Here is a 57315-nt window from a genome sequence, read left to right as displayed (position 1 = left end):
CGTGTCAGTCTTGGTGATCTGGAAGGCCAGATTGAAGAGATTGGTACGGTCAAAACGTTGTTACTGACCGACGATGGAGAGCTGGCTTCGGTCGCCAATAAAGTTCTCCTAGAGCAGCGAGTGGGCAGCCGGTAGCCATGTGATTCTGGTAAAGTACGTCGCCTTTTTTCCGGTTTCCATGTATGGCGGCCGTGACTTTGACTGCCGGCTCGAAGCGTCTTGACTAAAACCCCATCGTCCATATCGCGCTACGACCCTCGCCAGCTCACCGACGAAGAGCTGGTGCAGCACGCGCATGTCGAGCTGTTTCATATAACGCGCGCTTATGAAGAGCTGATGCGTCGTTATCAGCGCACTTTGTTTAATGTGTGCGCGCGTTATTTGGGAAACGAGCGGGACGCCGACGATGTTTGTCAGGAGGTGATGCTCAAGGTTCTTTATGGCTTGAAAAACTTTGAAGGCAAGTCGAAGTTTAAAACATGGCTATACAGCATCACTTATAACGAATGTATTACTCAATATCGCAAGGAGCGTCGAAAGAGACGTCTGCTTGATGCGCTTAGTCTGGATCCGCTTGAAGAGGCTTCAGATGAAAAAGCCCCGAAAATCGAAGAAAAGACCGGGCTTGACCGTTGGCTGATACATGTGAATCCGATTGATCGGGAAATATTGGTGTTGCGTTTTGTTGCTGAGCTCGAGTTTCAGGAAATAGCCGATATCATGCACATGGGTCTAAGCGCAACGAAGATGCGCTACAAGCGTGCGCTCGATAAGCTTCGCGAAAAATTTTCCGATACAGCTGAAACTTAATTCCGGAAACTTGTCTTATACCTTGCGAACAGCTTGGGCATACAGACAGCCGGTTTCCTTAGATTGTTCTGATTCTAACCACCAGATGGGGATTTACGGATGAAACTTAAAAACACCTTAGGCGTCGTTATCGGTTCGATGGTTGCCGCCACTTCTCTCAGCGCGCTGGCCCAAGGACAGGGTGCCGTAGAGGTGGAAGCGTTCGGTAAGCACTACTTCACCGATAGCTCGCGTGACGTTCAGCGTGACGGCGAGCTCTACGGCGCTGGCGTGAGCTACTTCCTGACCGACGATGTTTCGCTGGGTCTTTCCTATGGCGAATACCACGACCTGACCTCCAAGGATCCGGTCGGCGTTGATGGCGGCCACAAGAACATCAAGGGCAGTCTGACCTCCCTCGATGCCGCTTACCATTTCGGCGCGCCAGGTGTTGGCCTGCGTCCTTACGTCTCCGCTGGCGTTGCACACCAGAGCATCGGTCAGGCTGACCGTGGTGGTCGCGATCGCAGCACCTTCGCTAACGTTGGTACCGGCCTGAAGTACTACTTCACCGAGAACTTCTTCGCCAAGGCGAGCGTCGACGGCATGTACAACATCGATGCGGATGAAGCCGAGTGGATGGCTGGCGTTGGTGTCGGCCTGAACTTTGGTGGCGGCGCGCGTCAGGTGGCAGCGGTTGAGCCGACTCCAGAGCCGGCACCGGCTCCGATCGTCGACACTGAGCCAGAGCCGGCTCCGGAACTGGTACGTGTTGAACTGGACGTCAAGTTCGACTTCGACAAGTCGCGCGTTCGTGAAGAAAGCTACAGCGATATCAAAAACCTCGCTGACTTCATGCAGCAGTACCCGCAGACCAGCACTACCGTTGAAGGTCACACCGACTCGGTTGGTACCGATCAGTACAACCAGCGTCTGTCCGAGCGTCGCGCCGAAGCCGTGCGTAACGTTCTGGTCAATGAGTACGGCGTTGAGGGTGGCCGCGTGAACTCCGTAGGTTACGGTGAGTCCCGTCCAGTTGCTGACAACTCTACCGAGGAAGGTCGTCAGATCAACCGTCGCGTTGAGGCTGAAGTAGAAGCTCAGGTTCAGTAATCCGAGTCAGCTACTCCTGGAAGAGCCCGGCTAGTCCGGGCTTTTCTTTGTCCGGAGAAAAGCGGTTCCCTTGCTGAGCGTAATGTTCTTGCGGGGTTCGGGTTGAAGGTGTTGCAGTAAACGACCGAATGCTTCGCTGACGAATGTGTCGGCCGGCATGCTGTTGATCACATGGGCAGCTCTGGCTTGTTTGGTGATCTGGCGTAGTCAGGCATAAGCGAAAAGCATGCATAAAAAACCCCGCCGAAGCGGGGTTTTTTCATTGCTTTAACGCGTCATCAGACTTCGACGACCTTGATCTTGGCCTTCTCCGCGGCGTCACGGAATTCGGCGATCTGGTCGAAGGACAGGTAGCGATAGATATCGGCAGCCATGCTGTCGATGTTCTTCGCGTATTCCATGTACTCCGCGACGGTCGGCAGCTTGCCAATGATCGAGGCAACTGCAGCCAGCTCAGCCGATGCCAGGTAGACGTTGGTGGCGTCCCCGAGGCGGTTCGGGAAGTTACGGGTCGAGGTGGAAACCACGGTAGAACCGGTCTGAACGCGAGCCTGGTTACCCATGCACAGCGAGCAGCCTGGCATTTCCATGCGTGCACCGGCCTTGCCGTAGATGCCGTAGTAGCCTTCCTCGGTCAGCTGGTGAGCGTCCATCTTGGTCGGCGGGGCCAGCCACAGACGGGTCGGGATGCCGCCCTTGACCTTGTCCAGCAGCTTGCCGGCAGCACGGAAGTGACCGATGTTGGTCATGCAGGAACCGATGAAGACTTCGTCGATCTTCTCGCCAGCAACGGTGGACAGCAGGCGGGCATCGTCCGGGTCGTTCGGTGCGCAGAGCACGGGCTCTTTCACTTCGGCCAGGTCGATTTCGATTACTGCAGCGTATTCGGCGTCCTTGTCTGCTTCCAGCAGCTTCGGATCGGCCAGCCAGGCTTCCATCGCCTGAGCGCGGCGCTCCAGGGTGCGGGCATCGCCATAACCTTCGCTGATCATCCAGCGCAGCATGGTGATGTTCGACTTCAGGTACTCGGCGATCGAATCTTCCGGCAGCTTGATGGTGCAGCCAGCAGCCGAACGCTCGGCGGACGCATCGGACAGCTCGAAAGCCTGCTCGACGGTCAGCTGATTCAGGCCTTCGATCTCGAGAATGCGACCAGAGAAGATGTTCTTCTTGCCTTTCTTCTCGACGGTCAGCAGGCCCTGCTGAATGGCGTAGTAGGGGATGGCGTGAACCAGGTCACGCAGGGTGATGCCAGGTTGCATCTGACCCTTGAAGCGCACCAGTACGGATTCCGGCATGTCCAGCGGCATGACGCCAGTGGCGGCAGCGAAGGCGACCAGGCCGGAACCAGCCGGGAAGGAGATGCCGATCGGGAAGCGGGTGTGCGAGTCACCACCGGTACCAACGGTATCCGGCAGCAGCATGCGGTTCAGCCAGCTGTGGATGATGCCGTCGCCGGGACGCAGGGACACGCCGCTGCGGTTCATGATGAAGTCCGGCAGGGTGTGGTGGGTGTTGACGTCGATCGGCTTCGGATAGGCAGCGGTGTGGCAGAACGACTGCATGACCAGGTCGGCGGAGAAGCCCAGGCAAGCCAGGTCCTTCAGCTCGTCGCGGGTCATCGGGCCAGTGGTGTCCTGGGAGCCCACGGTGGTCATCTTCGGCTCGCAATAGGTGCCCGGACGGACGCCTTTGCCTTCCGGCAGACCGCAGGCGCGACCGACCATCTTCTGTGCGAGGGTGAAACCCTTGCCGCTGTCTGCCGGCGCTTCCGGCTTCTTGAACAGAGTGGACGGAGCCAGACCCATCTCGGCGCGAGCCTTTTCGGTCAGGCCGCGGCCAATGATCAGCGGGATACGACCGCCTGCACGGACTTCGTCCAGCAGTACGTCGGTTTTCAGTTCGAAGGTGGTGATGACTTCATCGGTGCCGTGCTTGCAAACCTTGCCAGCGTAGGGATAAACGTCGATCACGTCGCCCATGGCCAGGTTGCTGCAATCAAATTCGATCGGCAGGGCGCCGGCGTCTTCCATGGTGTTGTAGAAGATCGGAGCGATCTTGGTTCCGAAGCAGAAGCCACCGGCGCGCTTGTTCGGGACGTTCGGGATGTCGTCACCGAAGAACCACAGTACGGAGTTGGTGGCCGACTTGCGCGAGGAACCGGTGCCGACCACGTCGCCGACGTAAGCAACCGGGAAGCCCTTGGCTTTCAGTTCTTCCATCTGCTTGATCGGGCCGACGGAGCCGGGTACGTCCGGGTTGATGCCGTCGCGAGCCATTTTCAGCATGGCCAGGGCGTGCAGCGGAATGTCAGGGCGCGACCAGGCATCCGGCGCAGGCGACAGGTCGTCGGTGTTGGTTTCGCCAGTGACCTTGAATACCGACAGGGAAACTTTTTCGGCAACAGCTGGACGATTGGTGAACCACTCACCCTCGGCCCAGGACTGCATTACGGCCTTGGCGTGCTCGTTGCCAGCTTTTGCTTTCTCGGCTACGTCGTGGAAGGCATCGAACATCAGCAGGGTGTGCTTCAGCTGCTCGGCGGCAACTGCGCCCAGCTCGGCGCTGTCCAGCAGTTCGACCAGGGTGGAAATGTTGTAGCCGCCCTGCATGGTGCCCAGCAGCTCGACGGCGCGCTGCTTGCTCAGCAGCGGCGAGGAGGTTTCACCTTTGGCCAGGGCGGACAGGAAACCGGCCTTGACGTAGGCGGCTTCGTCGACGCCAGCAGGGACGCGGTTGGTGATCAGATCAACGAGGAATTCTTCTTCGCCGGCCGGTGGGTTCTTCAGCAGCTCGACCAGACCTGCGGTTTGCTCGGCGTTCAGCGGCTGGGGCACGACGCCCTGGGCGGCACGCTCTTCTACGTGTTTGCGATAGGCTTCAAGCACAGTTTTTACCCTCATCATTGGTCCCTTGGGTGTTTCGGGACGCGCATCCGGAAGCTGTTTTCAAAGTTTTACGCCGGGCGGGCGAGGCCGGATGGGCAGGGGGAAAGGCAAATCTGCGCATCCGGCACGCAGCCGGTTCAACTGTGCTCGTGACGCTTTGAAAACAGCTTCGTATGGAATGTGGCGCCAAAAACGGCGGGCCGATACTACTGGAAACAGGCCAAAAAGTTAAGTCGCCTGCCGGTCGCGCCGCTCGGGCGGGGAGTGACGGGATCGCCTATGCGTAAGGCTGCAGCCCCGTCCGACGCGGGCTCGAGGTGATGTGAAGACGTTCTGATCATTTACATGGATGACCGTGCTAGGACAAAAGTCTAAGATGCTCGGCCCGCCACGACCTGTTTCGCTTATGTCCACACAGCGCATCAAAACTCCCTGCATCGGTCTGTGCTCAACGGTTTACGGCGATATCGTCTGCCGCGGGTGCAAGCGCTTTCATCACGAGGTCGTGAACTGGAATGCGTATGACGAGGAGGAAAAGCGCGCGGTCTGGCGGCGGCTGGAAATCCTGCTGGCGCAGGTCATGGCTGCCAAACTCGAGGTCTTCGATGCCTCGCTGTTGCGCCAGCAACTTGAGAGCAGGCGGGTTCGCTTCGTCGCGGAGCAGTCGCCGTATTGTTGGGCCTACCAGCTGATCGCTCGCGGTGCCCGCGTCATTCAGCAACTCGAGGCATATGGCGTTGCGCTATTGCCGGAGTTCCGTGACTGGCCGCTTCCGGAGTTGCGAGACGCCATCGATCAGGAGTTCTTTTTGCTCTCCGAGGCCCATTACGAGCGGTACATCGCGCCACGCTTTCTTCTGGAAGGCATGGATCTCAGGGTTTGAAGCGAGGCCCCGTCAGGGGCTTCGCTCGTGGGCTCAGTGGCGGACCAGATCTTCGAGATGGTCGATGATGTCGTCGGGCTTCAGCACCAGCACGTCGCTTTCCAGCGTATCGAGCACCACTTCGGCAGTATTGCCCATCAGGGCGCCCGAGAAACCGGTGCGGGCGACAGTGCCTATGACCGTGACGACTGCCTTGAGCTGGTGGCAGACGCGGGGAATCAGCGCATCTGCCGGGCCTTCCTCGATATGTAGCTGAGCGTCCGGAATATCGAACTCTTCCTGGAATTGCTTGCAGGCCTCACGGTACCGCGCTTCGATGGTTTCCTTTAGCTGGAACGCTGGGTCGGCAGCCGAGAGCATCGCCGAGGGATGAGCGCTGATTACGTGCAGCTTGCCATCAGCGAGGCTGGCGATTTCGAAGCCATGATTGACGATCGTCGCATGCAGGGTGCGGTGTTCCAGATCGGAATTGCCGACGTCTACCGCGGCGAGGATGCTACCCCCGGTCCACGGATTCGCGGTTTTAACCATGAGCACCGGGCAGGGGCAGTAGCGCAGCAGCTTCCAGTCTTCCGGAGTGAGCAGAGCCCGCTTGAGCGGGTTGTCCGGCACGTGCTGCTTGACGACCAATCCACAGCCTTCAGCCTGCTGCACGGTGATGATCGTTTGGTGAATGCTGTCGTGCCACGCTTGTTGTGTACTGACTTGGTGTCCGTCGCTCTCGAGCTGTTCGCGCAGTGCGGCCAGATGAGCGCTGTGATCATGCTTTGCATCGCATGTCAGCAGATGCAGGCGGGACTGACTGACGCTCGAGATCAAGCGGGCGCGTTTCAGTGCCAGCTCTTGTGGCTGGTTCGGGTCAATTACCACGAGGATGCAGCGAATGGCTTGCATGATCGGCTCCATTTCCAGATGCGGGTTGGTCAACTATAGACAAGCCTGGGATGTCAGCCGTGATGTACGTCAAGCAAGGCTGGATGCTCCGCGCGGCATTCGTATAATGCCCGCCCGACGCGGAGCGGTGCCATGCGCCTGCCCGCTTATTTTGTTCCTGAATATGCAGGGTTCGACATGCTTCCTGATCTGAATGATTTTCTCGGTTGCGCTACACCCGCGGCATGGGTGGGCGCGGCGTTGCGGAATCAGGATGTAATGCTGATCGACCATGGCAACTGCGAAAAGAAGGCTGCGGGGGCAGCGTTCCAGTTGATGTTCCGCTACGTAGACAAGCCCGACCTGCAGAACAAGATGTCGCGCCTGGCACGGGAGGAGCTGCGTCATTTCGAGCAGGTGCTGGCAATCGTTCGTCGACGCGAAATCCCGCTGCGCAATGTGGGCTCGTCTCGCTATGCGGCTGGCCTGCGCGAGCTGGTGCGCAACCACGAGCCGTATCGGTTGACCGATACTCTGGTGATTGGCGCTTTCATAGAGGCGCGTTCCTGCGAGCGTTTCGCCATGTTGGTTCCGCATCTTGACGAGGAGCTAGGCAAGTTCTATCACGGCCTGCTCAAATCGGAGGCGCGCCATTTCCAGGATTACTTGAAGTTGGCCTACCAGTACGGTGAACCAGCGGATGTGGACGCCACGATCATCCGGGTGCGTGAGCGTGAGCGCGAGCTCATCGAAAGCCCGGATGATGAGTTCCGTTTTCACAGCGGCGTGCCGCTGAGCGCTTAGCTCAGCTCGAACGGCGCCTGATGGAAGCCGCTTTCGTCCACCTGGAGCGCCCATCCCTGTCGGTCCCAGTCGCCTAACACGATACGTTGGGCGGTCTGGCCGTTTACTACCAGGTCATGCGTCGCCGGACGATGGGTGTGACCATGGATCAATATTCGCACGCGATATTCTGCCAGCACACGCGGGATCAGCTCCGGGGTGACATCGATGATGTCGCTGGCCTTCATGCGGGTCTGGGTGCGGCTTTCATTGCGCAGCTTGCGCGCCAGTTTTCGGCGTGTGGACAGCGGTAGATTGCGCAGAACGAACAAACTGAACGGGTTGCGCAGCAAGCGCCGCAGGCGCATGTAACCCTCGTCGCGGCTGCACAGGCTGTCGCCGTGCATCAGCAGGACGCGCTCACCGTTAAGCTCGACCACGCTCGGGTCGGCCAGCAGCGTGCAGCCCGCTGCGCGGCAGAAGCTCTTGCCCAGCATGAAGTCTCGATTGCCGTGCATCAGATAGATGCGCGTGCCGCCCCCGCTCAAGCTACGCATGGCCTGCGCGATTGAGCGCTGAAAGGGTGTCATTGCATCGTCGCCGATCCAGACCTCGAAAAAGTCGCCGAGGATGTACAGCGCTTCGGCCTGGCAGGCGCGTGTTTCGAGAAAATGCAGAAACGCCCGGGAAATATCCGGGCGTTCCTCTTCCAGATGCAGATCCGAAATCAGCAGGATCACTCGCTGTTACTCGACGATTTCGGCTTTCTCGATTACCACATCTTCCACTGGAACGTCCTGATGGCCGGACTTCATGGTGGTCGCCACGGCCTTGATCTTCTCGACCACGTCCATGCCTTCGGTCACTTCACCGAACACCGCATAACCCCAGCCTTGAACGGTCGGCGCGCTATGGTCGAGGAAGTCGTTGTCCTTCACGTTGATGAAGAACTGTGCGGAAGCGGAGTGCGGCTCCATGGTGCGAGCCATGGCCAGGGTGCCGGTCTTGTTCGACAGGCCGTTGTTGGCCTCGTTCTTGATTGGCGCGCGAGTGGTTTTTTGTTTCATGCCAGGCTCGAAGCCGCCACCCTGGATCATGAAGTTGCTGATCACGCGGTGGAAAATGGTGCCGTCGTAGTGGCCGCTCTTCACGTATTCCTTGAAGTTGGCGGTGGTTTCCGGAGCTTTGTCTTCGAACAGGTTGACGGTGATGACGCCGTAGTTGGTGTGCAGTTTGATCATCGGGGAGAGGTTCCGTTTTCGTTGGGCTGGCCAAGTGCAGGGCAGGCCGCTGCAAGGGGTCGTCGATACCGAGTGCCGCCAATGGCTGATGGCAGTGCCGCCTGGGCGCATTGCTCTGTCAGGGGGTTGACGGGTCCGCTATGATAAGCGCTTTGATTTGGTCGGCCTACCCTGAGCCGCACTCGCTGATCGTTAAGGACATCATGAGCAAGCCCGAGACTCCCGCCGCTAGCAACTTTCTCCGCCCGATCGTCCAGTCCGACCTGGACTCCGGCAAGCACGCCAAGATCGTCACTCGTTTCCCGCCAGAGCCCAACGGCTACCTGCATATTGGCCATGCGAAGTCGATCTGCCTGAACTTCGGCCTGGCGAAAGAGTTCGGCGGCGAGTGCAATCTGCGCTTCGATGACACCAATCCGGCCAAGGAAGATCAGGAATACATCGACGCGATCAAGAGTGACGTCGAGTGGCTGGGGTTCCAGTGGGCTGGCGAGGAGCGCTATGCCTCCAATTATTTCGATCAGCTGCACGAGTGGGCAATCCACCTGATCAAGGCTGGCAAGGCTTACGTTTGCGATCTGACCCCCGAGCAGGCGCGCGAGTACCGCGGCAGCCTGACCGAGCCAGGTAGGAACAGCCCGTTCCGCGAGCGCTCCGTCGAAGAAAACCTCGATTTGTTTGCGCGCATGAAGGCGGGCGAATTTCCGGACGGCGCGCGCGCGCTGCGGGCGAAGATCGACATGGCTTCACCGAACATGAACCTGCGTGATCCGATCCTTTATCGCATCCGTCATGCGCACCACCACCAGACCGGCGACAAGTGGTGCATCTATCCCAGCTACGATTTCACCCATGGTCAGTCGGATGCCATCGAAGGCATTACGCATTCAATCTGCACGCTGGAATTCGAGGATCATCGCCCGCTGTACGAATGGTTCCTGGCCAACCTGCCGGTGCCAGCGCAGCCGCGTCAGTACGAATTCGCTCGCCTCAATCTGAATTACACCATCACCAGCAAGCGCAAGCTCAAGCAGCTGGTCGATGAGAAGCATGTGAGTGGTTGGGACGATCCGCGGATGTCGACGCTCTCCGGCTTCCGGCGCCGCGGCTACACCCCGGCGTCGATCCGTAACTTCTGCGACATGATCGGCGTTAACCGTGCTGGTGGTGTGGTCGACATCGGTATGCTGGAGTTCGCGATTCGTGAGGACCTGGACGCCAACGCAGCGCGTGCGATGTGCGTGCTCAAGCCGCTCAAGGTGGTGATCACCAACTACCCGGAAGGTCAGGTCGAGAACCTCGAGCTGCCGCGTCATCCGAAGCAGGACATGGGCGTGCGGGTGCTGCCGTTCAGTCGCGAGATCTATATTGACGCAAGTGACTTCGAAGAAGTCCCACCGGCCGGATTCAAGCGCCTCATCCCGGGCGGTGAAGTCCGCCTGCGCGGCAGTTACGTAATCCGCGCCGACGAGGCCGTGAAAGACGAGGCGGGCAATATCGTCGAGCTGCGCTGCTCGTATGACGACAACACCCTGGGTAAGAACCCCGAGGGCCGCAAGGTCAAAGGCGTGATCCACTGGGTACCGGCTGCCGAGAGCGTGGAGTGCGAGGTGCGCCTGTACGACCGCCTGTTCCGCTCGGCTAATCCGGAGAAGGACGAGGAGGGCGGTAGCTTCCTCGACAATATCAACCCCGAGTCGCTGGTAGTGCTCAAGGGTTGCCGTGCCGAGCCTTCACTTGCTAACGCCGAACCGGAAGAGCGCTTCCAGTTCGAGCGTGAAGGCTATTTCTGTGCCGACCTGAAGGACAGCAAGCCGGGCGCACCAGTGTTCAACCGCACCGTCACGCTGCGTGACTCCTGGGGTCAATGATGGCGCTGTCGATCTACAATACCCTGACCAAGACCAAGGAAGCCTTCCGCCCATTGGAAGGCAACAAGGTGCGCATGTATGTCTGCGGCATGACGGTCTATGACTTCTGCCATATCGGGCATGCGCGGGTGATGGTCGCGTTCGATGTAGTGACTCGCTGGTTGCGCCACCGAGGTTATGACGTGACCTACGTGCGCAATATCACCGACATCGACGACAAGATCATTCGCCGTGCCGGCGAGAACGGCGAGCCGTTCCAGGCCCTGGTCGAGCGCATGATCGCCGCCATGCACGAGGACGAGACGCGCCTCAACGTGTTGCGTCCTGATATCGAGCCGCGCGCTACTGATCACATCGCTGGCATGCACCAGATGATCCAGACACTGATCGACAAGGGCTTCGCCTACGCGCCGGGCAACGGCGATGTCTATTACCGTGTCGGCAAGTTCGTCGGTTACGGCAAGCTGTCGCGGCGCAAGATCGAGGACCTGAAAATCGGCGCGCGCATCGAGATCGATGAGGCCAAGCAAGATCCGCTGGATTTCGTGCTGTGGAAGGGCGCCAAACCGGGCGAGCCGAGCTGGAGTTCGCCGTGGGGTGCCGGGCGCCCGGGCTGGCATATCGAGTGCTCGGTGATGTCGACCTGCTGCCTGGGTGAGACGTTCGACATTCATGGTGGCGGTCCGGATCTGGTGTTCCCGCACCACGAAAATGAGATCGCGCAGAGCGAAGCGGCCACCGGCAAGCAGTACGCCAACGCTTGGATGCACGCCGGCGCGGTGCGTGTCGATGGCGAGAAGATGTCCAAGAGCCTGGGCAACTTCTTCACCATCCGCGAGGTGCTGGAAAAATATCACCCGGAGGTGGTGCGCTATCTGCTGGTGTCCAGTCACTACCGCAGTCCGATCAACTACTCGGAAGACAGTCTGCGCGAAGCGAAGAGCGCGCTGGAACGCTTCTACAACGGCCTCAAGGGTCTGCCGAATGTAGCGCCTGCAGGTGGTGACGAGTTCGTCGCTCGCTTCGCTACGGCGATGGATGATGACTTCAACTCGCCTGAAGCCTGCGCAGTGCTGTTCGATATGATCCGTGAGGTCAATCGCCTGCGTGAGTCTGATCCGACCGCGGCTGCGCAGCTGGCCGCGCGCCTCAAGGAATTGGCTAGCGTATTGGGCGTGTTGCAGCTCGAGCCTGAAGCCTTCCTGCAAGCTGGCGCGGCGGGAAAGGTCGATGCAGCTGAAGTCGAGGCACTGATCGCTGCGCGCCTCACAGCTCGAGCTGAAAAGAACTGGGCCGAATCCGATCGCATCCGCGACCAGCTCACCGCGATGGGTGTGGTGCTGGAGGATGGAAAAGGCGGTACGACCTGGCGTCTGGCTGAATAAGGAACGACGTAATCAAAAACGGCACCGAAAGGCGCCGTTCTTGCTTCAGCTCTGGGTATCAGCCGTGCAGGTGTTCGGCTGCATGCAACGTATTTTCGAGTAGGCAGGCGCGGGTCATCGGGCCGACGCCACCCGGGACAGGGGTGATCCAGGCAGCGCGTTCGCTGGCTGGCCCGAACTCCACATCACCCAGCAGGCGCCCGTCGGCCTGGCGGTTGATGCCCACATCGATGACGATCGCGCCGGGCTTGATCCATTCGCCCTTGACCAGCCCGGTGATGCCGGTGGCGACCACGACCAGGTCGGCACGCTGGACATGCTCGGCCAGGTTATGGGTAAAGCGATGAGTCACGGTGGTGGTGCAACCGGCTAGCAGGAGCTCCAGCGCCATCGGTCGGCCGACGATGTTGGAGGCGCCCACGACTACTGCGTCCAGGCCGTGCAGGTCGACCCCCGTGCTTTCCAGCAGCGTCATGATCCCCTTCGGGGTGCAAGGACGCAGCAGCGGCATGCGTTGGGCCAGGCGGCCGACGTTGTAGGGGTGGAATCCATCCACGTCCTTGTCGGGGCGGATCCGCTCGAGCAACTGAGACGCGTCGAGGTGCTTGGGCAGCGGTAGCTGCACAAGAATGCCATCGATGGAGGCATCGCCATTGAGCTGATCGATCAGGGCGAGCAGGTCCTCTTGGCGAGTATCGCTCGGCAGGTCATGGGCAACCGAGTTGAAACCCACCTCCTCGCAATCCTTGCGCTTGTGTGCCACGTAGACCTGGGAGGCGGGGTCGCTGCCTACCAGGATCACGGCGAGGCCAGGTGCGCGGAGCCCTTGGGCGCGGCGTTCGGCAACACGACCGGAGATCTGTTGGCGAATGTTGGCAGCAATCGTTTTACCGTCGATCAGTTTTGCGGTCATGACGCTTGGTTAACCATAGGAGAGGACTTGGAAAGGGCGCGTATTCTCGCATGTCGCGGCGATGTGGCAAAGGCGAAGCAGCTACCAGCACCTGTAACTCCTTTATCTAACTGAAATTTTTTTAAATTTGCTGTTGACGACTGTTTTGAGCCTCTATAACATTCGCCCCGCTTGTCGAGCACAGCCTGCTGCTGGGTAAGATGGCTTTCGAAGAGGGTAACTTCTTCAATGGCCGGAGCTTCAAGTCTGCGCTCCGAACAGAATGCAGATAAAGCGCCCGTAGCTCAGCTGGATAGAGCATCCGCCTTCTAAGCGGATGGTCGCAGGTTCGAGTCCTGCCGGGTGCGCCATTACGGGCTCTGGCACAAGCAAATGCAATATGGTGGGCGTAGCTCAGTTGGTAGAGCACAGGATTGTGGCTCCTGGTGTCGAGGGTTCGATCCCCTTCGTCCACCCCATATTCCCGAAAACGCCAGGCACTGCCTGGCGTTTTCGTTTAAGCCTGCTTGGCGGACGTGGTGAAATTGGTAGACACACCAGATTTAGGTTCTGGCGCCGTAAGGTGTGAGAGTTCGAGTCTCTCCGTCCGCACCATCACATGATTTCGAGACTCTGTAAGAAGAATCGAAAATCGCTGAAAGCCCCGTGATAGGGGCTTTTTTGTGTCTGCTGTTTTGATGCGTGAGACTACCTATCCCGCCGTCGTCTGCGTGCTCAATGGCAGAGTCAGTAGGGCGGCATGGGTTCACCCTCGTCGCCATAGGCGGCTCAGTCGATACCATGCGGAGCGTTGCAGCTCTGGTGGTTCAGGCCAGTGGGCCTTCTTGCTTTCGCATTGCACAATGCCGTTGGTGCCAAGCCTCAGGCGCCAGCGCTGGGCTGCTGGGAAGTGCTCGCCAGGATTGGTGTGCAGCAGCAGCAGGTTGTAGTCGTGTTGCTTCTCGATGGGGTGGGCCTGGACTAAACCTTTGCTGTCGTCACCAGCGGAATCATCGCCTTCGGCCTGGACAAACAGCTTGTTGTGGCTCGCCTGGATCATCGCGCAAAGCTGTTCGCAATCCAGCGTGAGTCGCTCTCGAATCTGGTCGTGCTCCAGTGCTGCCTTGTCCAGAGTCAGCAGCACGCGATAGCAGATGATCTGCCGTTCCTCGTTGGTGGCCCACTTGCCTGAGTGTTCCCGAACCAACGGCGGCAGATCGGGCAGCTTGCGGTAGTCGAGCCAGACCCGTTGCAGCGCAAGCAACTTACCGGTGTAGGGCATCAACAGACGAACCTTCCAGCGCGGCTTGCCTTTGCGCAGCCTGCGGGTGATGGCGGTGATCATGTCGTCGCGCAGCAGATCACGGACGGCATAGACCAGCGCGATTACCAGCAGAAGAGTGAGCGAGAGTTTCTCGCTGGCGTCGCGCGCATTGAACAGGAAGTAGGTGAAAATCGACATGATCAGCATCGTCGACATCGCCTTGACCAGCTTGTGTGTGCCGGCCCCCAGCTCCGTGATCTTTGCGCGCAACATTACCGGATACTCCAGCAGCCGGTGGTACAGCGCCATGCGATTCCATATGCGTGTCGGGGTTCCGTGGAAGTCGCTCAGGTACTCACGCTCCTTGCGATATCTGCGTTCCTGGCGCAGGAACTCCGCCACCGATTGCTTGAGCTCTTCGTCGAGGGTCGCGTAGCTCTCGAGGCTCATGCTTTCCAAGAGGAATTGCTCGGCATGCCACGAGAAATAGATGTCCATCTGACGGAAGTAGCGCTGCTGATTGCTCTGCTTCGGGCTGGATTTGCGCAGGCGTTGCGCAAAGTTCTGGCTGAGTCGCAGGGCACGCGCTACGGGCTCTGCCACAGCCCCGGACGTGAGCATCTGCTGGCGCAGCCGCTCCATCGAGGCCTGGTACTGGAAGAACCAGGAGCCATACATGATTTCGTAGTGCGGTGAGAGCAGCACGAAGGATTGGTCAGCCTTGCTGATGCGGTCCTTCGACGGCATGCCAAGCAGCCCGAAACTGTGCGTCAGGGTGGTAAAGAAAAACTGTTCTTCCGACAGGGTCCAGGCCGACAGGTTGCTCTCGTGCGGGGTGAACAGATACAGCTCAATCTTGTGCCGTCCAGGCTGCTTCAGCGTACGGGTCAGCTGCAGGCGGAAATCACCTTTGCGCTTGAGAGAGAACACGGAACCCCCAATGAGAGTAGAACGCGGCCAGCTTACCAAGCTTCGCTAGCAGGTACGCTTAGCTGACGGGCTTCTGGGCTGATGGCTTTGTCGAGGAAGGCTTTTAGCACGAGCTACCTCGCGGCGATCTACATGCAGAGGTTGAAGCAATTGCTCGCCGCATTCGTGAATGGTTGTCAGGCCGCCGCCAGCTGGCGGCGGCCATTGCACCTCCGATAAGCGCGCGGTTGTCCTGCGGTTCACCGCAGCCATTGATTTACGTACTGCTAATAGCGAAAGGCCCGGTTTGAGCGTCGAGTTGTATAACGTATTAAATTCATCCTATGATTGAAACATGGGATGAATTTGAGGGATTAACAATAATGTCGCTGCAGTACACCTCGCGCTCTTCGCTTGTTGAGCAGGTAATCGAGCAAATGCGATCGCAGATCAATGCCGGCGAATGGTTGCCGGGTATGCGAATTCCTACCGAAAGCCAGCTCAGCGACTCCTTAGGCGTTGGCAGAAACACCGTCAGAGAGGCGGTGCGGGCGCTGGTCCATACCGGGGTGCTGGAAGTCCGCCAGGGTGCGGGGACGTTCGTGCTCTCCAGTCGAGACCCGTCTGGGTTGCTCCAGAGCCTTGATCACGCCGCGCTGCATGACCAGCTCGAAGTTCGACGTGCGCTGGAGGTCGAAGCCGCGCGCCTGGCAGCATCGCGACGCACGGATGAGGACCTGCGAGCGATACATGATGCTCTCGGGGCGCGGGGGACTTGGAGCGATGAGGCCTCACTCGAGGCGTTCGTAGAAAGAGATGCCGATTTTCATCTGAGCATCGTTCGCGCCAGCCATAACGCCACGCTGCTTGAGATGTATCAGTTCTTCTGGGCGGGCCTGCAGAACACCATCGCCAAGACGGAGGGTGAACAACAGCTCCCGGAACCTACCTATGCAGCACACGCGGCCGTCTATGACGCCATAGCCCGCGGTTACCCGGAGCAGGCGGCCATCGCGGCCAGCGAGCTATTGAGCCCGGCGCTTGAGGCGCTAGCCAGCACTCTGGCAATTGATTCTCGTAACCCGGACGCAACGGAGTAGCACTTTCATGGATCATTCGATCACGACGTGGGCAATTCTGCTGGTTGCCGCTTTTCTTGGTGGCGGGCTGAACGCGATTGCCGGTGGCGGCAGTTTTTTCACGTTCCCGGCATTGGTTTATGCCGGCGTGCCTGCTGTGGCGGCGAATGCTTCAGGGACGCTCGCGCTTTTACCTGGCTATTTTGCAAGCACCTGGGGCTATCGAGAGGACCTGCGGCCGCCTGCGACGCTATCTATGGGTGCACTCGTTGCCATCAGCCTGGGCGGCGGTGCCGCAGGGGCGGCGTTGCTGCTGACCACCCCCGATGATGTGTTCCGTGCGATCGTTCCCTGGCTACTGCTTGTCGCGACGTTGCTGTTCGCCTTCGGGCCATGGTTGCTGCGCAGGTTCAAGCGCGATTCGACCGAGAGTGAAGCGAATGCAATGGTGCAGGGTTTCACCCTGGCGGTTGTCAGCGTATACGGCGGCTACTTCAATGGAGGTCTTGGCATCGTGCTGCTCGCTGCGTTCAGCTTGCTCGGTCACCGGGATATCAACTCGATGCAGGGGCTCAAGAATCTGGTGTCGTCAGTGCTGACCGCGATCGCGGTGTCGGTATATGCATTCGGCGGTGCCATTCTGTGGCGCGAGGCGTTGGTGATGATGCTGGCGGCAACCGTCGGCGGTTATGTCATGGCACGTGTCGGTCGACGGCTTCCTTCGAGCCTCGTTCGCGCCGTTGTGATCGTCACCGGGTCAGTTATGACAGTGCTCTTTTTCCGCAGTTGAAGCAGATGATGCCCTCGGCTCGGGCGTTCTCATCTTCATCTTTCGTAAGGGCCCGCGACGTACCGGGTGCTTTCCAGCGAAGCCCGAAATGGTCGCGCACTTAATTGATATGCGGGAGTGCGGGGCACTTGATACTGCAGGGACAAGATTAGGGCCAGACGGGCGGCGCGCGTGAAATTTGCTTTTCACATAACTGAACGCCAACGGAAGAATTAATGATGCGTCGAAGTTCGTTCGGTGAAATTAAAACTAGCGCTCTTCATTAAAACAATCCGGAATTTAGCCGCCTGCTTATTGCCGGTAGAACGTCAAACCTTACCGTCTGTCGGCAAGTTCTCTGCTTAAACTCGTCGCGCTCCGGTTTTGGGATTAATGCCATGTTTGCCGGTCTGGCGCGCTGGCCGCGCCAGGCTTGACTCTGCGTAAGTCTGTTACGAACTGGAATTAATGCCTGATCAATTATTCTGATTTTTCAATAAGCTTATTTTGATTTGTTTGCGAGCCTGGAGATTCTTGGTTCCGACAACTGTTTTTCTCGTGACTAGACTGGTGAACGAGATTAACTCGGTGTCTAGAGGGCCAGGCATGCGCTATCTATCTAGAGTTCTGCTGCTTGCATTACTTGTTTTGCCAAACGCTCTTTGGGCACAGACAAAATCAAGTAGCGATGTCAGTTATCGCCCGGACGTCACCATTACCCTACGTACCGACATTGCCGATGGAAAATTGGTCTATGTCAGTGAGTCGGGATTGACCCGGGGGCAGGTAAATCCTGACTTGCGGGTTCCTGAAGGCGCCGTTGTACAGATCAACCTCATCAATGGTGACGGGGCGGTTCACGACATCGCGGTCCCTGAGTTCGAAGCGACCTCCAGTGAGATTTCGGGCAAGGGTGCAGCGACCTCCATCGTCTTTCGGGCAACCAGAAATGGAACCTTCGAGTACTACTGCACGCTACCGGGCCACAAGGCAGCCGGGATGGTCGGCAAGCTGGTTGTGGGCGATGGCCCGGAGACGGTCGTCGAGCAGGGCAAAGACCTTTCCAAGGATCCGACACAGGTGGGTGAGCCAGTTGGCAATCGCGAACCGAAGAGCATCACCCTCGACCTGCGGACCACCGAGGAGGAGGGACGGCTGAGCGATGGCAGCACCTACAAGTTCTGGACTTTCGACGGTACTGTTCCCGGTCCGATGGTGCGCATCCGCGAGGGCGATACCGTCACGTTGAATCTCAGTAATGAGCCTGACAGCGCGCATATTCATTCCATCGATCTGCACGCGGTTACCGGACCCGGCGGCGGCGCCGCGGTCACCCAGGTCGCGCCTGGACAGACCCGTTCGTTCACCTTCAGGGCGCTGCAGCCAGGCCTATACGTCTATCACTGCGCCACACCGATGGTTGCCCAGCACATCAGCAACGGCATGTATGGGTTGATCCTGGTCGAGCCCGAGGGCGGGTTGCCGAAGGTCGACCATGAGTTCTACGTGATGCAAGGCGAGCTGTACACGGCAAGCCCCAGAGGCGCACGCGGGCTGCATGAGTTCTCGCTCGACATGCTGCTGCGCGAGACGCCGCAACATCTAATGTTCAATGGCTCTAAGGATGCTCTGACCAGTATCCATAAGATGGAAGTCAACACTGGCGACAGCGTGCGCATCTTCTTCGGTGTTGGCGGCCCGAACCTGATTTCCAGCTTCCATGTGATTGGCGAAATCTTCGACAAGGTTTTCGATCAGGGATCGCTCACCAGCCCACCCTTGACGGATGTGCAGACAACTCTGGTACCGGCCGGCGGCGCGACCATGGTCGAGTTCGTCGCGGACTATCCAGGCAAGTACATCCTGGTGGACCACGCCCTGTCGTGCGCAGAGAAAGGCCTGATGGGCGTTTTGTCAGTGAAGGGCGAAGCGGACGCTTCGATCTTTTCCAGCCCCGAACCGGTTGATCCACATTCCGGACATTGAGAGCGGTTTCCCAGACTGCAGCTGATGCTGCGAAGGAGATGGCATGCAGGCTCGAAAGCTCTACGGCCCATTGAAGATCCTGAGTGTTGTCGTGCTGGCGCTGATGTTTGGCGCAATGCTCTACGCGTTCACGATGACGCTCATTCACTGGACAGGCATCAACGTCTGAGGGCACGCCATGAACAACCGCCAAGCGAGGCTCTTCGCGATTGCCGCAACCGGTGTCGCCACGCTCGTGTTCATCGGGCTGACAGTGGACAGTCATCGGCAGTTTCCCAAGCTCACCAACGCCGAAAACATCACGGCTGAGGTCAAGCACGGGATGGATGTCTGGCATAAGTACAACTGCATCAACTGCCACACGCTGTTCGGTGAAGGCGCCTATTACGCGCCGGATCTGACCAAGATCACCCAGCACCGCGGTGAGCCTTACCTCAAGGCCTATATGCGTGATCCGTCCAAGTTCTACGACGAGAAGATCCACCGCCGGCTGATGCCACAGCAGAATCTGGCCGAGGACGAGATCAGTGATCTGATCGCGTTCCTAGACTGGGTGAGCAAAGTTGACAACCAGGGCTGGCCGCCGCGGCCGATCCTGGTCACCGGCAGCTTCGTTCCGGGTGCCGACACTGGCGGCGGACAGCGCGACGACACGCCGCCAGGCGCGCGGCCGGTGGATGCAGACGATGATGAGCGAGCCTTGGGTGAACAGGTGTTTCGCTCTGCAGTGCCTGCGTGCAACGCCTGCCACTCCATTGCGCCTGGGGCGAACATGGCCGGGCCGACTCTGGCCGGGCTCGCCACCCGCGCGGCGGAGGTCGTCGCATCTCCTGACTACCAGGGGCAGGCCAGCGATGCTCGCGGGTATATCCGCGAGTCCATCGTTTCCCCTAGCGCGCACATCATTTCTGGCGCGATGTACTCCGCCGACGGCACCTCGTTCATGCCGACCGGTTACGACAAGAGCCTGACGGACGAACAGATCGACCAGCTGACGGCTTATCTCGAAACGCTCAAGTGACACGAACGGCCAAGCCGACCCACGTTCGCTTCAAGGGGAAACTACGATGCGCTATCAGTCCCAATCGGTCGCCTACTGGTACTTCGCCGTCGCGATGGTGTTGTTCGGCCTGCAGCTGGTGTTCGGCCTGCTCTCGGCGACCAAATACATCGGGCCGGACCCGCTGCTGTACATCCTGCCGTTCGACGTGACCAAAGTGATTCACACCAACCTGCTGATCGTCTGGGTGCTGACCGGCTTCATGGGCGCGACGTACTGGATGATTCCGGAAGAGTCCCGCGCCGAGCTGCACAGCACCAAGCTGGCCTATGTGCAGCTGGTGCTTTGGACGCTGATGGGCGTCACGGCGATCATCGGCTATCTGTTCCGCTACGGCACCGGCAACAAGCTGCTCGAGCAGCCGCTGCCGCACAAGATCGTCATCGTCATCTGCATGCTGATTTTTCTCTACAACATCGGCATGACGATCCGGAAATCGGGGCGTTTCACCACGACCGAAGCGGTGCTGATGATCGGCTTCGTCAGTGCTGCGCTTCTGTATCTGCCGGCATTGCTGCACTACGAGAACTACACGGTTTCGATCTTCTATCGCTGGTGGACGATTCATCTGTGGGTCGAGGGCGTCTGGATGATGATCATGGGCGGCTTCCTGGCCTACCTGCTGATCCGCTTGTCCGGTGCGGATCGGGAAGTCATGGAGAAATGGCTGTACGTGATCGTCGGCCTGGTGTTTATCGCCGGCATCCTCGGCACGGCGCACCACTATTACTGGGTCGGTGTGCCGACCTACTGGCTGCCCATCGGCGGGTTCTTCAGCGCACTGGAGCCGCTCGCACTCGTCGGCATGGCCGCTTACGCCTACGGCGCCATGCGTCGCTCGGGGCTGGCGCACCCGAATACATTGGCGCTGCACTGGACGATCGGCAGCGCGCTGTTCTCCCTGTTCGGCGCCGGGCTGCTGGGCCTCGCGCATACCTGGCCGAGCGTCAACAAATGGACCCACGGCACCTTGATCACCGCGATGCACGGCCATGCGGCGTTCTACGGTGCCTACGCGATGATCGTCATGGCGATGATCAGCTATGCCTTGCCATCGTTGACTGCCGGGCGCCGGGAGCAGGGGACTGCGCTGGGCTACTGGGCGTTCTGGCTGCAGATCACCGGCATGTTCGGCATGACGCTGTCGTTCGCCACGGCCGGTATCGCGCAGGTCTACCTGGAACGGATCATGGGGATGGGCTATCTGGATGCACAGCTCAAGATCCAGATCCATTTCGTGATGCTCATCGCCACCGCCTCGCTGTTCACGGTGGGAGTTGCGCTGTTCATCTACGACTTTTTCCGCTACACGCCACGCTTCGTCTTGAACGATACGGAGCCTGTGCTGGCAGAGACGGAGGTGCGCCCGACGTGACGTTGCCCGAACACCCGCCATCGGCGCAGGCAAGGCAGGGGGAGCCGTTCTACGTAGCGAGCGGCAATGAAGTCGCGATGTTCGAGCGCTGCCATGCGCGTGGCCTGGCGGTCATGCTCAAAGGGCCGACCGGCTGCGGCAAGACCCGCTTCGTCGAGCATATGGCCTGGCGGCTGAACAGGCCGCTGATCACGGTGGCCTGCCACGATGATCTGTCGGCCAGCGATCTGATCGGGCGCTTCCTCATCCGCCATGACGGCACCGTCTGGCAGGACGGCCCTCTCACCCGCGCCGTACGGGAAGGTGCCATCTGCTATCTGGATGAAGTCGTCGAAGCGAGGCAGGACACCGTGGTCGTCCTGCACGCATTGACCGATCACAGGCGCCTGTTACCGATCGACAAGACCGGTGAGTTACTGATGGCATCACCAGGCTTTCAGCTGGTGATCTCCTACAACCCGGGCTATCAGCGCATGCTCAAGGATCTCAAGCCGAGCACGCGTCAGCGCTTCGTTGCCATGGATCTGGATTTTCCGAGCGAAGAGGAAGAGGCGAAGATCGTCCAGCGCGAGAGTGGTGTCGATGCGCCGACCGCGCGCGCCCTGGTCACACTGGCGCGCAGGCTGCGAGTGCTGCGCGATCGCGGCCTGGCCGAGGTGCCCAGTACCCGTCTGCTGATAGCAGCGGGCGCCCTCTGCGCCGATGGCATAGCCGTGCGTGAAGCTTGCCTGGCGGCAATCGTCTCGCCACTTTCGGACGACGAAGCGCTGGTCGGAGCGATGCGCGATCTGGTCGACGGAACATTCATCTAGACCATGGCCGAAGCCGAAGAAGTTCTTACCGACGCGGCGCGGCATGCGACGGTCTTCGCCCAGCGCCTCTGGCGTCGCTACAGCCCTGCGCCGGACGCACCGGCAAGCCTGCCCCTTAGCGAGGTGGCTGAGCGCCTGGAGTTACTGCTCGCGGCAGTGTTCGGCAACAGCTATCGGTTGCGTATCGCCCAACCGCCGGCACGACCGACCTTGCTCGCCGACTGGTTCGGCCGTAGTCCCAGGCCGCAGCGACTGGCTGCGGTACCGGCAACCGATGGCGCGAGTATATGGTTGCCGCGCACGCTGGATCTTCCCGATCGCACACTTGCGGCGACCCTCTATAAAGTGATGGCCTTGCAGCAGGCTATGCGCATTCGCCGCCGCAGCGCACTGAGCGATTGGCGCAGTCTCCCGCCACTTGCCGGTGCGCTGTACCACCTGCTGGAAGCCCATGCGGCCGAGCGCGAGCTGCTAGAGGAAATGCCAGGGCTGGCTGACTCGGTACAGGTATTGCGGGCCTGCGCACTCGCGCGTCGTCCAGCGCTGAGTGCGTTCGGTGCGGCACGACGCCCTCTGGAGGCCCGCGTGCGTGCGCTGCTGGTGGACGAGGCGGATGGTTTTCCGCAGTCGCCTACGCCGGAAGCGTCGTGCGACTGGGCGACTCGATTGGTGGCCGAATGGGCATTGGAACCTGCTTCTGGAGGACGCATCGGCCAGGAGCCACTGCTCGCGGACTGGTGGACCGGAACGTTGCTGGCTCCTGTGATGCGCCATCAGCAGCATGCGGTCGCTGCCCAGGCTTCACTCGACCCCACTCAGCCGGCGCCGCAGAGCGTGCGGCTCGAACGGCGACCCGATATTCGTCAGGCGCGCCCCGATGAGGATGAATCGGAGGAAAGCGGACCGCTGATGATCCAGCTGGACGAACCTCATCCCCACGCGGAGGACCCGATGGGCCTGCAGCGGCCCATCGATCGGGACGACGCGGATGCAGAGCTGTTCGGGGAAATGCTCGGCGATCTTCCTCAGGCGCGTCTGGTCGCTTCACCCGGACAGCCCAAGGAGGTGCTGCTGGCTGATGACCCACCAGATGCCTCTGTTACCGCGCTTGCACCCGGCGTTTTGGCTGCGCAGCGAGGGATTAGCTATCCCGAATGGGATTACCGCACGCAGCATTACCGCGAGCAGAACGCCCTCGTGCAGGTACGCACGGCTCCCCCAGGTAATCCAGTCTGGCTAGCAGAAACGCTCGAGTCCCATCGAGGATTGCTCGAGGGGATTCGCCGCCGCTTCGAATTGCTGCGCACCCACCGGGCCTGGTTGCGCGGTCAGGTCGATGGAGACGAGCTGGACCTGGATGCCTATGTCGATGCGCTGGCGAATCTTCGAGCGGGCAGCGGACTGACCGATCGTCTGTACCGTACGCAGCGTTGCGCAGAGCGGAACCTGGCCATCCTGCTGCTCATCGATGTCAGCGGGTCGACGGACAGCTGGATTTCCCAGGGGCGACGCGTGATAGATGTCGAGCGCGAAGCCCTGTTGCTGGTGAGCATCGCGCTGCAGAGCCTGGGTGCACCCTACGCGATCCAGGCATTTTCAGGGCAGGGCAGGGAAGCGGTGGTGGTCCGCGATATCAAGACTTTCGAAGAGCCTTATGGCCAAGAGGTGGCGCTACGCATCGCCGCTCTGGAACCGGAGCATTACACCCGCTGCGGCGCGGCTATCCGTCACGCGAGCGCCAATCTGATGCGCCAGCCAGCGGCTCGTCGGCTGCTGCTGGTGTTGTCCGATGGAAAGCCTAGCGACAACGATGACTACGAAGGCCGATATGGAATCGAGGACACTCGCCAGGCCGTTCTGGAAGGCGTGCTGCAAGGCATATCGCCGTTCTGCCTGACCATCGACCGGCAAGCCAGCGCCTACCTGCCGCGGATATTCGGTGCTACCCGCTATGCGCTGCTGCCGCGCCCGGACCTGCTGCCTACCGTTCTGCTCGATTGGATGAAGCGATTGGTGCAGGGTTAGTTCGCAGCGCATGTCCCTGGTTTGCGACCGGGCTGCCGCAAGCAATGATTATCCGCGCGCGGTGCGGCTGTTGCCCGGTGTGACAGGCAGGGTGACTTATGTCAACCGAGCCACTAGAATGCTTGCCCATTCTGGGGCCGGAACGCCCGGCTTATGTCTGTGCAACGAGGAAAATCCATGCAAGTTTCTGTTGAAAGCACCTCCGCTCTTGAGCGCCGCATGACCATCGGCGTGCCGGTCGAGCGCATCGAGACCGAAGTCAACAAGCGTCTGCAACAGACCGCCAGCCGTGCCAAGATCCCTGGTTTCCGCCCCGGCAAAGTACCGATGAGCGTTATCCGCCAGCGTTATGAAGAGGCCGCTCGCCAGGAAGCCCTGGGCGACCTGATCCAGTCGACCTTCTACGAGGCCGTCGTCGCCGAGAAGCTGAACCCGGCCGGTGCGCCGTCCGTCGAGCCGAAAGTGTTCGAAAAGGGCAAGGACCTCGAGTACGTCGCCACCTTCGAAGTGTTCCCTGAGTTTGAAGTGGCCGGTTTCGAGGCTATCGAGATCAAGCGTCTGCAGGCTGAAGTGGCCGAAAGCGACGTCGATAACATGCTGGAAATCCTGCGCAAGCAGAACACCCGTTTCGAGAACGTCGAGCGTGCCGCCGAGAACGGCGACCAGCTGACCATCGACTTTGTTGGCAAGATCGACGGCGAAGCCTTCGCCGGTGGTTCGGCCAAGGGCACTCAGCTGGTGCTGGGCTCGGGTCGCATGATCCCTGGCTTCGAAGACGCCCTGGTTGGCGCCAAGGCCGGTGAAGAGCGCGTGATCAATCCGACTTTCCCCGAGGATTACCAGAATCTCGACCTGGCCGGCAAAACCGCCGAGTTCACCGTCACCGTGAACGCCGTTGCCGCTCCGCAACTGCCCGAGCTGAACGACGAGTTCTTCGCCCAGTTCGGCGTGCAGGAAGGTGGCGTTGAAGGCTTCCGCGCTGAAGTGAAGAAAAACATGGAGCGCGAGCTGCGCCAGGCCATCAAGACCAAGGTGAAGAACCAGGTCATGGAAGGGCTGGTAGCCGGCAACCCGATCGAAGTGCCCAAGGCGCTGATCGACAATGAAGTGAACCGTCTGCGTGTCCAGGCTGTTCAGCAGTTCGGTGGCAACATCAAGCCTGATCAATTGCCGGCCGAACTCTTCCAGGAGCAGGCCAAGCGCCGCGTCGTTCTCGGTCTGATCGTTGCGGAAGTGGTCAAGCAGAAAGAACTGAAGCCGGATGAAGCTCGTGTGCGCGAGCTGATCGAGGAAATGGCCTCGGCTTATCAGGAGCCCGAGCAGGTTGTTGCTTGGTACTACAAGAACGCCGAACAGTTGAACGAAGTCCGTTCGGTTGTGCTCGAAGAACAAGTTGTAGATACTGTTCTGCAGCAGGCCAAGGTGACCGACAAGTCGGTCTCCTACGAAGAAGCTGTCAAGCCTGCGGAAGCCCCGCAAGCTGCCTGATTTCTTCACACATTCGAGTGCACAAACATAAGCCAGCCTCGTGCTGGCTTATGTCTTTTACGGCATGACATAGGGAGTATCGTTGGAACATGTCCCGCAATCCTTTTATGCAAGTTCCGGACATTCAGGCCGCCGGCGGCCTGGTCCCGATGGTGATCGAGCAATCCGCACGCGGTGAGCGCGCCTATGACATCTATTCGCGCCTCCTAAAAGAGCGGGTGATCTTCATGGTCGGCCAGGTCGAAGACTACATGGCCAACCTGATCGTCGCGCAGATGCTGTTCCTCGAGGCTGAAAACCCCGAGAAGGACATTCACCTCTACATTAATTCCCCGGGTGGCTCGGTGACTGCCGGGATGTCGATTTATGACACCATGCAGTTCATCAAGCCGGACGTGTCGACCATCTGTATCGGTCAGGCCTGTTCCATGGGAGCCCTTCTGCTGACAGGCGGTACTGCCGGTAAGCGTTACTGCCTGCCGCATTCGCGCATGATGATCCATCAGCCATTGGGTGGCTTCCAGGGCCAGGCTTCGGATATCGAGATTCACGCACGTGAAATCCTGACCATCCGTGAGCGCCTGAACAAGGTTCTGGCCCACCATACCGGCCAGCCGATGGATGTGATTGCCCGCGACACCGACCGCGACAACTTCATGAGCGGTGAGGATGCCGTCAAGTACGGCTTGATCGACCAGGTTCTGACCCAGCGTCAGCTCGCCGTCTGATCCCTGCAGCCTGCGATATGCGGCTGTGCCGTGGGCTTGAAAAAGCCCACGATTGCCTTCATCTTGTGTTTCAAGCCTTCCCGATTGGATCGATCGAATGACTGACACCCGCAACGGCGAGGACTCCGGCAAACTGCTCTATTGCTCTTTTTGCGGCAAAAGCCAGCATGAAGTACGCAAGTTGATCGCCGGGCCCTCCGTTTTCATCTGCGACGAGTGCGTCGACCTGTGCAATGACATCATCCGTGAGGAGGTGCAGGAAGCGCAGGCCGAGAGCAACGCGCACAAACTGCCTGCGCCCAAGGAGATCAGCGGCATTCTCGACCAGTACGTCATTGGTCAGGAACGTGCGAAGAAAATCCTGGCAGTGGCTGTTTACAACCACTACAAACGCCTGAACCAGCGCGACAAGAAAGAAGAAGTCGAGCTGGGCAAGAGCAACATTCTGCTGATCGGCCCGACCGGCTCCGGCAAGACGCTGCTGGCTGAAACCCTGGCGCGCCTGCTCAATGTCCCATTCACCATCGCCGATGCGACCACGCTCACCGAGGCGGGCTATGTTGGTGAGGATGTCGAGAACATCATCCAGAAGCTGCTGCAGAAGTGTGATTACGATGTAGAAAAGGCGCAGATGGGCATCGTCTACATCGATGAAATCGACAAGATTTCTCGCAAGTCTGATAACCCGTCGATCACTCGTGACGTGTCCGGGGAAGGTGTGCAGCAGGCGCTGCTCAAGCTGATCGAGGGCACAGTCGCCTCCGTCCCACCGCAGGGCGGTCGCAAACATCCGCAGCAGGAATTCCTGCAGGTAGATACGCGCAACATCCTGTTTATTTGTGGTGGTGCGTTTGCCGGATTGGAGAAGGTCATCCAGGGGCGTTCGACCCAAGGTGGCATCGGCTTCAACGCTGAAGTCCGCAGCAAGGATCCTGGTAAGAAGATCGGTGAAGCGCTGCGCGCGGTAGAGCCGGACGATCTGGTCAAGTTTGGTTTGATTCCGGAATTCGTTGGTCGTCTCCCTGTGATCGCCACGCTCGACGAACTCGACGAAGCGGCGCTGATTCAGATCCTCACCGAGCCGAAGAATGCGCTGACCAAGCAGTACGCCAAGCTGTTCGAACTGGAAGGTGTCGATCTCGAGTTCCGTCCGGATGCGCTCAAGGCAATCGCCAGCCGTGCTCTGGAACGCAAGACTGGTGCGCGCGGTTTGCGCTCGATTCTCGAGGGCGTGCTGCTCGACACCATGTATGAGATTCCTTCGCAGAAGGACGTCAGCAAGGTGGTCATCGATGAAAGCGTGATCGAAGGCACATCTCAGCCTTTGCTGATATACGAAAACACCGAACCGCCAGCCAAGGCTGCGCCTGAGGCGTGATCGAACAAAAGGGGCCTGCGGGCCCCTTTGCATTTTGCTTCGCCGCCTTGTTTTTTATGGAGCGCGCCCTCATCTTTGTTGCAAGGGTATAGCCCATCCGTTTACCGCCGAATGGCCGTCGTAGAGCTGAATTATGAAGACAACCATCGAATTGCCCCTTTTGCCGCTGCGCGATGTGGTGGTTTACCCGCACATGGTGATCCCGCTTTTCGTTGGCCGTGAAAAATCCATCGAAGCGCTCGAGTCCGCCATGGCCGGAGACAAGCAGATTCTCCTGCTGGCGCAGAAAAACCCTGCTGACGACGATCCGGCCGAAGACGCGTTGTATCGTGTGGGCACAGTGGCTACCGTGCTGCAGCTTCTCAAGTTGCCAGACGGTACGGTCAAGGTGCTGGTCGAGGGTGAGCAGCGCGGCGTGATCGAGCGCTTCGTCGAGGTGGATGACCACTGCAGGGCTGAGGTTTCGCTGATCGAGGAAGCGGAAGTCGAGGCGCGTGAATCCGAAGTCTTCACCCGTAGTCTGCTAAGCCAGTTCGAGCAGTACGTGCAACTGGGCAAGAAGGTTCCCGCTGAGGTCCTGTCCTCGCTGAGCAGCATCGATGAGCCGGCGCGTCTGGTCGATACCATGGCTGCGCACATGGCGCTGAAGATCGAGCAGAAACAGCAGATTCTCGAAATCACCGACCTGGCAGCTCGTGTCGAGCACGTCCTGGCGTTGCTGGACGCAGAGATCGACCTGCTGCAGGTGGAGAAACGCATTCGCGGCCGCGTGAAAAAGCAGATGGAGCGCAGCCAGCGCGAGTACTACCTGAATGAGCAGATGAAGGCCATTCAGAAGGAGCTCGGCGATATCGATGAAGGTCACAATGAGGTCGATGAGCTGAAGAAGCGCATCGAGAACGCCGGTCTCAGCAAGGATGCCTACGCCAAGGCTCAGGCTGAACTCAACAAGCTGAAGCAGATGTCTCCGATGTCAGCTGAGGCCACGGTTGTTCGCACCTATATCGACTGGCTGGTGAACGTGCCGTGGAAGGCCGCCAGCAAGGTGCGCCTGGATCTGGCCAAGGCTGAAGAGGTGCTCGACGCTGATCACTATGGCCTCGAAGAGGTCAAGGACCGCATTCTCGAGTATCTCGCCGTTCAGAAGCGTGTGAAGAAGCTCAAGGGGCCGGTGCTCTGCCTGGTCGGGCCGCCGGGTGTCGGCAAGACTTCGCTGGCCGAGTCCATTGCGCGCTCGACCAACCGTAAGTTCGTCCGCATGGCGCTCGGTGGTGTGCGCGATGAGGCGGAGATCCGCGGTCATCGCCGTACCTATATCGGCTCCATGCCCGGTCGCCTGATCCAGAAGATGACCAAGGTCGGAGTGCGTAACCCGCTGTTCCTGCTCGACGAAATCGACAAGATGGGCAGCGACATGCGCGGCGATCCGGCTTCGGCGCTGCTCGAGGTGCTGGACCCGGAGCAGAATCACAACTTCAACGACCACTACCTTGAAGTCGACTATGACCTCTCGGATGTGATGTTCCTCTGCACCGCCAACTCGATGAACATCCCAGCGCCGTTGCTCGATCGCATGGAAGTCATTCGGTTGCCGGGTTACACCGAAGACGAGAAGATCAATATTGCCACCCGTTACCTGGCGCCCAAGCAGATCGAGGCCAATGGCCTGAAGAAAACCGAGCTGGAGTTTCAGGAAGCGGCGATTCGCGACATCATCCGCTACTACACTCGCGAAGCGGGCGTGCGCAGCCTGGAGCGTCAGCTGGCCAAGGTGTGCCGGAAGGTCGTCAAGGAACACGCGGCAGAGAAGCGTTTCCACGTCGTCGTGGACGCTGATTCGCTGGAGCACTTCCTTGGTGTACGCAAGTTCCGCTACGGGCTTGCTGAGCAACAGGATCAGGTCGGGCAGGTGACTGGCTTGGCCTGGACCCAGGTTGGCGGGGAATTGCTCACCATTGAGGCGGCTGTCGTGCCCGGCAAGGGGCGATTGACCAAAACCGGCTCACTTGGTGAGGTCATGGGTGAATCGATTACGGCGGCGCTTACGGTGGTTCGTAGTCGAGCTACCAGCCTCGGCATAGCCGCGGACTTCCATGAGAAACAGGACATCCATATTCACGTGCCTGAAGGTGCGACGCCGAAAGACGGCCCAAGCGCCGGTATCGGCATGTGCACTGCATTGGTTTCCGCCTTGACTCAGATTCCGGTGCGCGCCGATGTCGCAATGACGGGTGAAATCACATTGCGCGGCCAAGTGCTTGCAATTGGTGGATTGAAGGAAAAGCTCCTCGCTGCTCATCGCGGCGGGATCAAAACTGTGATCATTCCGGAAGAGAATCAGCGTGATCTGAAAGAGATTCCTGAAAATATTAAGCAGGACCTGCAGATTAAACCGGTGAAGTGGATTGACGAGGTCCTGCAAATTGCGCTGCAATACGCGCCGGAGCCCTTGCCCGATGCGGCTCCCGAGATTGTTGCAAAGGACGACAAGCGCGAGCCTGATTCCAAGGAGCGAATCAGCACGCATTAGTCTGGATGGCCACGTTGACACACTTCAGGTGCCCTTGTTTAATCGGCCTCTTGTGTCATAGCCATCTAGCACCGCTTTGCTTACACCCGAAAATTAAAGATACGACTCAACAGAAATAAGGGGACTTAGAGTGAACAAGTCGGAACTGATCGATGCTATCGCTGCATCTGCTGATATCCCAAAAGCTGTTGCTGGCCGCGCGCTGGATGCAGTGATCGAATCCGTCACCGGTGCCCTGAAGGCTGGTGACTCCGTTGTACTGGTTGGTTTCGGTACTTTCGCTGTCAAGGAGCGCGCTGCGCGCACCGGTCGCAACCCGCAGACTGGCAAGCCGATCAACATCGCCGCCGCCAAGATCCCGGGCTTCAAAGCTGGCAAGGCTCTGAAAGACGCCGTTAACTAAGCGTTTTTCAATGCGGCCAGTCAGCAGTTAGCTGCGCTGGCTCGGAGCGGTTGTAGAGCAGGCCTGGCCTGCTGCATTCAGGCTTGGGGGAATAAGCCCAACCGCTCCAAAAGCTCCGAGAAGGCGCATCCCTGGATGCGCCTTTCTTTTATCCGGTTCCAACCGCGTTGCGCAGCCCACCGCGCCGCAGACTCCTGGGGGTCGCATGCTTCAGAACATCAGGGACAATTCACAAGGCTGGATAGCCAAAACCATCATCGGCATCATCGTGGTGCTGCTGGCTTTGACTGGCTTCGAAGCCATCTTCAACGCCTCCAGCAACAGCCAGAACGCCGCTGCGGTCAATGGTGAGGAAATCTCCCGCTACGACCTGGATCAGGCGATGAACATGCAACGACGCCAGCTGGCTCAACAGCTGGGTCAGGACTTCGACGCCTCGTTGATCGATGATCGTTTGCTGCGTGACGCTGCGCTCGGTTCGCTGATCGATCGCATGCTGCTTTTGCAGGGTGCCAAGAGCGCTGACTTCGCTTTCTCCCGCGAAGCGCTTGATCAATTGATTCTGCAGACCCCCGAATTCCAGGTGGAAGGCGCTTTCAGTTCTGCGCGTTTCGATCAAGTCATTCAACAGATGGGCTACTCCCGCCTGCAGTTCCGCCAGTTGCTTGAGCAGGAGATGCTGATTGGTCAGCTGCGTGCAGGCATTTCCGGTACCGGTTTCGTCACCGATCAGCAGGTCGAAAATTTCGCACGTCTGGAAATGCAAACGCGTGATTTCGCGATGCTCACCGTGCCGGCGCAGCACGAGACGATTGATGTAAGCGATGAGCAGATCCAGAAATACTACGATGACAACGCTGACCGTTTTCGCACACCTGAGCAGGTGATCGTCGAGTATGTCGAACTGAAGAAGGAGTCATTCTTCGATCAGGTCGAAGCGTCCGATGAGGAGCTGCAGGAGCTGTATCAGAAGCAGATCGCCAGCCTGGCCGAGCAGCGCCGCGCCGCGCATATCCTTATCGAAACTGGTGGTGAGCTGAGCGATGCTGAGGCCAAGGCCAAGATCGATGAAATAGCTGAACGAGTGAAGAGCGGTGAAGACTTTGCCGTCGTCGCCAAGGAGGTCTCGCAGGATCCAGGCTCCGCCAACGAGGGCGGTGACCTGGGCTTCGCTGGCCCCGGCGTCTATGACCCTGCGTTCGAAGATGCACTTTATGCGTTGAACGAGGGCGAGGTGTCTGCGCCGGTGCAGTCCGAGTTCGGCTGGCACATCATCAAGCTGCTGGGCGTCCAGTCACCTGAGGTGCCGTCTTTCGAAAGCATGAAGCCCGAGCTGGTTCGCGAACTCAAGGCGCAGCAGGTCGAGCAGCGGTTCGTGGAAACCAGCAAGCAACTGGAAGATGCTGCATTCGAGGCGTCCGACCTGACGCAGCCGGCGCAGGATCTTGGTCTGATGGTACAGACCACCGAAGCGTTCGGCCGTGACGGCGGCGAAGGCATCACTGCCAATCGCCAGGTTATCCAGGCTGCTTTCAGCGAAGAGGTGCTGGTTGACGGTGCCAATAGCAGCGTCATCGAGCTCGATCCTGATACTTCCATCGCACTACGCGTCAAGGAGCACCTGAAGCCGGCCCCCATCCCGCTGGCGGATGTACGTGACGATATCGTTCAGCAGCTTCAGCGCAGTCTGGCAGCCGAAACGGCTCGTACTCAAGGCGAGCAACTGCTGGCGGATCTGCGTCAGGGGCAGCAGCCGGATGGCCAATGGCAGTCGGTGGAAGCCGCCACGCGGAGTCAGGAAGGTGTTGCGCCGGCGCTGCTGCAGGCCGTGTTCCGCATGCCACGTCCGGAGCAACAGGACAAGCCGAACTATTCCGGTGTTGCCTTGAGCAATGGGGACTACGTCGTGGTGCGCCTGAACGGCGTCAACGAGCCCGAGGCTGCGCTATCCGATGAGGAGAAGCTGAATTTCCGTCGCTTCCTGGCCTCGCGTGTTGGCCAGCAGGACTTTGCAGCGTTTCGCCAGAAGCTGCAGGCCGAGGCGAAAATCGAAAAGTTCTGATCGCGACTTGATGAGCAATGATCGGCCGGTTGTCTCGGTCGGTCATTTTGACAACGCCCCGGCTGGTCCGGGGCGTTGTCGTTTTTGCTGCAGAATTGTTGCTCAGCGGAGCAGGTGGCGTGCCAGCCACGGCCCCTGATGCAGCAGTGCTGTGTGAACCTGCACCAGCTCGGCGCCGGCATCCATACGCGCTTGCAAGTGGCTCGCTGTCTGGATGCCACCCACCGAGATCAATGCCATGCCCTGGCCGCAAAAGCGCCGCAAGCCCTCGATTTGTTCACAAGCCAGTGCCTGTTGTTGTGGGTCCTGCCAGGCACGGTAGCGCTCGCGCGTCGCTGGCGGTCCTGGGTCGTGGGCGGCTAATAGCCCGTCGAACTTGAGGTCGAGCAGCATGCTGGCTAGCAAGAAGGGAACCTGCTTTGGCAGGCAGCGTAGCTTCGCTACCAGCGGTACCTGGCGCTTACCCTCCAGGTTCAGCTGCTGATGCTCCTCGCGGAGAGCGGTCAGGAGGTTGCGCAGGCGCACGGCATTTGAGAGCAGAGGTGCGCTGGCCGGGCCGATCAGGTTCAGTACCAGGTAGTCGGCCTGGGGCCATGCGTTGCGCAGCAGCGCGCAGCTCTCCGCCACCGAGCTTCCCGCATCCAGGGTCAGGTTTATTCCAAGGCGCGCCTCGCCACGTGACATCGGCTCAAGTTGCGCCAGTCCATCCGCGGTCAGGCTACCGATCTCGTTGAAACCGAATCCCAGCGCCGCCACCCGCCGGGCAAGACGCCCGTTGCGATCAAAGCCGGCGGCGATACCTAGCGGCGACGGAAAGCTTAGGCCCATCACGGTAAGAGGCCGGCCCGGTACGGCGTGCGGCAGACGACAGGCGACGTCGACCAGAGTCAGTGACAGCTGCTGTGCCAGTGAGCGGCGTAAAGCATGCAAGCCGTGCCTTCTATCCATGCTTACGCTCGAAATCAGTCATGAATTCCACCAGGCGCGCCACTCCGCTCAGTGGCATCGGGTTGTACAGGCTGGCTCGTATGCCGCCGATCGCTGCGTGGCCGCGCAGATTGGTTAGGCCGTTACGCTCGGCCTCGGTCAGAAAGGTTTCGGTCAGTCCGGGCTTGGTCAGTTGGAAGCAGACATTGATCGGTGAACGGTCTGCGGGGCGTTGCGGACACAGGTAGAGGTCGCTGTCGTCAACGCAACGGTACAAAAGGCAACTTTTTTGCTGCGCTGCGGCAGCCATGGCTGGAACGCCGCCGTTACGTCCCATCCAGCGCAGCATCAGCCCGACCACGTAGACGGCGAAGGTGGGCGGCGTGTTGAAGCGGCTCTGCTGTTCGGCCTGCGTTGCATAACTGAACGCGGTCGGCAGACCGGGAGGGGGCGCTCGCAGAAGATCGTTGCGGATTATCACTATGCACAGCCCGGCGACGCCTAGATTCTTTTGCGCGCTGGCATAGATCAGGCCGAAGCGTTCGAGCGGAAGCTGCCGGGTGAGAAAGTCTGAGGTCATGTCTGCGACCAGTGGTACTGACAGTTCCGGAAACGTCTGCAGCTGCAGCCCATTACCGGTTTCGTTGCTGGTCACATGGCAATAGCCGGCAGCCGGATCGCGCTGCCAATGATCCAGTGGGGGCAGGGCGGTGAACGCCTGATCTGCACCACTGGCGACGACATTGACTGGCGAATGACGGCGGGCCTCGGTGATTGCCTTGCGTGCCCAATGGCCGCTTTCCAGATAGTCCGCACTCTGTCCTGGCTGCAGCAGATTGAGCGGCAACAGGCCGAACTGCGCCGAGGCGCCGCCTTGCATGAAGAGCACGCGATAGTTGTCGGGGATCGTCAGTAATGCACGCAAGTCGGCTTCGGTCTCGGCCATCAGCTGCTTGAAGGCTGTGCTGGTGAAGGGCTGCTCAAGCACTGACGAGCCGGTATTGCGCCAGTTCGGCAGCTCATCGCGGATCTGTTCGAGGACCTCTGCTGGCAGCATGGCCGGGCCCGAGGCGAAGTTGTAGCGTTCGGCGCGCTCAGAAGAAGTGCAGGCCATGACCGCCACTCGCCATCAGGAACAGCAGGGGAAAGGACAGAATGGTGTTGCTGCGCGAGGAGAGGAAGGTAATCCGCGAGCAGCGCACCCGCTCTTCCAAAGTCGCCGGCACGAAACCGAGCAGCTTTTTCTGATGCGGCCACAGCACCAGCCAGAGGTTGAGCAGCATCAGCGTGCCAATCCAGGCGCCCAGGCCGATCACTGCCAGCGGGCCTTGTAGCAGCAATGCATCAGCCAGCCAGCCGCGTTGCCAGAGCATGAACATGCCGGATACCCAGACCACCACGGAGGCGTAGCGGAAGATGCCGTGCTCACGTTTCATCCGCACTTCCAGATCGCGGTTCAACGTGGCGGTATCGATACCGTTCTGCAGTGGCACGAAGCGCGGGTTCTGGATGAAGTTGGCGTAGTTGTGACCAACCCAGACCAACGCGAACAGCAGATGCGCATAGCGGGCCAGCAGATCGAGAACGGGTAGCTGCATGGCTCAACCCACCAACCAGTAACGCAGTAGCAGGTAACAACCAAGCGTTAGCGCGAGGCCCGTGCTAACGGTGCCGCCGAACGAGTCATGGGGCAGTTTCAAGTTCCACCCCCTGACTGGCCTGTCGGGCGATCAGCGTGCCCTGCGGGCGCGTAGCTTCCTGCGCCAGCGCCACGGCCTGGCGAATCAGCTGATGATGTGGAGATTTACTGCAGGCCGGGTCGGTGTTGGCACCATTGCCGGTCAGCAGCAAGGCCTGGCAGCGGCAGCCGCCGAAATCCTTTTCCTTTTCGTCACAGCTGCGGCAGGGTTCGGGCATCCAGGCGTCGCCACGGTAGAGGTTGAATACCGGCGAGTCGTGCCAGATCTGCTCCAGCCGTTGCTGACGCACGTTGGGGAAGGTCAGGTTCTTGAAGTTGCTGGCCTGGGAGCAGGGCAGCACGTTGCCGTTTGGCGCGATGGTGACGTGAATCGCGCCCCAGCCGTTCATGCAGGCCTTTGGACGGCCTTCGTAATAGTCTGGGATGACGAAGAAGATGGTCAGTCGATCACCGAAACGCTCGCGTGCCTTATGTACCTCGTCTTCGGCTCTCTGCAGTTCGGCATGGGTCGGCATCAGCGCATCGCGGTTGAGCAGTGCCCAGTTGTAGTACTGCACGTTCGCCAGTTCGAGATACTCGACTCCCAACTCGACGGCGAACGCGATGATCTCCGGCACCTGAGCGATGTTCTGCCGAGTGATCGGTACGTTGAGCACCATGGGAAAGTCCATGGACTTGATCAGCCACGCCATGCGCAGTTTGCGCTCCAGGGCATCGACGCCGGCCAGCTGACGAGCCACTTCACGGTCGGTTGATTGAAAACCGAGCTGGATGTGGCGCAGCCCAGCATCCTTCAGGGCGCGCAGGCGCGCTTCGGTCAGGCCGATACCGGAGGTGATCAGGTTGGTGTAGTAGCCCATGCGGTCAGCCTCGGCGACCAGCGTTTCGAGATCCTTGCGCAGCGTGGGCTCGCCGCCCGAGAAGCCGATCTGCATCGCGCCCATGGCACGGGCCTGGGCCATTACATCGATCCACTCGGCAGTGCTCAGTTCGTCCTGGCGGTAATCGGCGAAGTTGCGCGGGTTGCTGCAGAACACGCACTGCAGCGGGCACTGGTAGGTCAGCTCCAGCAGCAGCCAGACCGGGTTGCCGCTGCCATCAAGCCTTAGCTCGGATCCAGCCCTTGCCATGGGATACCTCCAGGAAATTCAGGACGCCGTTGCGAATCGCGTCGACGTCGGATGCGTTGTAGCTAAGAGCGAGCTGATCGATCAGCTCGGCGACGCTGGTCTTGCCGTCGCAGCGCCGCAGAATCTCGCCGCCGGTGACGTTGAGCTTGACGATGCCCTCTGGGTAGAGCAGCACGTGGGCTTGCTGCGAGTCTTCCCAGCGAAAGAGGAAGGGCGGGCGGATCTCGTAGCGGCAGGCTGGTGAAATCATTGTTGTTGTCGTCATGTCCATATCCTCGCTCGACCGGCGTGAAGCGATGTTCGATCACGCCGGTCAGGGGCTCAGCGTACGTAGACGTACGCGGTGACTTCGAAGCCCAGACGCAGGTCGCAGAAGTCCGGATCGATCCACTGCATGGCGTATCTCCTCATTGGTTGTTTGTCGGGAAAAGCGATGTCGCACCCCGAAGCTAAGGCGCTTTGGCAGGTGGGCTAATAAGACTTTGGGGTTGGTTTTGCCGCCTTTTGGTCGCGCTTTTCTTGCGTTACAGGAGAATTTGCGCTCTGGGCAGACGCCCTTGTTCAGCGTCATTTTTAGGGTGCGATTCAGGATCTATCCTGCTCGGCTTTTTCTCCCGTTCCAGGCTGGTCGTATCAATCGCAAACCGCCATCAGCTCTGCCTCTGCGCCTTGCCATCTACTACCAAATGAGGAGTCCTCCGCTGCCATGGGTGCATACCGGAGCGAAGACCCCGCTGCCTAAGATCGGTCCATGTCCTGTGCACTTCCCGGCACAGGCTCCGACAAGCAGAAGAAGAGAGGCCCATCATGATCTACGCTCAGCCCGGTACCCCAGGCGCCGTCGTATCCTTCAAGCCGCGCTACGGCAACTACATTGGTGGTGAATTCGTCCCGCCGGTCAAAGGCGAGTACTTCGTCAACACCTCGCCGGTAAATGGTGAAGTCATTGCCGAGTTCCCGCGTTCGGGCGCCGAAGATATCGAGAAAGCGCTGGACGCAGCTCACGCTGCTGCCGATGCCTGGGGCAAGACCTCGGTGCAGGACCGTGCACTGATTCTGCTGAAGATCGCCGATCGCATCGAAGCCAACCTGGAAAAGCTCGCGGTCGCTGAAACCTGGGACAACGGCAAGGCCGTTCGTGAAACCCTGAACGCCGACGTACCGCTGGCTGCGGATCACTTCCGCTACTTCGCCGGCTGCATCCGCGCCCAGGAAGGCAGCGCTGCCGAGATCAACGAGCATACCGCGGCCTATCACTTCCATGAGCCGCTGGGCGTTGTCGGGCAGATCATCCCTTGGAACTTCCCGCTGCTGATGGCCGCCTGGAAACTGGCTCCGGCCCTGGCTGCTGGTAACTGCATCGTGCTCAAGCCGGCCGAGCAAACCCCGCTGTCGATCATGGTGTTCATCGAAGTGGTCGGTGATCTGCTGCCGCCGGGCGTGCTGAACATCGTCCAGGGCTTCGGTCGCGAAGCCGGTCAGGCGCTGGCCACCAGCACCCGCATCGCCAAGATTGCTTTCACCGGCTCGACTCCAGTCGGCTCGCACATCATGCGTTGCGCCGCCGAGAACATCATTCCGAGCACCGTGGAACTGGGTGGCAAGAGCCCGAACATCTTCTTCGAAGACATCATGAATGCCGAACCTGCATTCATCGAGAAAGCCGCTGAAGGTCTGGTACTGGCCTTCTTCAACCAGGGTGAGGTCTGCACCTGCCCGTCGCGTGCGCTGATCCAGGAATCGATCTTCGAGCCCTTCATGGAAGTGGTGATGAAGAAGATCAAGGCGATCAAGCGTGGCAACCCGCTGGATACCGACACCATGGTCGGCGCCCAGGCGTCCGAGCAGCAGTTCGACAAGATTCTCTCCTACATGGAGATCGCTCAGCAGGAAGGCGCCCAGATTCTCACCGGCGGTGCCGCCGAGAAGCTCGAAGGCAGCTTGTCGACCGGCTACTACGTGCAGCCAACGCTGATCAAAGGCCACAACAAGATGCGCGTGTTCCAGGAAGAGATCTTCGGACCCGTGGTCGGTGTGGCGACCTTCAAGGACGAAGCCGAAGCCCTGGCGATCGCCAACGACACCGAGTTCGGCCTGGGTGCCGGCGTCTGGACGCGCGACATCAACCGCGCCTACCGCATGGGTCGTGGCATCAAGGCCGGCCGCGTCTGGACCAACTGCTATCACCTGTACCCGGCGCATGCTGCGTTCGGTGGCTACAAGAAATCCGGCGTCGGTCGCGAAACCCACAAGATGATGCTCGACCACTACCAGCAGACCAAGAACCTGCTGATCAGCTACGACATCAATCCACTCGGATTCTTCTGATGAGGGCCCCGGCGCGTTAGCTCCAGCGCGCCGGCTTATTTTGCTATGCACGTCATGTGCAGGAATCTGCGCCGCTTCTGCTGTAATCCCCCTCGAACCGAGCGCAAGGTTCCTATCGCAACGCGGCTTCGGCCGCGTTTTTTTATGGCCGGCAGCAAACCAGCCATCGCGCTTATCGAACTACCGGTCACCGACACGCCTCCCATCAGCATGCCCCCAATATCGGCTGGATAAGGAGAGCACCATGTCGCAACTGTTCGAACCCTACACACTGAAGCATATGAGTCTGCGCAATCGTACAGTCGTTGCACCCATGACCCGGGTCAGCGCCGAAGCGGAGGGTGACGCCAACGAGTTGATGCGTGACTACTACGCATCATTCGCCAAGGGTGGTTTTGCTCTGATCATCAGCGAAGGCATCTATACCGATACGGCCTTCAGTCAGGGTTACTTCAACCAGCCGGGGCTCGCGACCGAGGCGCACCGGGACAGCTGGAGGATAGTCGTCGATGCCGTGCACGACGCTGGAGCCGCTTTCGTCGCTCAGCTCATGCACGGAGGCGGCCAGACGCAGGGCAATATCCACCATGCCCGCCACATTGCACCTTCGGCGGTGCAGCCCAGCGGGTCTCAGCTAACGTTCTACGGCGGCGAGGGTCCCTACGCGACTCCGGCCGAAATGAACGAGCAGGAGATTCAGGAGGCCATCCAGGGATTCGCCCAGGCCGCGCGTCACGCGCGCGAGGCCGGTTTCGACGGCGTCGAGCTGCATGGTGCCAATGGTTACCTGTTGCACGAATTCATCAGTGCCGAATTCAATCAGCGACTTGATCAGTGGGGCGGCGACTACCTGCAGCGCCTGAATATGCCTCTGGCGGTGATCCGCGCCGTACGCGCCGAGGTGGGTGATGACTTCGTGGTTGGTATGCGTCTGTCCCAAAGCATGGTTTGCGATAGCAAGCTGAAATGGGAAGGTGGAGTGAACGAAGCCGGGGAGCGTTTTCGCGCGCTGGTCGATGCCGGTCTCGATTATCTGCACGTCACCGAACCGGATGCCGCTGCGCCGGCTTTCAGCAGCGGGCCGAGCTTTGCTGCGATCGCCAAGAGCTGCGTCACGATCCCGGTGATTGGGAACGGCGGCATCGTCACGGGCGAGCAGGCTGAAGGCTTACTCGTCGATGGTGATATGGATCTGGTCGCGATAGGCAAGGCTGCGCTGGCCAATAACGACTGGCCGCAGCGTATTCAGCAGGGATTGGAGCTCAGCAAGTTCGACGGCACGATGTTCGTTCCCATGGCGACCATTACCAACGAACTGGCCTGGCGAAACGCCAATGATCGGCCGGCGTTGGGTTCAAGTTGACAGCCTCTCGCCGCAGGCGTTAGCTAAATGAGTAACGGTGTAACAACGGACGGCCGTCTGTCGGGCACTACCAAGGCACGGCGCTGTCTCCTTCCAAAGTACCATTCTGCTTTAGGCAGAACAGGGGGCTTAATTGGGCTGTCGGAATCTTCCGGCACCATAAAAAGAGGACCGACCTATGTGGACTAAACCCGCCTTCACCGACATGCGTATTGGTTTCGAAGTCACCATGTACTTCGCAAACCGTTGATCGATCAGCCCCGGCTCCGGCCGGGGCTTTGCTTTGGGGGCTGTCCATGTTCATCCGAATTCTCGGTTCCGCTGCGGGCGGAGGTTTTCCGCAGTGGAACTGCAACTGCGCCAACTGCGCGGGGCTGCGTGCCGGCACGCTCAACGCCAAGGCGCGTACCCAGTCATCGATTGCCATAAGCGACAACGGCGTCGACTGGGTCTTGTGCAACGCTTCGCCCGATATCCGCGCGCAGCTGGAATCCTTCCCGGCGCTGCAGCCGGCCCGGGCGCCAAGGGATACCGCCATTGGCGCGATCGTTCTGCTGGACAGCCAGATAGATCACACCACCGGCCTGCTGACCTTGCGCGAAGGCTGCCCGCACGAAGTCTGGTGCACCGAGATGGTCCACCAGGACCTGACCACCGGCTTCCCCCTGTTCAACATGCTCGAGCACTGGAACGGCGGGCTGAAGTGGAACCGCATCGGCCTGACGGATAGCTTCAGCATCCCGTGCTGCCCGAACCTGCATATCACGCCGATTCCCTTGCGCAGCTCGGCGCCGCCTTATTCACCGCATCGCAACGATCCGCATCCCGGCGACAACATCGGCCTGCTGATCGAGGATCGTAAAAGCGGTGGCACGCTGTTCTATGCGCCGGGCCTGGGCAAGGTCAGCAATGAGTTGCTCGAAACCATGCGCCAGGCCGATTGCCTACTGGTCGACGGCACCCTTTGGCGTGACGATGAAATGCTCGTGCGCGAAGTCGGCACCAAGCTCGGCAGCGAAATGGGACACCTGCAGCAGAGCGGCCCGGGCGGCATGATCGAGGTGCTCGATGGCATGCCTGCGGTTCGCAAGATCCTCATCCACATCAACAACACCAATCCGATCCTCGACGAGGACTCCGTCGAGCGGGAAATCCTCGGCGAGCACGGAATCGAAGTCGCCTTCGACGGCATGAACATCGAGCTGTAGCGACGCGCTGCCAAGACGCGGCTACAGACCGTGAGGCAGCTCGAGTAAAGAACAACGGAACGAGAAGAAAAAGGAACGACACCGTCATGAACCTGCCAGCCATGAGTCCCGCCGAATTCGAACAGGCGTTGCGCGCCAAGGGCGAGTACTACCACATTCATCACCCGTTTCACCGGGCCATGTATGCCGGCCAGGCGACGCGCGAGCAGATTCAGGGCTGGGTCGCCAATCGCTTTTACTACCAGGTCTGTATCCCGGTGAAGGACGCGGCGATCATGGCCAACTGTCCGGACCGTGATACCCGCCGGGAGTGGATTCAGCGCATCATCGACCATGATGGTGCGCCAGGCGAAGAGGGCGGTATCGAGGCGTGGCTGCGGCTGGCCGAAGCCGTCGGGCTGGATCGCGAGCAGGTGCTGTCGCAGGAGCTGGTGCTGCCCGGTGTGCGTTTCGCGGTGGATGCCTACGTCAACTTCGCTCGCCGCGCCAGCTGGCAGGAGGCTGCCAGCAGCTCGCTGACCGAACTCTTTGCCCCGACCATCCATCAATCCCGTCTGGATAGTTGGCCGCAGCACTATCCGTGGATCGATGCCTCCGGTTACGACTACTTCCGCAAGCGGCTGAAGGAGGCGCGCCGCGACGTCGAGCACGGCCTGCGCATCACCTTGGATCACTACCGCACCCGTGATGCGCAGGAGCGTATGCTGGAGATCCTGCAGTTCAAACTCGACGTGCTGTGGAGCATGCTCGACGCCATGAGCATGGCCTACGAGCTGGATCGCCCGCCGTACCACACCGTGACGCGTGAACGGATCTGGCACAAGGGCATCAGCGTCTAGGAACGTGCGTCTAAAGGTGGGCTTGAGCCCACCGCCAGCGAACACAATTGATTTGGCCGGGCTGCCCGCCTGCCTACTGGCGAGACAACGACCATGAGCGATATCCAACTGACCCAGCTTCCAGCCTTTCGCCGAGGCTACCGCTTCCAGTGGGAGCCGGCGCAGAACTGCCACGTACTGCTCTACCCGGAAGGCATGATCAAACTCAACGAGAGCGCCGCGGCAGTGCTGACCGAGGTGGATGGAACCCGCAGCGTCGGAGCAATCGTCGCCGACCTGCAGGTCCGCTATCCCGAGGCCGAAGGGATTCAAGAAGATATCGTCGCGTTTCTGGAGGTCGCCGTTGAACGGTTCTGGATCGAGCTTCGCTAAACCTGGCTACGAGCCTGGCCCGCCGCTCTGGCTGCTGGCGGAGCTGACCTATCGTTGCCCTCTGCAGTGCCCGTACTGCTCCAATCCGTTGGACTTCGCCCTCAGCCACGACGAGCTGAGCACCGCCGAGTGGATCGAAGTATTCCGCCAGGCACGCGAGATGGGCGCGGCCCAGCTTGGCTTCTCAGGCGGTGAGCCGCTGGTGCGCCAGGACCTGGTAGAGCTGATCGAAGCGGCACGCGGACTCGGCTATTACACCAACCTGATCACTTCTGGCATCGGCCTCACTGAAGAGAAGATCGCCAGTTTCGCCGAGGCCGGGCTGGACCATATTCAGATCAGCTTTCAGGCGGCCGACGAGGAGGTGAACAACCTGCTTGCCGGTTCGAAGAAGGCCTTCGCTCACAAGCTGGAAATGGCCCGTGCGGTGAAGAAGCACGGCTATCCGATGGTGCTCAACTTCGTCACGCATCGGCACAACATCGACAACATCGAGCAGATCATCCGCCTGTGCATCGAGCTCGAAGCCGACTTCGTCGAACTCGCTACCTGCCAGTTCTACGGCTGGGCCGAGTTGAACCGGGCCGGATTATTGCCGAGCAAGGAGCAGCTGGTACGTGCCGAGCGCATCACCAACGAGTGGCGCGACAAGCTCGCCGCGGAAAACCATCCGTGCAAGCTGATCTTCGTGACGCCCGATTACTACGAAGAACGGCCGAAGGCCTGCATGAACGGCTGGGGCAACCTGTTCCTCGACATCACCCCGGACGGCACGGCGCTGCCTTGCCACAGCGCGCGACAGCTGCCGGTGGAGTTCCCCAACGTACGCGAGCACAGCATCGAGCACATCTGGCGACACTCTTTCGGCTTCAACAAGTTCCGCGGCTACGACTGGATGCCCGAACCCTGCCGCAGTTGCGACGAGAAGGAACGCGACTTCGGCGGCTGCCGCTGCCAGGCTTTCATGCTCACCGGTGATGCCGCCAACGCCGACCCGGTGTGCAGCAAGTCGCTGCATCACGACAAGATCCTTGCCGCGCGGGCGCAGGCAGAGCATGGCGCCTTGAGCCTCGAGCAGCTGCAGCACCGCAACGAAAAGGCTTCCAAGCTGATCCTCAAGGTATGAGTTGCACCAATACCCGTCCGACTCCAGACAGCATTCCCTACGGTTTCTGGCCCAGCGATTGGAGCGCCGAAGCCGCGGCGGTGGCCAGCCGGGACTTTGCCGAGCTGCGTGCCGGACACGGTGGGCTGTACTGGATCGAATATGACCCGTCCCATGGGCGTTGCACGCTGTGGTTGTGGCGGGGCGGCAATGCGCATTGCCTGACACCCGAGCGATTCTCGGTCCGCAGCCGCGTTTACGAATACGGCGGCGGTGCGTTCTGTCTGACCTCGGAGGGGCTCGCCTTCGTCAACGAGGAGGATCAGCAGATCCATCTGCAGGCAACCGAGTCCACCGGCGGGGCAGCACATCCTGTGGCGCTGACTGATCGATCCGGCTGTCGATACGGCGATCTGCAGCATGACCAGCACGCTGAGGCGATTATCGCGCTGGAAGAATCCCACGGCGCCGAGGGCGTCGAGCATCGTCTGGTTTCCCTGACCATTGCCGATGGCGGGCGTGAGGTTCTCGTCGAAGGTGCTGATTTCTACTCGTCTCCAGTGCTCAGTCCGGACGGAACGCGACTGGCCTGGATCGAATGGGATAGGCCAGAGCAGCCCTGGACAGCGACGCGTCTGTGCGTCGCCACGCGCATGCCGGATGGGCGTTGGGGTGGCAGGCAGGTCCTGGCTGGCGCCGCGGGCGGCGAATCCCTGCAGCAGCCGCGCTTTGCCGCCGATGGTCGATTGCATTGTCTAAGCGACCGTTCCGGCTTCTGGCAGCCGTGGGTCGAGGCGGACGGAAAACTGGTGAGGCCTTCGAGCCTTGCGCAAGCGTGCGGGGATTACGATTGCGCCCCGGCGCCCTGGCAACTGGGCACCAGCAGCTATCTGCCGCTGCACGACGGCGCTCTGCTGTTGACCCATATGGTCGACGGCTATGGCTGGTTATTCGAACACGCTAACAACGGCGACCAGCGCCAGTTGGCCACGGAGTTCACCCGTTGCCGCCAGCTTTCCGCGAACGAAAGCCATGTGTTCTGCATCGCCGGCTCGCCGGAGCGAACTCCGGCTGTCCTGGCTATCGAGCGTGCCAGCGGTGCGCTGCAGATTCTGGCTGGTGGGGCGATGCCACTGGTGACCGATCAGTTGTCATGTCCGCAACCGCTGCGTTTTGCGACCGGAGGTGATGAAGTCGCCCATGCCTTCTTCTATCCGCCGCGCAATGCGCATTGCCATGGTCCGACCGCTACATTGCCGCCGCTGGTGGTGTTCGCCCACGGCGGCCCGACGTCGGCGAGCTATCCGGTATTCGATCCGCGCATCCAGTTCTGGACCCAGCGCGGTTTCGCCGTGGTCGACGTGAATTACCGCGGTAGCAGCGGCTTCGGTCGCGCCTATCGGCAACGTCTGCGCGAGCAATGGGGCGTGGTGGATGTGGAAGATGCCTGCCAGGCGGTTCGAGCACTCGTGGGGCAGGGGGAGATTGACTCGCAGCGAGTGTTCATCCGCGGTTCCAGCGCTGGCGGCTATACCGCGCTGAGCGCGCTGGCCGCCACTGATCTGTTCCGTGGTGGAGCCAGCCTGTATGGCGTCAGCGATCCGCTGGCCTTGCGTCGGGCAACGCACAAGTTCGAGGGTGACTATCTTGACTGGCTGATCGGCGATCCTCGGCTGGTGTCAGAGCGTTTTCGTGAGCGTGCGCCTTTGTATAACGCCGAGCGCATAAACGCCCCTGTGATCTTCCTGCAGGGCGGACAGGACGCCGTCGTGCTGCCCGAGCAGACCGAGTCGATGGTGGCGGCTCTGCGCAGCCGAGGAGTCACGGTCGACTACCGGCTGTATCCCGACGAGCGCCACGGCTTCCGCCAGGCTGCCAATCTTGCGGATGCGCTGGAGCGGGAATTGCGCTTCTATCAGTGCCTGCTGTAGGCCTTTCCGCCAGACGGGGGCAATCGCCCTCCATTCGGCGCATTGCATTGCCCGAGTAATGCAGTAGGCTTGCGCCAGTTGTTACAAAAAATAAAAAGGCCGCAGTGATGAGCCCGAATATCAGCCTTCAGCGCAAGTTTGTCTCCCCTGAAATCATCTTCGGTGCGGGTTGTCGGCATAGCGTCGGCAATTGCGCCGCCAATTTCGGCGCACGCAAGGTATTGCTGGTGTCTGACCCCGGCGTGGTTCATGCCGGGTGGGTAGCCGACGTGCAGGCCAGCCTTGAACGCCAGAACATCGGGCATTGCCTGTTCACCGGCGTATCCCCCAACCCGCGATGTGAAGAGGTGATGCTCGGCGCCGAGCTTTACCGTAGCGAAGGCTGCAACGTCATCGTTGCAGTTGGCGGCGGCAGTCCAATGGATTGCGCCAAGGGCATCGGTATCGTCGCAGCCCATGGCCGTCACATTTACGAGTTCGAAGGCGTGGACACGCTGCGCGTGCCCAGCCCGCCATTGATCCTGATTCCGACCACGGCCGGGACGTCGACGGATGTCTCGCAGTTCGTGATCATTTCCAATCAACAGGAGCGGATGAAGTTCTCCATCGTCAGCAAGGCTGCCGTGCCGGATGTATCGCTGATCGATCCGGAAACCACCCTGAGCATGGACCCGTTTCTTTCGGCCTGTACCGGCATCGATGCGCTGGTGCATGCCATCGAGGCCTTCGTTTCGACTGGCCACGGCCCGCTGACCGACCCCCACGCCCTGGAAGCCATGCGGCTGATCAATGGCAATCTGGTGCAGATGATCGCCAATCCGGCCGATATCGCCCTGCGCGAGCAGATCATGCTCGGCAGCATGCAGGCCGGGCTGGCCTTCTCCAATGCGATTCTTGGCGCGGTACACGCCATGTCCCACAGCCTTGGCGGCTATCTCGACCTGCCACACGGAGTGTGCAATGCCGTCCTCGTCGAGCACGTGGTTGCGTTCAATTACGATGCCGCGCCGGATCGCTACCGCATGGTTGCCGAAACTCTGGGTATCGACTCCCGCGGGCTGAGCCACCGGCAGGTGCGTGAACGCCTGGTGCAGCACCTGATCGATCTCAAACAGCAGATCGGCTTCAGAGAGACCCTTGGCCTGCACGGCGTGAATCTTTCAGATATCCCGTTCCTCTCCCAGCACGCCATGCAGGATCCCTGCATTCTCACCAATCCACGCTCGTCGACGCAGCGGGACGTCGAGGTCGTCTATGCCGAAGCCCTCTGATGACCAGCATCAGGCGCTGACGCAGCTACTCGGTTTCGGTAGTCACTCCGCGCGCAAGAGCCACTATCCGGAGCTGGTGGCACGGCTGGAGGAGCTCGAAGCCGAGCGCAATCGCTACAAATGGCTGTTCGAGCACGCCGTGCACGGCATCTTCCAGGCCAGCCTGCAGGAAGGCATCCGAGCCGCCAACCCGGCGCTTGCGCGCATGCTTGGCTACGAAACCGCGGAAGACGCACTGTGGACCCTGACCGATCTGTCCCATCACCTGTTCATCGGCGGTGAGGAGGAATTGCGCCAGATTCGCCATACGTTGAGTCAGCAGAACGGGCTGTTCGGCTACGAGACGCGCCTACGCCGCAAGGATGGCAGTGCCATCTACGTGATCATGAACCTGCTGCTCAAGCCCGACGAAGACGGCCTGGTGGAGGGCTTCGTCGCCGATGTAACCGAGCGCAAGCTGGCGCAATTGCGCCTGTTGCAGCTCAACGAAGAGCTGGAGCAGCGCGTCGCCGAGCGCACCTGCGAATTGCGCGAGGCTCGTGATGCGGCGGAAGCGGCCAATCTGAGCAAGGACAAATACCTCGCTGCGGCCAGCCACGACCTGCTGCAGCCGCTCAACGCGGCACGCCTGTTGATCTCGACCTTGCGTGAACGCCAGCTGCCGCAGAGTGAGCTGCATCTGGTGGAGCGGGCGCATCTGGCGCTGGAGGGCGCCGAGGATCTGCTTACCGATCTGCTCGATATTTCCAAGCTCGATCAGGCTGCCATCAAACCCGACATCGATGCCTATTCGCTTGACGACATCCTGCTGCCGCTGATCTCCGAGTTCCAGCCGGTCGCTGCGGCGAAGGGCCTGCAGCTGTCGCATTACCTGCCGCGTTGCGCCATCAGCTGCGATTTCCGCTTGCTGACGCGGATTCTGCGTAACCTGCTGAGCAATGCCTGCCGCTATACCGATGCCGGTGGCGTGCTGCTGGGCGCGCGCAAGCGTGGCGACATGTTGCGTATCGAGGTGTGGGACACTGGCCGTGGCATTCCGGAAGAGGACCTGCATTCGATCTTCCTCGAATTCAACCAGCTTGGTGTCAGCCGCGCGGCAGAACGCAGCGGCGTCGGTTTAGGACTGGCAATCGTCGATCGTATCGCCAACATGCTGGACTACCGCGTGCTGGTGCGCTCCCGCCCTGGGCGCGGCTCGGTGTTCAGTATCGATGTACCCATGGCCGCGACAGTACCGCCACGCAGCGCCGTCACACCGGTGATCGCCCCTCAGCTCGGTGACCCTTTGCCCGGCCGGCGCCTTTTGGTGATTGATAACGAAACCAGCATTCTGCACAGCATGGCGGCACTGCTCGAACAGTGGGGCTGTACGGTGGTGACTGCGACCGACGAGCAAACCGCGATTGCGGCGCTGGGGGGCGTCGCTCCGGATGCGATTCTTGCGGACTATCACCTTGACCATGGCAGCACTGGCTGGGACGTCGTGCTGGCACTGCGAGCACGTTTTTCCACGCGACTGCCGGTGGTGATGATCACCGCCGATCGCAGCGATCAATGCCGTCGCCAATTGCAAGGCGTTGGCGTGCCGGTGCTGAACAAGCCGGTCAAACCTGGAAAGATGCGTTCTGTGCTCAGTCATCTGCTGAGCGGCGACGGAACGGATGGGTCGAATGAGGTCTGAGACGATCTGGATCAAGTTTCCCGAAGACACCAGGCGGTTAGACTGTTCTCCATGAAAGCCTATCTGCGTCTGTTTCTCGTCCTGCTGATCAGCGTTGCGCTTCCCGTTACCGGGATGGCGGCACTGGAGCTGAGCGCGGAGCCGTGCCAGATGCAGGATGATTCGCAGGTGTCCGAGCACGCTGGGCATTTGCTCGTGACGCAGGATGACGACGAACATGCGCACGATGGAAACCCCTCGTGTGAAAGCGGCCATCAGTGCAAGTCCGGCAGCATGCTGCAGTCCACCGTACTCAAGCCAGGTCTTGGCGCTTCGGTGCCATTGCTCGTCGTGAGCCATTCCGAGTTTTTTCCTACCCGTTCCGGCGCCGATGTCTGGCGCCCACCGCGTCACTGATTCCTTCGCTGACCTGACTCGCCCCGCATCCGTGCGTGAGGCGCTGTAAGCATGCCGTTGCGGCATGCAGGAATATCGAGGAATCCAATCCATGAACTTCCAACTCATAGGGAAGTATCGGCCCGTCGCTGCCTTGGCGTGCATTTGCGCATTCGCCTGGCCAGTCGCCGCTACGGGCCTGACCTTCGACGACGCCCTCAACCTTGCACAACAGCAAGCACCATCTTTGCGTGCCGAGGCATCCAGGTTGAGCGCAGCGCGCAGCGAAGCCGTTGCGGCAGGTGAGCTACCGGACCCGAAGCTGCTGCTCGGCGTGCAGAACCTGCCCATCGAGGGTGCTGAGCGCTGGAGCCTCACCGACGATGGCATGACCATGCGCATGGTTGGCCTGATGCAAGAAGTACCGAATCGCGACAAGCGCAAGGCGCGTACCGATGTAGCCCACGCCGCTATCGGACGCGCCGATGCGGCGCGCGAAGTCGAAACGCTCAGGGTGCATCTGGCGGCGGCCCAGGCGTGGATCGCTACCCACTCCGTGGAGCGCAAGATTCAGCTCTTCGACGAGCTGTTCGAGGAAAACCGCCTGCTCGGCGAAGCGATTCGGGCACGTATCGCCGGCGGGAGAGGGCAACTGACCGACAGTGTCACCGCAAGGCAGCAAGCAGCGCTTCTGGCGGAGCGCCAGGACGAACTGCACCAGCAATATCGTCAGGCCCGCGCGGCGCTGGTGCGCTGGGTTGGCGAGGATGGTAACCAGCCGCTGCGCGGTGAGCCGCCACGGTGGACGATCGAGCACGATCAATTGAACCGCCGCGTCGTCAGCCATCCTCAGCTGAGCGCCTATGCACCGATGACCGAAGAGGCCCGCGCACGCATTCGCGAGGCGACCGCCGAGAAGCAGATCGACTGGAGCTGGGAGGTTAGCTACCTCAAGCGCGGTCGCGAGTACGGCGATATGGTCAATCTTCAATTCAGCTTCGATCTGCCAGTGTTCCAGCGGTCGCGGCAGAACCCGCGGATCGCGGCGCGCTATGCGGAGCTCGACCAGCTGGAGGCCGAGCGAGAAGCCATGGTGCGTGAATTCGCCGAGCAGCTCGACGTGGAGCTGGCTGAACTGGATCGCCTGCAGCGCGCCCAGCAGCGAAACGAAGAAGTGCTGCTGCCTCTTGCGCGAGAAAAGACCGAACTGGCCATGGCTGGCTACCGGGCCGGCAGCAATGACCTGGAGGCGGTACTCGGCGCACGCAATGAGCTGATTGAAACCCGCCTGAAGCAGATCGACCTGCAGGGATTGGTGGCCATCGCCGCATCTCGGCTGCACCTCGCCTACGGAGAAGCCAAATGAGCCGGAATACGTTCGCAAACCTCAGCTTGGCCGCCCTGACAGCGCTGCTCGGTGGCGCTGCCGGCTACTGGCTTGCCAGTCAGAATGAGCACGGCGCAGAGCATCTGGAGCCAGCCGTCGCAAGCCAGGCTCAGGTGTTGTACTGGTACGACCCGATGGTGCCGCAGCATCGCTTCGATAAACCGGGCAAATCGCCATTCATGGATATGGATCTGGTGCCACGTTACGCCGGCGAGGATGGCGACGCGGCAGCCATCAGCATCGATGCAGGCATCACGCAGAACCTTGGCGTGCGCCTGGCATCAGTCACGCGCGGGCAATTGGCCAGCCAGGTCGAAGCGGTTGGCGTACTCGAATACAACGCGCGCGACGTGGCAGTGGTTCAGGCCCGGGCGGGTGGCTTCGTCGAGCGCGTCTACCATCATGCGCCGGGTGATCTGCTCGACAAGGGCACCCCGCTGGCCGATCTGCTGATTCCCGAGTGGTCGGCCGCGCAGGAGGAATATCTGGCGCTGCGCCGTATTGGCGAACCGGCACTGCTGGAGGCCGCCCGCCAGCGGCTGCGCCTGGCCGGAATGCCAGCCGCGACCATCAGCCAGCTTGAACGCAGTGGAAAGGTCAGTGCTTCGATCACCATCTCCACCCCCATTGCTGGCGTGCTGCAGGAGCTGGACGTGCGTGAGGGCATGAGCCTTGCGGCCGGTGCGCCGCTGGCGCGGATCAATGGCTTGGACAGCGTCTGGCTGGAAGTCGCCGTGCCGGAGGCGCAGAGCACAGGGATACGCGTAGGGCAACGAGCTACAGCGCGCCTGCCGGCCATGCCTGGGGAGCGCATCGAAGGCACCATCACTGCCGTGCTGCCGGAGGCCAATGCCGCCAGCCGTACCCTGCGCGTGCGCGTGCAGCTGCCCAATCCGCAAGGCCTGCTGAGACCCGGGCTGACGGCGCAGGCCACCTTGAAGGGCGCAGACGACACTTCGGTTCTGCTGATTCCCAGCGAGGCCGTGATCCGAACCGGCCGGCGCAGCCTGGTAATGCTCGCCGAGGCGGGCGGGCGTTACCGGCCGGTAGAGGTCGAGACGGGCCGCGACAGCGGAAATCAGGCCGCCATCGTCGCAGGCCTCGAAGAGGGGCAGCAGGTAGTGGCCTCCGGGCAGTTCCTGCTGGATTCGGAAGCCAGCCTGCGTGGAATCGTGGCGTCACCGGCTACCGGCGATACGGGGCATGCGCACGATCATGCGCAGGTAGCACCGGCGCTGCATGAATCCGAAGGCCGCGTTCTTGCGCTGAGCGAAAACCGGCTGAAGATCGCCCATGGGCCATTCCATACGCTGGGGATGCCGGGCATGACGATGAGCTTCGCGGTGGCCGACACGGCGTTGCTGCGCGGTGTTCAGGCGCAAGACCGGATTCGTTTTGCCGTGCGGGAAACCGATCAGGGCTTGTTGATCGAGCGCGTCCAGCTCATGGAGAAGCAGCCATGATTGCCGCGTTGATCCGCTGGTCCGTGCTGAACCGCTTTCTCGTGCTGCTGGCGACCCTGCTGATGACCGCCGTTGGGGTCTGGGCGATACGAACCACGCCAATCGATGCGCTGCCAGACCTCTCCGATGTGCAGGTCATCATTCGCACGCCCTATCCGGGGCAGGCACCGCAGATCGTCGAGAACCAGGTGACCTACCCGCTGACCACGACGATGCTCTCGGTGCCCGGCGCGAAGACCGTGCGAGGCTATTCGTTCTTCGGCGACAGCTTCGTCTATGTGCTTTTCGAGGACGGCACCGACCTCTACTGGGCGCGCTCGCGGGTGCTGGAGTATCTGAGCCAGGTCCAGAGTCGCCTGCCGGCCAGCGCCAAGCCATCACTCGGGCCCGATGCCACCGGGGTCGGCTGGATCTTTCAGTACGCGCTGGTCGACCGCAGCGGCCGGCACGATCTGGCGCAACTGCGCAGCCTGCAGGACTGGTTTCTCAAGTACGAACTGATCACGCTGCCAAACGTGGCTGAAGTGGCGACCATCGGTGGCATGGTCAAGCAGTACCAGGTCGTGCTCGATCCATTGAAGATGGCCAGCCTTGCAGTAACCCAGGCTCAGGTGATCGAGGCCATCGGCATGGCCAACCAGGAAACCGGCGGTGCCGTGCTGGAGCTGGCTGAGACTGAATACATGGTGCGCGCCTCGGGTTACCTGCAGACCCTTGATGATTTCCGGCAGATTCCTCTGCAGCTCAGCGCCAAGGGCGTGCCGATCACGCTTGGTGATGTCGCGCATGTGCAGCTTGGTCCGGAAATGCGTCGGGGTATCGCCGAACTCGATGGGGAGGGGGAAACCGTTGGCGGCGTGGTCATCCTGCGAAGCGGCAAGAATGCACGGGAAACGCTTGCCGCCGTGCACGGCAAGCTCGAGGAGCTGAAGCGCAGCCTGCCGAAGGGGGTCGAGATCGTCACCACCTACGACCGCAGCCAGCTGATCGATCGCGCGGTGGAGAACCTCAGCTTCAAGCTGCTGGAGGAATTTATCGTCGTCGCGCTGGTGTGCGGCATCTTCCTCTGGCACCTGCGTTCATCGCTGGTGGCCATCGTCTCGCTGCCCATCGGGATTCTGATCGCCTTCGCCGTGATGCGTTACCAGGGCATCAACGCCAACATCATGTCGCTCGGCGGGATCGCCATCGCCATTGGCGCGATGGTTGATGCCGCGGTGGTGATGATCGAGAACGCGCACAAGAAGGCTGAGGCCTGGCGCCACGCCAATCCCGGCAGGGCGCTGGCAGGCGATGAGCACTGGCGAGTGATGACCAGCGCAGCAGAGGAGGTCGGTCCTGCGCTGTTCTTCTGCCTGCTGATCATCACGCTGTCGTTCATCCCGGTATTCACCCTCGAGGCACAAGAAGGGCGTCTGTTCGGACCGCTGGCGTTTACCAAGACTTACGCAATGGCGGCCGCGGCCGGGCTTTCGGTGACGCTGGTGCCGGTATTGATGGGCTACTGGATTCGCGGCAAGTTGCCGGACGAGGCGCGTAATCCACTCAATCGCGGGCTGATCCGGGTCTATCGCCCCGCATTGAACACCGTTCTCGACCACCCGAAGACCACCATTGCGGTAGCCGTGCTGGTCCTGGCTACCACGCTGTGGCCGATGTCGCGCCTCGGAGGTGAGTTTCTTCCGCCCATGGACGAGGGCGATCTGCTCTACATGCCTTCGGCGCTGCCGGGCCTGTCGGCACAGAAGGCAGCCCAGCTGCTGCAGCAGACCGACCGGATGATCCGCACGGTACCGGAAGTCGAAACGGTGTTCGGCAAGGCGGGGCGTGCCGAGTCGGCCACTGACCCGGCGCCGCTGGAAATGTTCGAGACCACCATCCGTTTCAAGCCGCGCGAGCAATGGCGCGCCGGCATGACGCCGGAGAAGCTGGTCGATGAGCTGGACAGGGCTGTGCAGGTCCCGGGCCTGACCAATATCTGGATACCGCCGATTCGCAACCGTATCGACATGCTTGCCACCGGCATCAAGAGCCCGATCGGGGTGAAGGTTGCCGGCGCCAACCTGGAAGAGATCGACCGTGTCAGTCAGCAGGTGGAAGCGGTTGCCAAGCGCGTTCCGGGTGTCAGCTCGGCGCTGGCCGAGCGCCTGGTCGGCGGGCGCTACATCGATATCGATATCGACCGCCGAGATGCGGCGCGCTATGGCCTCAATATCGCCGATGTGCAATCCATCGTCTCCAGCGCCATCGGCGGCGAAACCGTCGGTGAAACCGTCGAGGGGCTGGCGCGCTACCCCATCAGTGTGCGCTATCCGCGAGAATGGCGGGACACGCCCCAGGCGCTGGAGGAGTTGCCCATTCTGACGCCGCAAGGCAGCCAGATCACCCTGGGCAGTGTGGCACGGGTACGGGTCAGCGACGGCCCGCCAATGCTGCGTAGCGAAAACGCTCGGTTGGCCGGGTGGGTATACGTGGACGTCCGCGGTCGCGACATCGCTTCGGTCGTCGCCGACCTGCGGGGGGCGATCAGCGCCGATGTCGCCTTGCCACCCGGCATGAGCCTGAGCTATTCGGGGCAATTCGAATTTCTCGAACGTGCCAACGAGCGGCTCAAGCTGGTCGTGCCGGCCACCTTGCTGATCATCTTCGTACTGCTCTACCTGACCTTCAGTCGCCTCGACGAGGCCGTGCTGATCATGCTCACCCTGCCTTTCGCGCTGACGGGTGGCGTCTGGTTCCTTTACCTGATGGGCTACAACCTGTCGGTGGCCACTGGCGTTGGCTTTATTGCGCTGGCCGGCGTCGCCGCGGAGTTTGGCGTAATCATGCTGTTGTATCTGAAGAATGCCTGGGCCGAACGGCAGCGCGACGGGCTGCACGATGAGGCAGCACTGTGCGATGCCATCCGAGAAGGTGCGGTGCAGCGTGTGCGTCCCAAGGCCATGACTGTCGCGGTGATCGTCGCCGGGTTGTTGCCGATCCTGCTGGGTGCCGGTACCGGTAGCGAGGTGATGAGTCGTATTGCTGCGCCCATGGTCGGCGGAATGCTGAGTGCGCCACTGCTCTCGCTCTTCGTGATCCCGGCTGTCTATCGGCTGATGCGCAAACCGAGGGGCTGAACTGCAGGCAACGCTGCGCTGTGTTGTGAGTCCTGCTCGCCGCTATGATGAGGCGAATTGTTACAGTGCCTTGGTCGAGCAGGCTCGGCATGGCGGCAGCAGGGGGAGGGTAGATGAGTTGTGCTGATCAGGATTGCGGCTGCGGGTCGGCCGCTGCGAGCAACCCAGCAGGCGAGCTGGAATCCGGTGCTGCACGCTGGATCAGCGTGTATCGCATGCCGAAAATGGATTGCCCCGCTGAAGAGCGGATGATTCGCATGGCGCTCGCCAGCTGCGAGGGCATCCGTCATCTGGCTTTCGATCTACCCAACAGGACGTTGACCGTAGCCCATGATTGCAGTGTCGATCCGCTCAGTGAACGGCTGGAGGCCCTGGGCCTGGGTGCCGGGCTGACACGGACCCATGCAGCCGAAGGCGCGCCTGACGTACTGGCCGGCGACACCCAGGAGCAGGAAGCAGCCACGCTGAAAATCCTTCTGGCGATCAACGCCATCATGTTCATCTTCGAACTGGTGGCCGGGCTGGTCGCTCAGTCGACCGGGTTGATCGGCGATTCGCTGGACATGTTTGCCGACGCCGCCGTTTACGGGGTCGCGCTCTATGCAGTCGGCCGGGCTGCACGCTTCCAGTTGCGTGCGGCACAGCTGGCCGGCTGGCTGCAGGGGCTGTTGGCGCTTGGCCTGCTGGTTGAGGTCGGCCGGCGCTTTTTCTTCGGCAGCGAGCCGCAGTCGCTGACGATCATGGTTGTGGCATTCGTAGCGCTGATCGCCAATGTCGCCTGTCTCCTGCTCATTACCAAGCACCGCGACGGCGGTGTTCACATGCAGGCCAGCTATATCTTTTCCGCCAATGACGTACTCATCAATGTCGGCGTGATCGTAGCTGGCGCCCTGGTCGCATGGAGCGGGTCGAACTACCCGGACCTGCTCATTGGTGGTCTGATCGGCTTGATTGTCCTGCTCGGTGCGAGACGTATTCTGGCGCTGCGCGCGTAGGTGATTCATCACAGCATCAATAGCAGAAGTGAGTAGCCAAGCGAGCCGAGCAGGAACGCGCCGAATCGACTGTTGCGCTCGGTGGGTAGCTCTTCTTTGAGCACGTTGAGGATGATCGCACCGGCGATGAACGCAGTGACGGCCGAGACTGCCAGTTCTGACAGCTCGATGGTCGCACCGAAGGCCCAACCGACCAGCGTCGCGCTTGCCAGAATCCAACGCCCGCGATGGGCAAACAGCCCTTGATGGTCGTGTTGCAGTGCTACGTCATTGACCATGAAATGCAGCGCCATGGCCACGGTATACCAGACCAGTTCAAGCGTCTGGCCCGCGTCGCGGTTGGCCAGGATATAGCCGATCAGCGCGTTGTAGCCGGCGAATGCGCCAACATGCAGCCAGAACACGCTGGCGTGCGATGGTTCGTCGTCCGCGCGCACGCTACGGTGCTGTTTTATAAGCCGTTCCAGGCCGTAGAAACAGGCCAGACCAAGCAGGGCCAGCAGATAAGCGTGGTGTTCCAGATAGCGCAGCGGATGGAACCCGCTATCCTCCATCACCTGCTGTCCTTGAGCCAGTTCAGGGAGCAGGTGAACGAACACATAGGCGACGGCGACGCCACCGGCGGCGGAAAGCCAGCGGCTACGTGGCAACTGGTGCAGCTCGCTTAGCCTTCCGGCCAGCACGTGCGTAGCCGTCAGCGCCAATGCGGCGATAAACGTGAGCATGGAAAACCCTAGCAGCGGTCACCCGCTTGTGACTTTGGCTGTCCATCGGTGTTCAGTGTGCAGTTCGTCGGCCGGTCGATGTGGACTAATGATCTCGATCAGTTCACTGCGTCTTGATCGGCCAGGCCGATGATTTTTTTGATAGAGTTCGCTCCTGAAAAAGCGAGCAGCCAGCCAGCTTTTAATACGGTCAATGAGGTGTCTGCTTGATTAGGGTGCTGGTGGTCGATGACCACGATCTGGTTCGCACGGGCATCAGTCGTATGCTGGCGGACATCTCCGGACTACAGGTGATAGGTCAGGCTGACTCCGGCGAGGACGCGATCCGCAAGGCTCGGGAGCTCAAGCCCGACGTCGTTCTGATGGACGTCAAGATGCCGGGTATCGGTGGCCTGGAGGCGACCCGCAAGCTGTTGCGCAGCTATCCGGATCTCAAGGTCATTGCCGTGACGATCTGTGAAGAAGACCCGTTCCCGACGCGCCTCCTGCAGGCCGGTGCGGCGGGATACCTGACCAAGGGTGCAGGCCTTGAAGAGATGGTCCAGGCCATTCGCATGGTGTTTGGCGGTCAGCGTTACATCAGTCCGCAGATCGCCCAGCAGCTGGCGCTCAAATCGTTCCAGCCGCAGCTCAGCGAGTCGCCGTTCGATCTGCTTTCCGAGCGGGAAATCCAGATCGCGTTGATGATCGCCAACTGCCAGAAAGTGCAGAGCATCTCCGACAAGCTCTGTCTCTCGCCGAAAACGGTCAATACCTACCGTTATCGCATCTTCGAAAAGCTGTCGATTACCAGTGATGTCGAGCTTGCCTT

At 60.6% G+C, this 57315-nt stretch carries 50 protein-coding genes and 3 tRNA genes (2 of these 53 running past the window's edge); 40 read left to right on the top strand and 13 right to left on the bottom strand.

Features of this window, described 5'->3' with window-relative positions; genetic code table 11:
* From BHD08_RS08990 to BHD08_RS08980, 3 genes are all read left to right on the top strand, one after another.
* Positions 1–135, top strand: the 3' end of a protein-coding gene (locus BHD08_RS08990; protein ID WP_015277101.1) for a mechanosensitive ion channel domain-containing protein. It extends 690 nt beyond the left edge of the window; the window shows 135 of its 825 coding nt (coding positions 691–825); its start codon lies beyond the left edge, outside the window; it ends in the stop codon at positions 133–135.
* A gap of 84 nt (positions 136–219) precedes the next feature.
* On the top strand, positions 220–810 hold the full coding sequence (gene sigX / locus BHD08_RS08985; RefSeq protein ID WP_125021654.1) for an RNA polymerase sigma factor SigX: 591 nt from the start codon (positions 220–222) through the stop codon (positions 808–810).
* A gap of 99 nt (positions 811–909) precedes the next feature.
* Entirely contained in the window at positions 910–1902 is a 993-nt protein-coding gene (locus tag BHD08_RS08980; RefSeq protein ID WP_125021652.1) for an OmpA family protein, read from the top strand.
* A 278-nt stretch (positions 1903–2180) separates the two neighbouring features.
* On the opposite strand, the gene acnB is transcribed toward BHD08_RS08980, so the two are convergent.
* Positions 2181–4790: a bifunctional aconitate hydratase 2/2-methylisocitrate dehydratase gene (gene acnB / locus BHD08_RS08975; protein WP_041756636.1), complete on the bottom strand. Its 2610-nt coding sequence runs from the start codon at positions 4788–4790 to the stop codon at positions 2181–2183.
* Between the two features lie 406 nt (positions 4791–5196).
* Between acnB and BHD08_RS08970 the strand changes: the two genes are divergently transcribed.
* Positions 5197–5673, top strand: a complete 477-nt coding sequence (locus BHD08_RS08970; RefSeq protein WP_125021650.1) for a DUF1289 domain-containing protein — start codon at positions 5197–5199, stop codon at positions 5671–5673.
* 33 nt (positions 5674–5706) lie between these two features.
* Here BHD08_RS08970 and BHD08_RS08965 read toward each other — a convergent pair whose 3' ends face one another.
* The gene (locus BHD08_RS08965) at positions 5707–6567 is read right to left on the bottom strand and encodes a universal stress protein (protein WP_125021648.1); all 861 of its coding nucleotides are present in this window, start codon (positions 6565–6567) and stop codon (positions 5707–5709) included.
* 177 nt (positions 6568–6744) lie between these two features.
* Here BHD08_RS08965 and BHD08_RS08960 point away from each other — a divergent pair, with 177 nt between their 5' ends.
* Complete coding sequence (locus tag BHD08_RS08960) at positions 6745–7350, top strand: tRNA-(ms[2]io[6]A)-hydroxylase (RefSeq protein ID WP_125022222.1); 606 nt, start codon at positions 6745–6747, stop codon at positions 7348–7350.
* Here the strand turns inward: BHD08_RS08960 and lpxH are convergent.
* Together lpxH and BHD08_RS08950 are read right to left on the bottom strand one after the other, a co-directional pair.
* Entirely contained in the window at positions 7347–8069 is a 723-nt protein-coding gene (gene lpxH / locus BHD08_RS08955; protein WP_125021646.1) for a UDP-2,3-diacylglucosamine diphosphatase, read from the bottom strand. The two genes, BHD08_RS08960 and lpxH, sit on opposite strands and share 4 nt — an antisense overlap.
* 6 nt (positions 8070–8075) lie before the next feature.
* Positions 8076–8570 (bottom strand): peptidylprolyl isomerase, encoded by a 495-nt coding sequence (locus BHD08_RS08950; protein WP_015277094.1) that lies wholly within the window; start codon positions 8568–8570, stop codon positions 8076–8078.
* 203 nt (positions 8571–8773) lie between these two features.
* Here BHD08_RS08950 and BHD08_RS08945 point away from each other — a divergent pair, with 203 nt between their 5' ends.
* Entirely contained in the window at positions 8774–10441 is a 1668-nt protein-coding gene (locus tag BHD08_RS08945) for a glutamine--tRNA ligase/YqeY domain fusion protein (protein WP_125021644.1), read from the top strand.
* Positions 10441–11826 (top strand): cysteine--tRNA ligase, encoded by a 1386-nt coding sequence (gene cysS, locus BHD08_RS08940; protein ID WP_125021642.1) that lies wholly within the window; start codon positions 10441–10443, stop codon positions 11824–11826. Before BHD08_RS08945 ends, cysS begins: the two co-directional genes overlap by 1 nt.
* A gap of 58 nt (positions 11827–11884) precedes the next feature.
* On the opposite strand, the gene folD is transcribed toward cysS, so the two are convergent.
* Positions 11885–12739: a bifunctional methylenetetrahydrofolate dehydrogenase/methenyltetrahydrofolate cyclohydrolase FolD gene (folD, locus tag BHD08_RS08935; protein WP_125021640.1), complete on the bottom strand. Its 855-nt coding sequence runs from the start codon at positions 12737–12739 to the stop codon at positions 11885–11887.
* Between the two features lie 273 nt (positions 12740–13012).
* Between folD and BHD08_RS08930 the strand changes: the two genes are divergently transcribed.
* The 3 genes from BHD08_RS08930 to BHD08_RS08920 all read left to right on the top strand — a co-directional run bounded on the left by BHD08_RS08930 (position 13013) and on the right by BHD08_RS08920 (position 13333).
* Positions 13013–13089, top strand: a tRNA-Arg gene (locus BHD08_RS08930).
* A 32-nt stretch (positions 13090–13121) separates the two neighbouring features.
* A tRNA-His gene (locus tag BHD08_RS08925) sits at positions 13122–13197 on the top strand.
* Between the two features lie 51 nt (positions 13198–13248).
* Positions 13249–13333, top strand: a tRNA-Leu gene (locus tag BHD08_RS08920).
* 151 nt (positions 13334–13484) lie between these two features.
* Here the strand turns inward: BHD08_RS08920 and BHD08_RS08915 are convergent.
* Entirely contained in the window at positions 13485–14912 is a 1428-nt protein-coding gene (locus BHD08_RS08915) for a hypothetical protein (protein ID WP_125021638.1), read from the bottom strand.
* A 362-nt stretch (positions 14913–15274) separates the two neighbouring features.
* Here BHD08_RS08915 and BHD08_RS08910 point away from each other — a divergent pair, with 362 nt between their 5' ends.
* The 14 genes from BHD08_RS08910 (at position 15275) to BHD08_RS08850 (ending at position 32586) form a co-directional block, all read left to right on the top strand.
* A complete protein-coding gene (locus BHD08_RS08910) occupies positions 15275–15991 on the top strand; it encodes a FadR/GntR family transcriptional regulator (protein ID WP_125021636.1) in 717 nt (238 codons plus the stop codon).
* 7 nt (positions 15992–15998) lie between these two features.
* Positions 15999–16760 (top strand): sulfite exporter TauE/SafE family protein, encoded by a 762-nt coding sequence (locus tag BHD08_RS08905; RefSeq protein ID WP_015277088.1) that lies wholly within the window; start codon positions 15999–16001, stop codon positions 16758–16760.
* Between the two features lie 585 nt (positions 16761–17345).
* On the top strand, positions 17346–18725 hold the full coding sequence (nirK, locus tag BHD08_RS08900; protein ID WP_256678630.1) for a copper-containing nitrite reductase: 1380 nt from the start codon (positions 17346–17348) through the stop codon (positions 18723–18725).
* Positions 18726–18768: 43 nt separating this feature from the next.
* Positions 18769–18894 carry a hypothetical protein gene (locus BHD08_RS23190; RefSeq protein WP_015277086.1) on the top strand — a complete coding sequence of 42 codons (126 nt, stop codon included), beginning with the start codon at positions 18769–18771 and terminating at the stop codon, positions 18892–18894.
* A gap of 9 nt (positions 18895–18903) precedes the next feature.
* Positions 18904–19746: a c-type cytochrome gene (locus BHD08_RS08895; protein WP_125021634.1), complete on the top strand. Its 843-nt coding sequence runs from the start codon at positions 18904–18906 to the stop codon at positions 19744–19746.
* A 46-nt stretch (positions 19747–19792) separates the two neighbouring features.
* Positions 19793–21160, top strand: coding sequence for a cbb3-type cytochrome c oxidase subunit I (locus tag BHD08_RS08890; RefSeq protein ID WP_125021632.1), 1368 nt, complete (start codon positions 19793–19795; stop codon positions 21158–21160).
* A complete protein-coding gene (locus BHD08_RS08885) occupies positions 21157–21972 on the top strand; it encodes a CbbQ/NirQ/NorQ/GpvN family protein (protein WP_125021630.1) in 816 nt (271 codons plus the stop codon). Before BHD08_RS08890 ends, BHD08_RS08885 begins: the two co-directional genes overlap by 4 nt.
* A gap of 3 nt (positions 21973–21975) precedes the next feature.
* Positions 21976–23997, top strand: coding sequence for a nitric oxide reductase activation protein NorD (locus BHD08_RS08880; protein WP_125021628.1), 2022 nt, complete (start codon positions 21976–21978; stop codon positions 23995–23997).
* 177 nt (positions 23998–24174) lie between these two features.
* Positions 24175–25485 (top strand): trigger factor, encoded by a 1311-nt coding sequence (gene tig, locus BHD08_RS08875; protein WP_125021626.1) that lies wholly within the window; start codon positions 24175–24177, stop codon positions 25483–25485.
* Positions 25486–25574: 89 nt separating this feature from the next.
* Positions 25575–26213, top strand: coding sequence for an ATP-dependent Clp endopeptidase proteolytic subunit ClpP (gene clpP, locus BHD08_RS08870; protein WP_015277080.1), 639 nt, complete (start codon positions 25575–25577; stop codon positions 26211–26213).
* A 97-nt stretch (positions 26214–26310) separates the two neighbouring features.
* The gene (clpX, locus tag BHD08_RS08865; RefSeq protein WP_015277079.1) at positions 26311–27591 is read left to right on the top strand and encodes an ATP-dependent Clp protease ATP-binding subunit ClpX; all 1281 of its coding nucleotides are present in this window, start codon (positions 26311–26313) and stop codon (positions 27589–27591) included.
* Between the two features lie 133 nt (positions 27592–27724).
* Complete coding sequence (gene lon / locus BHD08_RS08860) at positions 27725–30121, top strand: endopeptidase La (RefSeq protein WP_125021624.1); 2397 nt, start codon at positions 27725–27727, stop codon at positions 30119–30121.
* 130 nt (positions 30122–30251) lie between these two features.
* On the top strand, positions 30252–30524 hold the full coding sequence (gene hupB, locus BHD08_RS08855; RefSeq protein WP_003282502.1) for a nucleoid-associated protein HU-beta: 273 nt from the start codon (positions 30252–30254) through the stop codon (positions 30522–30524).
* Between the two features lie 205 nt (positions 30525–30729).
* On the top strand, positions 30730–32586 hold the full coding sequence (locus BHD08_RS08850) for a SurA N-terminal domain-containing protein (RefSeq protein ID WP_125021622.1): 1857 nt from the start codon (positions 30730–30732) through the stop codon (positions 32584–32586).
* A 102-nt stretch (positions 32587–32688) separates the two neighbouring features.
* Here the strand turns inward: BHD08_RS08850 and BHD08_RS08845 are convergent, their stop codons facing one another.
* The 6 genes from BHD08_RS08845 to pqqA (BHD08_RS08820) form a co-directional block, all read right to left on the bottom strand.
* Positions 32689–33534: a phosphoserine aminotransferase gene (locus tag BHD08_RS08845; RefSeq protein WP_125021620.1), complete on the bottom strand. Its 846-nt coding sequence runs from the start codon at positions 33532–33534 to the stop codon at positions 32689–32691.
* Complete coding sequence (serC, locus tag BHD08_RS08840) at positions 33527–34627, bottom strand: 3-phosphoserine/phosphohydroxythreonine transaminase (protein ID WP_125021618.1); 1101 nt, start codon at positions 34625–34627, stop codon at positions 33527–33529. Before serC ends, BHD08_RS08845 begins: the two co-directional genes overlap by 8 nt.
* Complete coding sequence (locus tag BHD08_RS08835) at positions 34608–35111, bottom strand: urate hydroxylase PuuD (protein WP_015277074.1); 504 nt, start codon at positions 35109–35111, stop codon at positions 34608–34610. Before BHD08_RS08835 ends, serC begins: the two co-directional genes overlap by 20 nt.
* Positions 35112–35196: 85 nt before the next feature.
* Complete coding sequence (pqqE, locus tag BHD08_RS08830; protein ID WP_125021616.1) at positions 35197–36342, bottom strand: pyrroloquinoline quinone biosynthesis protein PqqE; 1146 nt, start codon at positions 36340–36342, stop codon at positions 35197–35199.
* The gene (pqqD, locus tag BHD08_RS08825) at positions 36311–36607 is read right to left on the bottom strand and encodes a pyrroloquinoline quinone biosynthesis peptide chaperone PqqD (protein ID WP_015277072.1); all 297 of its coding nucleotides are present in this window, start codon (positions 36605–36607) and stop codon (positions 36311–36313) included. Before pqqD (BHD08_RS08825) ends, pqqE (BHD08_RS08830) begins: the two co-directional genes overlap by 32 nt.
* 56 nt (positions 36608–36663) lie before the next feature.
* On the bottom strand, positions 36664–36753 hold the full coding sequence (pqqA, locus tag BHD08_RS08820) for a pyrroloquinoline quinone precursor peptide PqqA (RefSeq protein WP_015277071.1): 90 nt from the start codon (positions 36751–36753) through the stop codon (positions 36664–36666).
* 396 nt (positions 36754–37149) lie between these two features.
* Between pqqA (BHD08_RS08820) and BHD08_RS08815 the strand changes: the two genes are divergently transcribed.
* The 15 genes from BHD08_RS08815 to BHD08_RS08745 all read left to right on the top strand — a co-directional run bounded on the left by BHD08_RS08815 (position 37150) and on the right by BHD08_RS08745 (position 55779).
* Positions 37150–38670, top strand: coding sequence for an aldehyde dehydrogenase family protein (locus BHD08_RS08815; RefSeq protein WP_015277070.1), 1521 nt, complete (start codon positions 37150–37152; stop codon positions 38668–38670).
* A gap of 244 nt (positions 38671–38914) precedes the next feature.
* Complete coding sequence (locus BHD08_RS08810) at positions 38915–40033, top strand: NADH:flavin oxidoreductase (RefSeq protein WP_125021614.1); 1119 nt, start codon at positions 38915–38917, stop codon at positions 40031–40033.
* A gap of 178 nt (positions 40034–40211) precedes the next feature.
* On the top strand, positions 40212–40283 hold the full coding sequence (pqqA, locus tag BHD08_RS08805; protein WP_003284930.1) for a pyrroloquinoline quinone precursor peptide PqqA: 72 nt from the start codon (positions 40212–40214) through the stop codon (positions 40281–40283).
* Positions 40284–40329: 46 nt separating this feature from the next.
* Positions 40330–41241: a pyrroloquinoline quinone biosynthesis protein PqqB gene (pqqB, locus tag BHD08_RS08800; RefSeq protein WP_015277068.1), complete on the top strand. Its 912-nt coding sequence runs from the start codon at positions 40330–40332 to the stop codon at positions 41239–41241.
* A gap of 86 nt (positions 41242–41327) precedes the next feature.
* The gene (pqqC, locus tag BHD08_RS08795) at positions 41328–42080 is read left to right on the top strand and encodes a pyrroloquinoline-quinone synthase PqqC (protein WP_015277067.1); all 753 of its coding nucleotides are present in this window, start codon (positions 41328–41330) and stop codon (positions 42078–42080) included.
* A gap of 93 nt (positions 42081–42173) precedes the next feature.
* A complete protein-coding gene (gene pqqD / locus BHD08_RS08790) occupies positions 42174–42452 on the top strand; it encodes a pyrroloquinoline quinone biosynthesis peptide chaperone PqqD (RefSeq protein WP_125021612.1) in 279 nt (92 codons plus the stop codon).
* On the top strand, positions 42424–43578 hold the full coding sequence (gene pqqE / locus BHD08_RS08785; RefSeq protein ID WP_125021610.1) for a pyrroloquinoline quinone biosynthesis protein PqqE: 1155 nt from the start codon (positions 42424–42426) through the stop codon (positions 43576–43578). Before pqqD (BHD08_RS08790) ends, pqqE (BHD08_RS08785) begins: the two co-directional genes overlap by 29 nt.
* Positions 43575–45488 carry a S9 family peptidase gene (locus BHD08_RS08780; protein ID WP_015277064.1) on the top strand — a complete coding sequence of 638 codons (1914 nt, stop codon included), beginning with the start codon at positions 43575–43577 and terminating at the stop codon, positions 45486–45488. Before pqqE (BHD08_RS08785) ends, BHD08_RS08780 begins: the two co-directional genes overlap by 4 nt.
* Positions 45489–45595: 107 nt before the next feature.
* Positions 45596–46759, top strand: a complete 1164-nt coding sequence (gene ercA, locus BHD08_RS08775) for an alcohol dehydrogenase-like regulatory protein ErcA (protein WP_125021608.1) — start codon at positions 45596–45598, stop codon at positions 46757–46759.
* Positions 46743–48440 (top strand): NahK/ErcS family hybrid sensor histidine kinase/response regulator, encoded by a 1698-nt coding sequence (locus BHD08_RS08770; protein WP_015277062.1) that lies wholly within the window; start codon positions 46743–46745, stop codon positions 48438–48440. Before ercA ends, BHD08_RS08770 begins: the two co-directional genes overlap by 17 nt.
* Positions 48441–48491: 51 nt before the next feature.
* Positions 48492–48836, top strand: a complete 345-nt coding sequence (locus tag BHD08_RS08765) for a hypothetical protein (protein WP_125021607.1) — start codon at positions 48492–48494, stop codon at positions 48834–48836.
* Between the two features lie 91 nt (positions 48837–48927).
* Positions 48928–50181 carry a TolC family protein gene (locus BHD08_RS08760; protein ID WP_125021605.1) on the top strand — a complete coding sequence of 418 codons (1254 nt, stop codon included), beginning with the start codon at positions 48928–48930 and terminating at the stop codon, positions 50179–50181.
* The gene (locus BHD08_RS08755; protein WP_125021603.1) at positions 50178–51665 is read left to right on the top strand and encodes an efflux RND transporter periplasmic adaptor subunit; all 1488 of its coding nucleotides are present in this window, start codon (positions 50178–50180) and stop codon (positions 51663–51665) included. Before BHD08_RS08760 ends, BHD08_RS08755 begins: the two co-directional genes overlap by 4 nt.
* Positions 51662–54784: an efflux RND transporter permease subunit gene (locus BHD08_RS08750; RefSeq protein WP_015277058.1), complete on the top strand. Its 3123-nt coding sequence runs from the start codon at positions 51662–51664 to the stop codon at positions 54782–54784. Before BHD08_RS08755 ends, BHD08_RS08750 begins: the two co-directional genes overlap by 4 nt.
* Before the next feature lie 113 nt (positions 54785–54897).
* Entirely contained in the window at positions 54898–55779 is an 882-nt protein-coding gene (locus tag BHD08_RS08745) for a cation transporter (RefSeq protein ID WP_125021601.1), read from the top strand.
* Positions 55780–55787: 8 nt separating this feature from the next.
* On the opposite strand, the gene BHD08_RS08740 is transcribed toward BHD08_RS08745, so the two are convergent.
* A complete protein-coding gene (locus tag BHD08_RS08740; protein WP_015277056.1) occupies positions 55788–56504 on the bottom strand; it encodes a hypothetical protein in 717 nt (238 codons plus the stop codon).
* Between the two features lie 206 nt (positions 56505–56710).
* On the opposite strand from BHD08_RS08740, the gene uvrY reads away from it, so the two are divergent.
* Positions 56711–57315 carry the 5' portion of a UvrY/SirA/GacA family response regulator transcription factor gene (gene uvrY, locus BHD08_RS08735; RefSeq protein WP_015277055.1) on the top strand. It continues 40 nt past the right edge of the window, so only the first 605 of its 645 coding nucleotides appear in the window; the start codon lies at positions 56711–56713; the stop codon falls past the right edge of the window.

Origin of the sequence: Pseudomonas sp. SCT (assembly GCF_003864275.1) — a bacterium.
Lineage (GTDB): Bacteria > Pseudomonadota > Gammaproteobacteria > Pseudomonadales > Pseudomonadaceae > Stutzerimonas > Stutzerimonas stutzeri_AE.
The sequence above is the reverse complement of the archived record's forward strand: the minus strand, read 5'-3'. Positions and strand labels throughout refer to the sequence as shown.

What these genes read in the sequence shown, in the direction of transcription:
- BHD08_RS08905 (WP_015277088.1), top strand. Translation starts at nt 15,999, where the DNA reads ATGGATCATTCGATCACGACGTGGGCAATTCTGCTGGTTGCCGCTTTT.
- ercA (WP_125021608.1), top strand. Translation starts at nt 45,596, where the DNA reads ATGAGCCCGAATATCAGCCTTCAGCGCAAGTTTGTCTCCCCTGAAATC.
- BHD08_RS08745 (WP_125021601.1), top strand. Translation starts at nt 54,898, where the DNA reads ATGAGTTGTGCTGATCAGGATTGCGGCTGCGGGTCGGCCGCTGCGAGC.
- pqqE (WP_125021616.1), bottom strand. Translation starts at nt 36,342, where the DNA reads ATGGCAAGGGCTGGATCCGAGCTAAGGCTTGATGGCAGCGGCAACCCG.
- pqqD (WP_015277072.1), bottom strand. Translation starts at nt 36,607, where the DNA reads ATGACGACAACAACAATGATTTCACCAGCCTGCCGCTACGAGATCCGC.
- nirK (WP_256678630.1), top strand. Translation starts at nt 17,346, where the DNA reads ATGCGCTATCTATCTAGAGTTCTGCTGCTTGCATTACTTGTTTTGCCA.
- BHD08_RS08740 (WP_015277056.1), bottom strand. Translation starts at nt 56,504, where the DNA reads ATGCTCACGTTTATCGCCGCATTGGCGCTGACGGCTACGCACGTGCTG.
- BHD08_RS08835 (WP_015277074.1), bottom strand. Translation starts at nt 35,111, where the DNA reads ATGCAGCTACCCGTTCTCGATCTGCTGGCCCGCTATGCGCATCTGCTG.
- BHD08_RS08965 (WP_125021648.1), bottom strand. Translation starts at nt 6,567, where the DNA reads ATGCAAGCCATTCGCTGCATCCTCGTGGTAATTGACCCGAACCAGCCA.
- BHD08_RS08890 (WP_125021632.1), top strand. Translation starts at nt 19,793, where the DNA reads ATGCGCTATCAGTCCCAATCGGTCGCCTACTGGTACTTCGCCGTCGCG.
- BHD08_RS08845 (WP_125021620.1), bottom strand. Translation starts at nt 33,534, where the DNA reads ATGGATAGAAGGCACGGCTTGCATGCTTTACGCCGCTCACTGGCACAG.
- BHD08_RS08850 (WP_125021622.1), top strand. Translation starts at nt 30,730, where the DNA reads ATGCTTCAGAACATCAGGGACAATTCACAAGGCTGGATAGCCAAAACC.
- BHD08_RS08970 (WP_125021650.1), top strand. Translation starts at nt 5,197, where the DNA reads ATGTCCACACAGCGCATCAAAACTCCCTGCATCGGTCTGTGCTCAACG.
- BHD08_RS08810 (WP_125021614.1), top strand. Translation starts at nt 38,915, where the DNA reads ATGTCGCAACTGTTCGAACCCTACACACTGAAGCATATGAGTCTGCGC.
- folD (WP_125021640.1), bottom strand. Translation starts at nt 12,739, where the DNA reads ATGACCGCAAAACTGATCGACGGTAAAACGATTGCTGCCAACATTCGC.
- pqqD (WP_125021612.1), top strand. Translation starts at nt 42,174, where the DNA reads ATGAGCGATATCCAACTGACCCAGCTTCCAGCCTTTCGCCGAGGCTAC.
- BHD08_RS08755 (WP_125021603.1), top strand. Translation starts at nt 50,178, where the DNA reads ATGAGCCGGAATACGTTCGCAAACCTCAGCTTGGCCGCCCTGACAGCG.
- clpX (WP_015277079.1), top strand. Translation starts at nt 26,311, where the DNA reads ATGACTGACACCCGCAACGGCGAGGACTCCGGCAAACTGCTCTATTGC.
- cysS (WP_125021642.1), top strand. Translation starts at nt 10,441, where the DNA reads ATGGCGCTGTCGATCTACAATACCCTGACCAAGACCAAGGAAGCCTTC.
- BHD08_RS08750 (WP_015277058.1), top strand. Translation starts at nt 51,662, where the DNA reads ATGATTGCCGCGTTGATCCGCTGGTCCGTGCTGAACCGCTTTCTCGTG.
- clpP (WP_015277080.1), top strand. Translation starts at nt 25,575, where the DNA reads ATGTCCCGCAATCCTTTTATGCAAGTTCCGGACATTCAGGCCGCCGGC.
- BHD08_RS08780 (WP_015277064.1), top strand. Translation starts at nt 43,575, where the DNA reads ATGAGTTGCACCAATACCCGTCCGACTCCAGACAGCATTCCCTACGGT.
- BHD08_RS23190 (WP_015277086.1), top strand. Translation starts at nt 18,769, where the DNA reads ATGCAGGCTCGAAAGCTCTACGGCCCATTGAAGATCCTGAGTGTTGTC.
- serC (WP_125021618.1), bottom strand. Translation starts at nt 34,627, where the DNA reads ATGGCCTGCACTTCTTCTGAGCGCGCCGAACGCTACAACTTCGCCTCG.
- BHD08_RS08770 (WP_015277062.1), top strand. Translation starts at nt 46,743, where the DNA reads ATGCCGAAGCCCTCTGATGACCAGCATCAGGCGCTGACGCAGCTACTC.
- lon (WP_125021624.1), top strand. Translation starts at nt 27,725, where the DNA reads ATGAAGACAACCATCGAATTGCCCCTTTTGCCGCTGCGCGATGTGGTG.
- BHD08_RS08815 (WP_015277070.1), top strand. Translation starts at nt 37,150, where the DNA reads ATGATCTACGCTCAGCCCGGTACCCCAGGCGCCGTCGTATCCTTCAAG.
- BHD08_RS08895 (WP_125021634.1), top strand. Translation starts at nt 18,904, where the DNA reads ATGAACAACCGCCAAGCGAGGCTCTTCGCGATTGCCGCAACCGGTGTC.
- BHD08_RS08950 (WP_015277094.1), bottom strand. Translation starts at nt 8,570, where the DNA reads ATGATCAAACTGCACACCAACTACGGCGTCATCACCGTCAACCTGTTC.
- BHD08_RS08910 (WP_125021636.1), top strand. Translation starts at nt 15,275, where the DNA reads ATGTCGCTGCAGTACACCTCGCGCTCTTCGCTTGTTGAGCAGGTAATC.
- tig (WP_125021626.1), top strand. Translation starts at nt 24,175, where the DNA reads ATGCAAGTTTCTGTTGAAAGCACCTCCGCTCTTGAGCGCCGCATGACC.
- pqqB (WP_015277068.1), top strand. Translation starts at nt 40,330, where the DNA reads ATGTTCATCCGAATTCTCGGTTCCGCTGCGGGCGGAGGTTTTCCGCAG.
- BHD08_RS08980 (WP_125021652.1), top strand. Translation starts at nt 910, where the DNA reads ATGAAACTTAAAAACACCTTAGGCGTCGTTATCGGTTCGATGGTTGCC.
- pqqC (WP_015277067.1), top strand. Translation starts at nt 41,328, where the DNA reads ATGAACCTGCCAGCCATGAGTCCCGCCGAATTCGAACAGGCGTTGCGC.
- BHD08_RS08960 (WP_125022222.1), top strand. Translation starts at nt 6,745, where the DNA reads ATGCTTCCTGATCTGAATGATTTTCTCGGTTGCGCTACACCCGCGGCA.
- pqqA (WP_015277071.1), bottom strand. Translation starts at nt 36,753, where the DNA reads ATGAGGAGATACGCCATGCAGTGGATCGATCCGGACTTCTGCGACCTG.
- BHD08_RS08945 (WP_125021644.1), top strand. Translation starts at nt 8,774, where the DNA reads ATGAGCAAGCCCGAGACTCCCGCCGCTAGCAACTTTCTCCGCCCGATC.
- BHD08_RS08880 (WP_125021628.1), top strand. Translation starts at nt 21,976, where the DNA reads ATGGCCGAAGCCGAAGAAGTTCTTACCGACGCGGCGCGGCATGCGACG.
- BHD08_RS08760 (WP_125021605.1), top strand. Translation starts at nt 48,928, where the DNA reads ATGAACTTCCAACTCATAGGGAAGTATCGGCCCGTCGCTGCCTTGGCG.
- BHD08_RS08765 (WP_125021607.1), top strand. Translation starts at nt 48,492, where the DNA reads ATGAAAGCCTATCTGCGTCTGTTTCTCGTCCTGCTGATCAGCGTTGCG.